Origin of the sequence: Aurantimonas sp. NFXS3 (assembly GCF_049132005.1) — a bacterium.
Classification (GTDB): domain Bacteria; phylum Pseudomonadota; class Alphaproteobacteria; order Rhizobiales; family Rhizobiaceae; genus Aurantimonas; species Aurantimonas coralicida.
The window spans coordinates 56,152-113,028 of sequence record NZ_JAGDDZ010000003.1 but is presented as its reverse complement, the minus strand read 5'-3'; the positions used below and the strand labels follow the sequence as shown (position 1 = coordinate 113,028).

Here is a 56,877-nt window from a genome sequence, read left to right as displayed (position 1 = left end):
GGCGGCGGGGGCGCTGCCACCATCGGGCTTGTTGGTCTTGGCCGCATCGAGGGCCGCCACGAAGGTCTCGCTGCCGCCATCGGGGCTCTTGCGGGCAGGTGCTGTCCTGGCGCTCGCCGTCTGGGCGGCGGGCAGGATAGCATGGAGGCTGGCGGTGCTGGTCATCGGCGGGTTCGCGGTTCAAACACGGGAAGGTTCGAACCGCTTCTACCGGCGCAGGCTTATTCGAAGCTGGGGTGACGGCGGGCCAGATGCCCTTCGACGCTGCTTTCGAGGCTGCGCGTTTCCTCGTCGGCATCGCGGTTGCGCCGGGCGTCGTCGCGCACCTTCTCGACGCCCTTTTCGGCGCGGCGCGTCGTGGTGATGCGCTGTTCCGTGGCACTCTGGTCGGCCAGATTGGCGCTGCGCTTCACCTCGTTGCGGCGCAGGTTCCGGACCTTGGCCTCGATGAACAGGCCGTGCAGCTGCGATTCCGTGCCGAGACTGTCGAGCAGGGCGACGTCGTCCTTGTCGATGGTCTCGCGCTCCTGGCGCAGGTTCGACAGGCGCCATTCCTCCAGGAGCCGCTTCTGGCCCTGGACCTTGAGGATGCGGTCGAGCCGACGCACGCGCGATCTGTCGTCGCTCATCCCACCAGCACCCAGCGTTCGAAATCCTGCATGAACAGGATGAGGAAATCGCTGATCGTGTAGCCGAGCAGCACGAGGCCGCCGGCGAGGACGAAGGGCAGCGAGATGAAGTAGATCGGGATGGTCGGCGTCAGCTTGTTGGCGAGGCCGATGGCGAAATTGACGACGACGCCGTAGAGCACGAACGGGCTGGAAATGCGCAGGCAGAGCAGGAAGGCCTCGTCGAGATTGTCGGTGATGTTGACGAGGCTGCCGCGGATCGAGAAGCCGGCGGCGGCCGGCATGGCTGAGTAGGACGCGACCAGCGCCCGGGCGATCTCGGCATGCAGGTTGAGGACGAAGATCAGCGTCGTCGCGGTCAGCGTGATCAGCGAGGCGACGGCCGGCATCGGATCGCTCTCGTCGATCGGCACGCCCATCTGCATGCCCATGCCGATGGAATTGGCGATGACATGGCCGGCGAACTGCAGGGCGATCATGAAGCTGCGGCCGAGCAGGCCGATGAACAGCCCGTTGAGGATCTCGGAGATCATCAGTGCCACCTTGCCGTTGTCGTCGGCCGCCGCGACCAGCGGCTGCAATGTCGGCAGGAGGGCCGGCGACAGGGCCACCGAGACGGCGAGGGACAGGAACAGGCGCACCTGCAGCGGCACGCGCGACGACGAGAAGCCCGGCATCAAGAGAAGGCAGGAGCCGAAGCGGCAGAAGATCAGGAACAGCGAAAAGACGAGTTCCGACAGTTCCACGCTCATGAGATGGAACCGAGCGCCCGGATATCCACGCCGCGTGCGATCTCGAGATGCGAGAGCACCGGCAGGGTGACGAAGATGCGCTCGATCATCATGCGCACATACGGGCGGGCATCGGGCGCAGCGACCAGCACGAACATCTCGCCCTGGTCCATCTTTTCGCGGATGACCTTGGTGGCTTCGGTGGCGAACTGCTCGACGAGGCGCGGGTCGATGTCGAACTCGACGACCTCGCCCTTGGCGTCGCGCTTCAGCGCCTGGTGGAAAGCGAGGTCCCACTGGTTGCCGAGGCGCAGGACGCCGAGCTGGCCGTTGTGCAGGAGATCGCCGCAGATCTGCTGGGCCATGCGCATGCGCACATGCTCGACGATCTGCTCGGACCGGCGCACATGCGGCGCGATCTCGGCGATGGCCTCCAGGATGAGGTTCAGGTTGCGGACCGAGACGCGCTCGGCGAGCAGCAGCTTGAGCACGGCCTGCAGGCCCGAATAGGACATGTTGGCCGGGATGATCTCGTCGATCAGGCGCTTGTATTCCGGCTCCAGGCGATCGAGCAGGGTGCGCATGTCCTTGTAGGACAGGAGCTGCGCCAGATTGTTGCGGATCGTCTCCGACAGATGGGTGAGGACGATCGACAGCGTGTCGATCGGCTCGAAGCCCTGGCGCCGCACTTCCGTGGCGAAGGTCTCCGAGACCCAGGCGGCGCGCATGCCGAAGGCCGGCTCCTTGGTCAGGTCATGCGGCACGTCGGGCGCGCCGGCGTCGCCCAGGACGATCATCGACTCGCCGAGCCGCAGCGGCTGGGTGGCGATGGTCGTGCCGTGGATCTTGATGGCGTAGGATTTCGGATCGAGCGCCAGATCGTCGGACAGCTTGATCTCGGGCACCACGAAGCCGTAGCGCGCGGCGAAGCGGCGGCGCATCTTCTGGACGCGGTGGGCCATCTCGTCGCGCTGCAGGAGGAGATGCGCCGAGGTCTGCTTGCCGAAGACCAGCTCGATCTCGACGATCTTCAGCGATTCCTTGACCGAGTTGCGCTCGGCGTTCTGGGCGACCTGCTTCTCCTCGGCGACCGTCGCCGCGGCCTGGCGCAGTTCCTCGTTGCGGCGCTTGGGAACGAGATAGGCGATCGACGCCATGATCCCGGCCAGCAGCATGAAGGGAATGAAGGGCAGGCCCGGCAGCAGCGCCAGCAGCGCCATCAGGCCGGCGGCGACAGCGAGGGCGCGCGGGTAGAAGCCGAGCTGGCCGAGAACGGCGGTCTGGGCCGCACCGCGGGTGCCGCCCTTCGACACCAGGAGGCCGGCGGCCAGCGAGACGATCAGCGCCGGGATCTGCGAGACGAGGCCGTCGCCGACCGACAGCTTGGTGAACACCTCGGCGGCGCCGGCGGCATCCATGTCGTGGCGGGTGATGCCGATGATGATGCCGCCGAAGACGTTGACGGCGGTGATAATCAGGCCGGCGATGGCGTCGCCGCGCACGAATTTCGAAGCACCGTCCATGGAGCCGAAGAAGGCGCTTTCCTCTTCCAGCTCCTTGCGGCGGGCCTGGGCCTGCTTCTCGTCGATCAGGCCCGACGACATGTCGGCGTCGATCGCCATCTGCTTGCCGGGGATGGCGTCGAGGGTGAAGCGGGCGCCGACTTCCGCGATACGCGTGGCGCCCTTTGTGATGACCATGAAGTTCACGACGATCAGGATCACGAAGACCACGATGCCGATGAAGAAGTCGCCGCTCATGACGAATTGCGAGAAGCCGCCGATGACGTGACCGGCGGCGTTCACGCCCTGGTGGCCCTCGGACAGGATCACGCGCGTGGTGGCGATGTTCAGCGACAGCCGCAGCATGGTCGCGAGCAGGAGAACGGTCGGGAAGGCGGAGAAATCCAGCGGCTTCTGGATCCACAGGGAGACCATGAGGATCAGCACCGACAGGGCGATGGACAGCGCCAGCCCCATGTCGATGAGAAAGGCCGGAATCGGAACGAACAGGACGGTGAGGACGAAGACCACGGCAACGGCGAAGCCGATGTCGCGCCCACCCTTGGATTCGACGGAGGCGATGGGATTCAGCGTGTCGACGGCCATAGGGGGCCCTTCTGCGGCATTGCGTTCCGCCAGACCCCAAAGCTCAGACGGGCTTCATCGCCCATTGCGCCATATCATCCGGCGCTTGTTCGTCGCAGACGAAGGTTGCACCGGGCTGACCCCTTCGGGTCGGAAGGCGCACCCGCAGGCGCGACCGTCCTAGTCTTCCGCTTCGGCGCGGACCATTTCCAGCTCCAGCCAGTCGTCCTCGGCCTTGGCGAGGGCCGCACGGTCCCTGTCGATCCCAGCGGCCAGCTTGGCGAAGCGGTCCGGGTTCTTGGTGAACAGGGCGGGATCGGCGATCTCGGCTTCGGCCTTGGCAATCGCCGCTTCCAGCTTGGCGATCTCCTTGGGCAGGTTCTCGAGCGCGAATTTCTGCTTGAATGACAGCTTGGACGATCCGCCCTTGCCGCCGCCGCCGCCGGAGGCGCCCGGCGTGCCGCCGCCGCTCTTGCCGGAGCCGGCTTTCGCGTTGCCCCTGTCGGACGGCTTGCCCGCGGTGGCGGCGGCCTTGGCGGCGTCGCGGCGCTGGGCGACCATGTCGCTGTAGCCGCCGGCATATTCCAGCCAGTGGCCGTTGCCGTCAGGCGAGATGACGCTCGTCACAGTGCGGTCGAGGAAGTCGCGGTCATGGCTGACGAGGAGCACGGTGCCGGGATAATTGGCGATCAGTTCCTCGAGGAGATCCAGCGTCTCCATGTCGAGGTCGTTGGTCGGCTCGTCGAGGACGAGGAAGTTCGCCGGCGTTGCCAGCGTCTTGGCCAGCAGCAGGCGCGCCCGTTCGCCGCCGGAGAGCTTGCCCGCCGGGGTGCGGATCTGCTCGGGCGTGAACAGGAAGTCGCGCAGATAGCCGACCACATGGCGCGGCTCGCCATTGACCATCACCTGGTCGCCGCGGCCGTCGGTGATCGCGTCCTGCACCGACAGATCGTCGGCCAAGGCCGCGCGCTTCTGGTCGAGGAAGGCGAGGTCGAGATTGGTGCCGAGCTTCACCCGGCCGGAATCCGGCTTCAACTCGCCGATCAGCATCTTCAGGAGCGTCGTCTTGCCGACGCCGTTCGGGCCGACGAAGCCGACCCGGTCGCCCCGGGCGATGCGGGTGGAAAAATCGTCGACCAGCGTGCGGCCGTCATAGGCCTTCGACACGTTGAAGGCCTCGATGACCAACTTGCCGCTCTCGCGCGTCGCGCTGGCCTCCATCGACACCTGGCCGATGGCGCGGCGGGTGTCGCGGCGCTGCTGGCGCAGATCGTGGAGGGCGCCAAGCCGGCGCATGTTGCGGGTGCGCCGCGCGCTCACGCCATAGCGCAGCCAGTGCTCTTCGCGCACGATCTTGCGGTCGAGCTTCTGCAGGTCGCGCTCTTCCTCTTCCAGCACCTTGTCGCGCCACGCCTCGAAGGATCCGAAGCCCTGGTCGAGGCGCTTGGCCGCGCCGCGGTCGATCCAGACGGTGGAGCGGGTGACGCGTTCGAGGAAGCGGCGGTCATGGCTGATCACGACGACGGCGCTCTTCATCTGCCGCACTTCGTCTTCCAGCCATTCGATGGTCGGCAGGTCGAGATGGTTGGTCGGCTCGTCGAGCAGCACGATGTCCGGCTCGGGCGCCAGGGTGCGCGCCAGAGCGGCGCGGCGGGCCTCGCCGCCCGACAGGTGATGCGGCTCCATGTCCTCGGTCAGGCCCAGGGCGTCGAGGCACATGGTGACACGGTAGGGATCGTCGGCAGGGCCGAGACCCGAGGCGACATAGGCGCCGACCGTCTTGAAGTCGCCGAAATCCGGCTCCTGCGGCAGGTAGCGCAGGGTCGTGCCGGGCTTCAGGAAGACTTCGCCGCCGTCGGGCTCGACCTGTCCGGCGGCGATCTTCATCAGGGTCGACTTGCCCGAGCCGTTGCGACCGACCAGCGCGATGCGCTCGCCGGGCAGGACGTTCAGCTCGACGCCGGTCAGGAGCGGCGTGCCGCCGAAGGTGAGGCGGACGCCATCGAGGCGCAATAGGGGAGGGGGTGCCATTGCCGCGTTCTAGCGGGGATGGGCGGGTGGGGGAAGTGGCCTTTCGCCTGTTCGGCGTCTGCTTGTGGGCAGCGTCCGCCGGCCTATTCGGCCGGCGCCACCGTTCCCGCATCCCGGTCTCGGCCCCGCTCGCGCTGCGCCGCTTCCGCCTCGGCGATGTCGCGCTGCAGCCGGGCGGACTTTTCGGCGTTCGGGGTCGAGAACCGGCCGAGAATGAGATAGGCGACCGGCGTGACATAGAGCGTCGAGAAGGTAGCAAGGCCGAGCCCGCCGACGATGACATAGCCGAGCGCCACGCGCGCTTCGGCGCCGGCGCCCGAGGCCAGCACCAGCGGCACGCCGCCGACGACGGTGGCGATCATGGTCATCATCACCGGCCGCAGCCGGATCAGCGCCGCCTGCTCCACGGCCTCGCGTACCGACAGGCCTTCCTCGCGCAGCTGATTGGCGAACTCGACGATCAGGATGCCGTTCTTGGCCATGATCCCGACCAGCAGCACGAGGCCGATCTGGCTGTAGAGATTGAGGCTCATGCCGAAGAAGTCGAGCGCGAAGATCGCGCAGGCGATGCCCAGCGGCACCGTCGCGATGATGATGAAGGCCGAGACGAAGCTCTCGAACTGCGCCGCCAGCACCAGGATGATGATGACGATGGCGAAGCCGAAGACGAGGGCGAGGCCGCTATTGGTCTCGTTCAGCGTCGCGGCCTCTGCGAGCGGCACGAGGCGCTGATCGGCCGGCAGGATCCCCTCGGCGAAGACCTGCAGATCCGTCCAGCCTTCCTGGATCGAGTAGCTGTCGGGGATCTGCGCCGACAGCGAGACGGCCCGCGAGCGGTTCTCTCGGGTCAGCGCCGGGGCGATCGGTTTCTCCTCGACGCTTGCCACCGTCGACATGGGCACGATCCGCCCGTCGCTCGCCTTCAGGAAGATGTTGCGCATGTCGTCGGGGTCGTTGACCGGATCGGAGCTGGCGATCAGCCGGATCGGGATCTGCTTGTCCTCGACATAGGTCTGGCCGATCTCGCGGCCGTCGAGCAGCGCCTGCATGGCGGTCGCCAGCCCGTCGATGTCGATGCCGAGGTCGGAGGCCCGGGCGCGGTCGATCACCACCGACAATTGCGGCTGGGTGGCGTCCTCGGACAGGCGCACGTCGCCCCAGCGACCGTCCGCCTGCATCGCCGCGAGCAGTTCGTCTGCGCTTTCCGCCAGCTCCTCGAAATTCTGGCCGGCGATGGCGAACTGCAGGCCGCGGCCACCGCCGCGAATGCCGAGCGAGTTGGGCTGGATGGCAAAGGCCCGCACGCCGGTGATGCGGCGCAGCTTGCCGTTGATCTCGGCGACGATCTCCTGCTGGCTGCGTGCCCGCACCGCCCAGTCCTTCAGCGACACGACGAGGAAGGCTGAATTGGCCGAGCCGCGGCCGGAGATCGCGAAGACGTTGTCCGCCTCGCCGTTCTCCACATAGGGAATGACCACGTCCTCGACCCGGCGAAGCTGGGCATTGGTGTATTCGAGGCTGGCGCCCTGCGGGGCGCTGATGCTCATCAGGACGACGCCGCGGTCCTCGGTCGGGGTCAACTCCTGCGGCATCTGCAGGAAGGTGAGATAGGCCGCGAAGGAAAAGATACCGGCGCCGACGACGATCAGCAGCGGGAAGGCGAGGCTGAAGCGCAGCGAGACGGCATACATGCCGGCGAGGCGCGCTCCGAACCAGCGCACCGAACGCTGGAAAGGGCCGGGCCGACGCTCGGCTTCCCGCGCCTTGAGGAAATACGCCGCCAGCATTGGGCAGAGGGTGAGGGCGATGAAGGAGGAGATCACGACCGCCATCGCCAGAACAAAGCCGAATTCGCGGAACAGGCCGCCGGCCTGGCCGGGCAAAAAGGAGATCGGCACGAACACTGCCGCCAGCGTCGCCGTGGTCGAGATGACCGCGAAGAACACTTCGCGCGTGCCAAGGACGGCAGCCGCCTGCGGACGCGCGCCCATGTCGCGCTGGCGCACGATGTTTTCCAGAACGATGATCGCGTCGTCGACGACCATGCCGGTGGCCAGCACCAGCGCCAGGAGCGTCAGGATGTTGATCGAGAAGCCGACGAGATAGATGAAGGCGACGACGCCGATCAGCGCGATGGGCATCGTGACCGCCGGAATGATCGTCGCGCGGACATTCAGCAGGAACAGGAAGATCACGAAGATCACCACGGCGACCGAGATGCCGAGGGCGATCTCGACCTCGTGGATGGCGCCGTTGATGAAGGTCGCGTCGTCGCTGGTGACGCGCACGGTGACGCCGTCGGGCAGGGTCTCGTTCAGATTGGCGACCTCGGCGCGGATACCGTCGGAAATGTCGAGCGTGCTCGACCCGGCCTGGCGCACAACGCCCATGCCGACGCCGGTCTCGCCGTTGCGGCGCAGCTGGGACGCGGCGTCATCGGGTCCGAAGCGCACGCTGGCGACATCGCCGAGGCGGGTGCGGTCATCGAGGAAGATGGTCTCGAACTCTTCCGGCGAGGTCACGTTGGCGTCGGCCCGCACGATCAGGTCCTGCGAGGGCGAGCCGAGCGATCCTGCCGGCACGTCGAGCGCGGCGTTCTGCAGCGCCGTCGAGACGGTGCCGAGCGTCAGGCCACGCGTCGCCAGCTTGTCCGGGTCGACGTCGACATAGATGACCTTCTCGCGCTCGCCGTAGATCTGAAGGTCGGCAACGCCCTCGACGGCGGCGAGCTGATCGGCGATCCGGTCCTCGACCAGCGTCGTCAGGTCCTCGATTGACAGGCCGGGCGCGGTGACCGCCAGGCGCATGATCGCCGAGGCGTCGGCGTCGGCCTTGACGATGCGCGGCTCCTCCGCGCCTTCAGGCAGGCTGTTGGCGATGCGGCTGACGGCGTTGCGCACGTCGCTGGCGGCGACGTTCAGATCGGTGGTGTCGGTGAATTCGATGGTCACCCGGCTGTCGCCGAATTCCGACTTCGACGACACCGAGGCGATGCCCGAAACGCGCGCCACGGCGCTTTCGATCTCGCTGGTGATCTGCCGGTCGACGGTTTCGGGAGACGCGCCGGGGAAGTCGATGGACACGCTGATGACGGGGCGGTCGACATTCGGCAGTTCGCGCACTTCGATCGCGCCGAAGGCGGCGAGGCCCGCCACCACGATCAGCAGGTTGACCACGATGGTCAGCACCGGCCGGCGGATGAACAGGCTGGTGAAGGCAGTGATGCCGTCAGGCATGGCCGGCGTGCTCATCAGCGGGCGGCTCCGGCGGAAGCCTGACCGCCGACCTGTGGCTGCTCGGCCGCGTTGGCCTGTGCAATGCCGACGAGGCCCTGCGCCGTTGCGCGGTCGTCGCCGCCGGACTTCGGCGCGGTGCTGGCGGAGGGGACCGGCGCGGCAGGCGCGGCGCCGTCCGGCGCAGAGGCCTCATTGATGCTTTCGACGGCACCGCCTTCGCGGACCGACTGGAGCCCCTCGACGACGACGGAATCGCCGGCGGCCAGATCGTCCGAGGCGACGAGCACGCGGTCGATCGTCCGCTCGACGATCCGCACCGATGCCTTCTGCGCCTTGCCGTCGACGATCTTCCAGACGATCGGACCGGTACGCTCCCAGACGACGGAAATCGGATCGACCGACAGGAAGGTCTCGCCTTCCAGCGACAGCGACACGCTGAACGACATGCCCGGACGCAGGTCGTCGGAGCCGTTCTCGATACGGGCCTCGGTGCGCAGGGTCCGGCTCGCCTCGTCGAGACGGCTGTCGATGGCGGTGATCTCGCCCTCATAGACCGTGTCGGGCCGGGCGGTGGACACCGCCTCGACCGGCGTGCCGATGGCCAGCTGCTGCACGAAGCTTTCCGGCGTGTAGAAGATGACCTTCAGATGCTCGCGGTCGTCCACGGTGGCGATCACCGTATCGGTGGAGACCAGATCGCCGCGATCGACGGCGATGATGCCGACCCGGCCGGAGATCGGCGCGCGGATGTCGCGCTTGCCGAGCGCGATCTCGGCGGACCGCAGGTCGAGCCTGGCATTGTCGCGTTCGCGGGTCACGTCGGTGACCTCGACGGCGCTGAGCGTGTTGGCCTTCTGCAGACGCTCGAAGCGGGCGACCTTGTCTTCGGCTGCCTCGAGGGCAAGCCGGGCACGATCGACCGCGAGTTCCTCGCTGGCCCGCTCCAGCCGGACCAGGACCGTGCCTTCCTCCACCATGTCGGCAGACTGGACGACGACTTCCTCGATGATGCCGGCGGTGTTGTCGGGATGGACGACCACCGAACGGGCGGCTTCGCCGGTGCCGATGGACCGCATGCGGGTCCGCGTGGAGCCCGTCGTCACCGGGGCGGAAACGACCATCGTCGCACCACCGCCGCGGCGACGCCCGCCGGAGCGCTGACCCTCGCCGCTGGCGATCTCCGGGGCGGGTTCGCCGGCTTCGGGAGCGATCCACAGAATGGCCGAGCGCAGCGGATCGGGCAGGGGCAGATCGGAGGCGAGCAGGGAACGCCCCGCCGACGGGTCGAACTTGATGTAGGCCGCACCCGCGACGGCCAGCACCAGGATCGTGACGAAGATCTGCTTCAGGAAACCCATGGGATCGCTTGTACTCGTAAGGATTGCGCGAGGTCCGGCCGCCTTGGCCGATGCTGCCAGTATAGGAGAGATTTCGGCGGTTTGCGGCTGGATTTGTTACGAACTGTAATTCAGCCGTAACAACACGATCACAAGCGTGGCACTTCGGCACGGGTGGCCATTCCCGCACCGAACCGCCCAACGAAAAAGGGCCCGCCTTTCGGCGAGCCCCTTCGATGCGTGCAGTCGGATGTCGCTTAGTTTGCGACGGCCGGTGCCTCCGACGTCGAAGCGTCGTTACCCATCATGCCGCCGTTCTGGATCCGCATGGTCTCGCGGTTGTCGGCGTAGGTGTCGGCGTTGTACTCCGGCGCGTTCTCGAGCTGCTCCTCGGTGAACTGCGTGTACAGATACATCGAGCCGTTGGCGTCCTGCATGAACTGCAGGTTGTCCATGGCCACGGCCACCGGCTTCTCGCCAATGCCCAGGAAGCCACCGACATCGACGATCACGGCGTCGACCGAACCTTCGGCGTTGAGGGCGATATCACCGATGTCGCCAACGGTGGAGTCATCGGGACCGTAGACGGTCGTGCCCATCAGGTTGTCGGCGGTCAGCTGAGCCGAATCGGTGACCGGGGTCATCTGCGAACGCTCGGACGAACCACCGACCGAAGCGGTCGTGTCGTTCTCGGCGGTGGAGTTCGCCGCCATGCCCGTGCCGGCTGCCGTACCGGTCGCCGTCACGACACCGTCCGTCGCGGCCATGTTGTCGGCCGGCTGCTCGGTGGTCTCGGCCGCATCGGCAACGCGCTCGGTCGGCTCATCGGTCGGAGCTTCGGCCGTCGGCGTCATTTCGCCTTCGTTCTCGGCCGCCATCTCGGACGGACGCTCGTCCTCGAAGGAGGAGGCCTGCTCGAGTTCCTCGCGGGTAGCGGAGGCTACGATGCGAACCTCGTCACCGTCGGCGCGGGTCATCTCGAGACGGTCGAACGGAACGGCGACGTCCTTCTCGCCGATGCCGAGGAAGCCACCGACGCCCACGACGCCTGCTTCGACCTGACCGGACGACGAGACGACGAGATCACCGATGTCGCCGAGGCTTTCCGCGTCCTCACCCGGGCCGGAATAGACCGACGCGCCGATGAGGTTCTCGCTGAGATACTGGTCGGCACCGACGGTGCTCGGATACTCGCCCTGACCGGCGGCAGCGGTCTCGACCGGCTGGGAAGCCGTCTCCGAGGTCGCAGAACCGGCAGCCATCGTGTTGGTCTCGGCGGCATCATCCGCTGCGACCGGCGCCGCCGGTGCGGCAGCCGTCTCGGTCTGCGGCGTGGAAGCAGTCCCCGTACCCATGGCGTCGCCGCTCATGCCGGCGTCGGTTGCAGCAGCCTGCTGCTCGTCCGGCATGGTGAACTCGGGAGCCTGTGCCAGCTGATCGGCACCGGCACTCAGGACGGCGCGGACATCGTCCTCATCCGTCATGGACCAGGAGATCTGGTCGAACGGAATGGCGACGCGGCGCGATTCGTCGTTCACGGTCGCATCGACGACCGCTGCGACGACCTTGCCGTCACTGCCGACCAGGAAGTTCTCGATCTCGCCGATCGATTCTGCATCCTCGGCGTCGCTCGCGTAGATGGTCTTGCCGTTCAGCTCCGACGCCAGATACTGGTCGGCGGAGAGATTGCGGAGATAATTGCCGGACTGGGCGGCCGTGGCGGTCGCATTGGCATCGGCGGATGCTTCGACCTTGGCCGGGGCCGTGGTCTCTGCGGTCGTGGCGGCGTCCTGCGCATAGGCACCCGTTGCGATAACGGATGCGAGAGCGGTAGTGGCAAGCAACGTGCGGATCATGATAAGACCTCCTGGTCTATTGTTTCCGATAGGCGACTGCCGCGCGGCATGGTGTCGTGGAAAACATGTGTCGCGCGGCATCTGGGAGAGGAAGAACTGAGCGGCCGTAAGGTTCCGGTTCTCTTCCTGTTTTTTGCCATCCAGCGCAGCCGCACTGCGCCGGATGCATGCTTGTGTCCTGCTTCAGGCAAACACCAGAACGCCGAACAGCAGCATGAGCAGCAGGCCCACCAGCACGATGAAGATCAGGATCTTCGCGATGCCGGCAGAGGCACCGGCGACGCCGCGAAAGCCCAGAAGGCTGGCGACGGCGGCGACGATGAGCAGAATGACGATCCATTCGATCATTGTAGTCTCCTAGTGAGGGCGCGGGGGAACCGGCGCCTGGCGTTTGTATGGGGGGCGAACGCCCCATCGTCCCGGTGGTTCCGATCGGCAACTATCGATGTATGCGATTGGTCGTGTCTGGCGGACGTGGCGATGCTACAGGGGCGGCCTAGTTAGTCGTCCGCTGCCCAGGCTCCCGCAATACGCGTTCCGGATCACCCCCCATGAAGATTCTCGCTCTCCTCAACCGCGACGGCGGCAGTCTGAAGACAACCGATCTCGGACAACTCACGACATTGATGCAGGACGAGTTCCGGATGCACGGCCACGAGCTGACCGTGGACGACTGCTCGGGGGACGAGATTGTCGCTGCCATCGGAAAGGCGGCCGAGCGCGAGGATATCGACGTTCTCCTCGTCGGTGGTGGCGACGGCACCGTCTCGGCGGCAGCAACGGCGCTGGCGAACGGGCGCATTGCACTGGGGATCCTGCCGGCCGGCACGATGAACCTCTTCGCCCGCACGCTGCAGATTCCGCTGCCGCTGGATCAGGCGGTGGCCGCGCTCGCGTCGGGTGTCATCACGCCGGTCGACATCGCCTCGGTTAACGGCACGCCCTTCGTGCACCAATATGCCGTGGGCCTGCATGCCCGCATGGTGCGCATGCGCAAGAAGATCTCCTACGCCTCGCGCCTCGGCAAGATGATGGCGACGACCCGCGCCGTGTTCATGGCGCTGCGGCGCTTCCCGGTGGTCGAGCTGGAACTCGAAATCGACGGCGTCATGCAGCGGATCGCCAGCCCGGCGATCGCCATCTCCAACAATCTCTACGGCGACGGCCATATTCCCTATGCCGACGACCCCAGGGGCGGCGAGCTCGGCATCTATATCTGCATCGACCGCGACCTGCGTTCGGTCCTGAAGGTCGCCGTGGACATCATGCTGGGAACCTGGCGCCAGAACCGGAGCCTGAAGGTGACCTCCGCGCACGAGGTCCGGATTTTCTACCGGGGACGCCACCATCGCAACCGTGCGGTCAGGGACGGCGAACTGGTCGATATCGAGCCGGAAATGACCGTGACGCTGACCCCGAAGGGGCTGAACGTCCTCGCCCCGAGCGACGCGACCTATCTGCGCTGACAACGCAAGAAGGGGCGCAGCTCGGCTGCGCCCCTTCTCAAATCTGCTGTCGTGCCGCTGCGGCTGCGGCGATCCGCGGTGTCAGACCTTGGACGGTCCGGTGTCGTCCGGCGCCTGGGCATCCGAGCGCTCGTCGGGATCGAAGCCTGCGGCATCGAGCGAGCCGTAGCTGTGGCCGCCGCTCGCCAGCATGTTCAGCGCTTCGTTGACCTGCTCGCGCATCGGATCGAACTCGTCGGCGAGATCGATGTTTTCGCGGGTGCCGAGGCGCTGGGCGATCTCGTGCAGGCGGGCTTCGCGTTCCTCGATCGGCATCTGGGTGTTGTTGAGCAGGTCGCTGATCTCGTCCTGCGAGATCGGCTGGGCAATGCCGGGCTGGTCGGCGTCGCCGCCGGGCTCCTGATCGACCGCGATCACTTCACTCTGCGGATGTTCGTTCGGATCGGGCATGGCACCTCTCCCCTGTGTTGGGCGTCCATGACGGACGCCGATATGCGACGTTACTGGGCGCTCTCGGCTTCGGGCGCGGCCGTGTCGGAATCCTGCGGCGTTGCAAGTCCGCTGCCATCCGTCGTCGGCGCCTCGGCCGGCTTTTCGATGGCCTCGCCTTGGACTGCGACATCCTCGTCGGGCATCGTCCAGGCGTAGATGCCGAGACCGGCAAAGACCACGGCGCACAGGGCAAGGCCGGCGACGAGGATCATCAGCACCGGTGTGCCTTTTTCGCCCTGACGGGCGCGATTGGGATCGATATTGGACATATGGATTCCTCCGGACGACCCCGCCGCGTCTGGGCGGCCGGTGGCGTCGATTGTTGTCAGTCGGCGAGAAGCGTCTCGATCCGGTCGATCGGATGATTGGTCAGCGTCTTGGGCACTTCACCAACGATCCGGTCCTGGACTTCCTTGTGCAGTTCCTGGCGCAGTTCGCCGAGAACCCTCGGGGGAGCGACAAGGACGAGCTTCTCGAAGCGGTTCTTGTGGGCCATGCGATAGAGGATATCGCTGAGGTCCTTGGCGAACCGGTTTTCGGCAAGCTGATGCCAGTCGGTCTCCGCCACCGACGAGCGATGCGCCGATCCCTGGTCGCCCATCCGCCCGGGGCGATCGGTACCCTGCTCGCGGTCCGGCGGATTGTCCTGTTCCTCGACGCGGCGAACCGCGAAGTTGCGAAGCTCGTCGTCGCCCTCGTTGCAGAGGAACAGAGCCTTCTGCCCGTCGGCGACGAGAATCCATGTGTCGTGGTCGATGGTCGGAGCTGTCATGGGAGCACCTCGTTTCGTTCGGGACCGCGATGAGCACGGGGCTCGGCGCGACCGGGCCGCGGGCGCGCCGAACGTCTCAGTGGTAGCGGCCGTCGCGTTTGTAGGCGGCGATCGCCCGCCACACGCCCCAGCCGCCGGCGGCGACCATGGGCAGGATGAGCAGGCTCTTCTTGCGCTTCACCGTGCCGAGGATCAGCGGCAGGTTGGAGACGGCGGCGACACCGGCGATGGATGCGATGTCACGCTGTAGCCGGTCGTCCGCCCGCTTCTTCGGCGGACGCCTGGCGATGATGACCGCGATGTAGGTCAGGATCACCAGCACCAGGAACACGCCGGCGAAACCGAGTGCGGCCGGAAGCGGGCCGAAGATCTGGGCGAGGTAGACGAACAGCGCCAGAAGCAGCGACATCGCCATCCCGAGGGCGAAGACGGCCATCACGACATAGAGCGCGACGACCCGCTTCATCCGCGCGACGAAGACGCCCGCCTCGCCGGTGATCAGCTTCGTAACTAGCTGAGAGAGCATGATCAGCGGCGGAAGATGCGCGCGTAGAGATAGCCGGCGGCCGCGGCGATCAGGACGCTCTTGATCGGCTCGGCGCGGACGCGCTCGCTCAGCTGCTCTTCGAGGTCGGACGCTGCGTCTTGAGCCTGCTGGATGTAGCGCTCGCCACGCTCACGCACGTCGTCACGCAGGGCGAACACGTTGCGACGGGCATCGTCGGCCTGGTTGGAGGCCAGCGACTTCAACGCATCGGTCACGCCGGCGAGATCCTTGCGGAGATGATCGATCTGGGTTTCCAAATCCGCCTTGTCCTCAGCGGTGGAAGCGCCCCCCGGAGTGCCGCCGGACTGGAAATTGTGGGGGGTGGTGTCGGAAACCATGCTGAACCTCATTCGAAATGAAACTGACGATCCGGTTGTCTCCTCCATTTGGAGGTGAGCGATCCGGTTCTGACTGAAACTGTTTCGAGGGCTTGGGGTTCCCGGTTTCGCGAGGGTTTTCTCGCGATGCAGCGCGGCGCCGCGCTGTTTGCTGACGTGGCCTCAGGCGGCGGGCGCGACGCCGATGATCTGGGAGGAGATCGAGTCCGGCCCGTATTCGCCGTCACCCTCGATGCCGAGAAGTTCGCCGATGCGGGTCCGGGCCCGCGACACGCGGCTCTTGATGGTGCCGACGGCGCATTTGCAGATTTCGGCCGCTTCTTCATAGGAGAAGCCGGATGCGCCGATCAGGATCAGGGCTTCGCGCTGATCGTCGGGCAGCATGTCGAGCGCCTTGCGGAAATCCTGCAGGTCCAGATGGCCGTGCTGCTCGGGGTGACCCGCCAGCTGCATGGCGTGGATCCCGTCGACATCCTGAACCTCGCGGCCCTTCTTGCGCATCTGCGTGTAGAACTCGTTGCGCAGGATAGTGAACAGCCAGGCCTTGAGGTTGGTGCCGGGCTGGAAGGTGTGCTGCTTGTCCCACGCCTTAACGAGGGTCTCCTGCACGAGGTCGTCGGCGCGGTCGAACGACCCCGCGAGCGACGCCGCGAAAGCACGCAGATTCGGGATGATGGCGATCAGATCGCTACGGAAATCCGTCTGTTCTGTCATGGGAGCCTACTTGCTGCCCGCCTTGGACGACGACTCGGCGGCATCCAGCGCATCCAGCAGCGACAGGAAGCGGTCGGGGACCGGCTCGCTCGCGACATCGTCGTAATAGGCCTTCAGACGCTTGCCGATGGCGGACTGGACGCCGTTATCCGACGAGCGCTCCGATCGCTGTGCGTGGGAAGTCTGCATGCTCTCGTCCTTGCTCTTCCGGTCGTCCATCACGCGTCTCGAAACACGGTTACGGCAGTCCCGGAGCGCGGCGCTCTGTTCGAATTCGCGTGTCTGGCGTTCGGCATGGTGTGCATTCGTAGCTCGCATTGCTTCCAGTCGAGGTCGGAATATAGACGCAGACATCGGCGCCTCAAGTCCAAGGCGATTTTTGCCCTGGAATCCAAGCGCCGAGGTTTCCATCCGACTTCAACATCCCATCTGAAAGGGCTGGGAGGCGGATCCGGTTCCCGGTCACGGAACTTTATTTCGACAAGGACGTTTCCGAGCGCATTGTGAACGTGTTTGTCTCGATCGACTCGAGGGGTTTTTATATGTCGATGTCATCCCGCATAGCGCCGCATATTCCGTATCTTCGGCGCTATTCCCGGGCTTTGAGTGGCTCGCAGGCGAGCGGCGACGCTTACGTGGCTGCGGTTCTGGAAGCGCTGATCGCCGATCCGAGTCTGTTCTCGGACGACCAGACGCCGCGCATCTCGCTCTACAAGCTGTTTTCCTCCCTTTGGCAGTCCGTCGAAGTGAACATCCGCGAGGATGCCCCGACCTCGGCCTGGGAAGAGAAGGCGTCGCATAATCTGAAGGCGATCTCGCCGCTGCCGCGGCAGGCGTTCCTGCTCGTCGCCGTCGAGGGCTTCACCTCGGAGGAAGCCGCGACGATCCTGAGCATCGACGAGACGCGCTTTTCCGAGCTGATCGATCAGGCCAGCACCGATATCGGCCGCCAGGTCTCGACCGAGATCATGATCATCGAGGACGAGCCGCTGATCGCGATGGACATCGAGCAGATGGTCGAAAGCCTCGGTCATGCGGTGACGGGCATCGCCCGGACCCACAAGGAGGCGATCGAGCTGTTCGACAAGCAGCGGCCCGGCATGGTGCTGGCCGACATCCAGCTTGCCGACGGCAGCTCGGGCATCGACGCGGTCAACGACATCCTGAACAAGGTGTCGGTGCCGGTGATCTTCATCACCGCCTTCCCGGAGCGGCTGCTGACGGGTGAACGCCCGGAGCCGACCTTCCTGGTGACCAAGCCGTTCAATCCCGACATGGTCAAGGCGCTGATCAGCCAGGCGCTGTTCTTCGAGACCGACAAGAAGGCGGCGGCCTGACGGACGTCGCCTGTTGTCCCCGGCGCGGTGCGTGTCGACCCGTGATGGGCCGGACGCGACCCGCCGGGAGCACTTTGCTTGCGGTGCCGCGGTGGCATCGCCCGACACCGGGCGCCGGTCGCCGCGGTCCGGACGGGGCAGGGCGTCGTCGAGGAAGGGCGGTCGTTTCGCAGGGCGAGGCGGCAACCCGAATGGTGGCGGACGCGCTCCGTTGTATTCGTGTCGATTGAGCATACGATGTTGGTGAACAAGGTCTTGCGGGCATTGGCGAATACGGAGGTGTCCGTCTTCGCCCAGGATTGTGATCTGCGCTATGCGTGGGTCTACAATGCCGGCGAGTCCTGGCTTGCTCTGGCGGTCGAGGGCATGGCCGATCGCGACATCCTGCCGGCCGGCGCGGCCGAACGCTCCGAAAAGCTCAAGCAGGACGTCATCGACACCCGCAAGCCGGCCCGGTTCGAGCTGTCGACCATCAAAGGCGCCTCGGTGCGCTGGTTCGACATCCGCATCGACGTCGACGAGAACGAAGCCGGCGAGGTCTGCGGCATCATCGGCACGTCGGTGGAGATCACCGAGCAGAAACGCCGCGAAGACACGCTCAAGACGCTGCTGCGCGAGCTGTCGCACCGGTCCAAGAATCTCCTGGCCATCATCCAGAGCCTGGCGAGCCAGACCGCGCGCCATTCCGTCACCGTCCCCGAGTTCCTCGTCCGCTTCCGCGGCCGTATCCAGTCGCTGGCCTCCTCGCAGGACATCGTCACCGACGCCGACTGGCGCGGCGCCGACTTGATGAGCCTCGTGCGGATGCAGGTCGAGCGCTATGCGCCGGACGGAATGGACCAGATCGCGGTGGACGCGCTCGACGTCTATCTGTCGCCGACGGCGTCGCTCCATGTCGGGCTGGCGCTGCACGAACTGGCGGTGAATGCCGCCTCCTACGGATCGCTGTCGGTTCCTGGCGGCTCGGTCTCGATCCGTGCCAGCTTCGACTGGCGCGGTGACGATCAGGTGATCGTCTTCGTCTGGCAGGAGCGCAACGGGCCTCGGGTGCGGCTGGAGCGCGATCCGCGCTTCGGTACCTCGACGCTCGAGCGCATCGTTCCGAACGCCGTCGGCGGCGAAGCGAGGCTGGAATATCTCCCCGACGGGATCCGCTACACGCTGGTTATTCCGGCGGCGCAGTACGAGATCACCTCGAACGGCCGGCGCGATTCCGCCTGACGCCGGTTTTCGTAAGGCCGCCGTAACGTAAGCTTCGGGACACGGCCCCGTGATCATGTAGTTCCGGAAAAATCGCGATCCGAACCTACCGCTGTGGAACCTCTCTGCCGAAGGCCCGTTGTAGAGCCAAAGGAGAGGTTCGATGGAACACGTTGCTGCTTTCATGCTGCTGGTCGGATGTTCAGGCGATGCTTCCGTCTGCAAGGAAATTCCGGTTCCCGTCCCCGCATACGAAACCGTTGCCGAATGCCAGCAGGATCTGGGTCTGCAGATCCGCCTGAGCGGTTCGGAACAGCGCAAGGTCTACGGCGCCTGCAAGGCTGTCGACGAAGAGGTCTTCGAGCAGTCCGCGTCCATCGACTGGGCGGTCAGCCGGGACGGTCAGCTGCTGATCACCTTCGACGCCGAGCCGCAGATGGTCGCCTCGCGCTAAGGATCGTTCGGCCGGATCGGCCGGGGGATACGATCGTGCACGGGTGATGGAACCAAAACGATAGCGTAGCGTTCCGTGGTGGGACGAATGTGTTTGTGAGAGGTGGAAATATGTTCAAGAAGCTTTCGATCGCGGCTGTCGCCGCACTGACCCTGGCGGCAGCAGGCTGCACGACCGAAGATCGCTACACTGCAGGCGGTGCGGCGCTCGGCGGCCTCGGCGGCGCGGCGATCGGAGCGGGCGTGAGCGGCAATGCCGAAGGCGCGCTGATTGGCGGCGCGATCGGCGCGGCCGGTGGCGCCATCGCGGGTAACGTGATTGGCCGCTCCGAAGAGCGCGACGGTTATTGCCGCTATTCGGACGGTAACATCTACCGCTGCCCGGACGGCTATTGATTTCATCGGGTCTCGCGACCCGCTGACGAGAATGACGGTCGTCGAGCTTGCGCTCGGCGGCCGTTTTTCGTTTGGGTGCACGAACAGCTATTCGCGGATCAGGGGAATCTGGCTCACATGACGAAGGATTGCCGTCAGGCACCGGGCAAGCGGCGCGCGCCAGCTCTCATTGCGTGTGGAGCTGGAATGGCCGGCCTGCTGCTCGTCTCGGGATGTTCCGGCACGGGATTGCCGCCGGTCTTCGGCGCAGTGTTCGGCTTGGAGGGCGCGGAAGATGCACCCTACCGCGTCGGGCGCCTTCCCGAGGTTGCGGTGGAGCCGGGCGACCGGGTCATCGGCCAGGCCGCCAATGCCGCCGGCCAGTGCATCTACGTACGTGGTGACAGCAATCTGCGGTTCCGCTCATCCTGCCCGGACGGATACAGGCTCTAGCGCGTTTCCGATCTGCGCCGATCGGGTTCAGTCCGCCTGGCCACGAACGAGCGAAACGAACGCGTCGCGATAGCCTTGCGCGGCTGCATCGGAGCCGAACTCGATCCGCGCCAGGCGATCTCCGCGAATGATTTCGAACCCGAAGCGATCCATGGTCGCGATGCGCCATCCGTCTTCCGAAAGCCCCGCCGACCCGGCCAGCGCGTCGATGGCGTCGCGGTGGTCGTCGTTCATGTGGTCGCGGGCGCGCATTGCCGTTGCCGCGAGTTCCGGCGCAGGCGGGTCGACGAGGTCGCCCCGTTCGAGGGCGAAGGCGCGTGCGAAGCCGCCATTGAGCGACGCTGTCTCCGGCTCCAGCCGGATCATCCGGAAATCTGCGAAGTCCGCGTAGAGCGCTGCCTTCGGGTGCCGCGCCAGGAAGCGGTCCCGCAGCGCCTGCCGCTCGGGATCGTCCGCCGCCACCACGCTGGCGGTTGCAAAGACCGTAAGGCGGGGATGGGCGAGGGGATCGCCCTTCCCGGGGCGCGACACCAGCAGCGAACAGCGCCGGTCGGCGTCGAGCGCCGCGGAATGCAGCGCCAGCGCGGAGACGAGCAGGAGCGGGCGTCCCTCGAAGTCCGTTGCAACGAGAACCAGACTTGCCCCCGGATGTCCGTCGCCGGGACGCAACACCGCCAGCATCCCGTCCCGTGCACCGCGCAGCAGCGACCGCGCCAGTTGCCGGGCCGAATCATCCACCGGCTGCAGGACGGAGGGCGCGGAACCGCCGACGCGCGGCGCCGGCGCGGCGTCCCGTTCTGCAGGGGGGGCGGGGGTCTCGGATGGTGCGGTGCGATCGGTCATCCCGGCAGACTAGCCCGGCGCGCGGCAATGCGCATCAACATGGGCGGCGTTGCATTAAGTCCGGGCACCCCGGTTGGATATCGCCGTCGAGGCACGATATCAGCGCAGAAGCATCAAGCACACGAGCACGAAGCCGAGCCGGGGCGAACGCGCCGGCATCGTCCGCATAGGCCGCTGAATGCCTGGCAAGGCAGAAGCGGATCGGCGGGCGCGGCCAGACCGAAGGAGCCGAGAATGAGCGAAGCGCAGAAGTCGCGCATCCGGACCATCCTGAAAGCGATGGACGCGCCGGACGGCAAGGGCGACGTCGTTTCGCGCGACATGGTCTCCGACATCTTCATCGCCGACGGCAAGGCGTTCTTCTCGCTGTCGGTTCCCACGACCGAAGCGGAGCGTTTCGAACCGTTCTGCCGCAGCATCGAAAGCGCCGTTGCGGGCGTCGACGGGATTACCAGCGCACTGGTCGCGCTGACCGCCGAACGCCCCGCCGGCTCGGCGCCCGAGCGGCCGGCGCCGTCCGCCCGTCCGGGGCAGGCGATCCGGCAGGGCGAGGCGCCATCGTCGCCGGCCCCGCAGCGCCAGCCGTCGCAGAAGCCCGGCATTCCCGGCATTGCCCGGATCGTTGCCGTCGCGTCGGGCAAGGGCGGCGTCGGCAAGTCGACGACCGCGGTCAATCTGGCCCTCGGCTTTGCTGCGGTCGGCATGAAGGTCGGCATTCTTGACGCCGACATCTACGGCCCATCGATCCCGCGTCTGCTCAATCTGAAAGGCAAGCCGCGCACCTCCGGTGGGCGCACCATGATCCCGCTCGAGGCCTACGGGCTGAAGGCGATGTCCATGGGCTTCCTCGTCGACGAGGAAGTGCCGATGATCTGGCGCGGGCCGATGGTGATGTCGGCGCTGACCCAGATGCTGCGCGAGGTGGAGTGGGGCGAACTCGACATTCTGGTCGTCGACATGCCGCCGGGCACCGGCGACGCGCAGCTCACCATGGCGCAGAACGTGCCGCTGGCGGGCGCGGTCATCGTCTCGACCCCGCAGGACCTGGCCCTGATCGACGCCCGCAAGGGTCTCGCCATGTTCCAGAAGGTCGATGTTCCCGTGCTCGGCATCGTCGAGAACATGAGCTATTTCATCGCACCCGATACCGGCCACCGCTACGATATCTTCGGCCATGGCGGCGCCCGCGACGAGGCCGAGCGGCTGGGCGTGCCGTTCCTCGGCGAAGTGCCGATCGAGATGGCGATCCGCGAGAGCTCCGACAGCGGCCACCCGGTCGTCGCTGGGGATCCGGACGGCCCGCATGCCGCCATCTACAAGGACATCGCCGCGCGCACGCTGGCCCGCCTGGAACTGGGCGCCCATGCGGCGCCGGCTCCCGAGATCGTTTTTGAGTAACTGGTCAAAAATTGCGCTTGCATGATTTTTGCAAAACTTGTGGGATGCCGGCCTCCGCGGACTCTCCGTCCGCATCGCTATTCGGGAGATGTCATCCATGAAGTTTGCAACCCGGCTGCTGGCCGCGACCGCGCTGACCATGGCGCTCGGCTCGGCCGCATCGGCCAAGACGCTCGTCTATTGCTCGGAAGGGTCGCCCGAGGGCTTCGATCCGGCGCTCTACACCGCCGGCACCACCTTCGACGCGGCGTCGCGCACGGTCTATAACCGCCTCGTCGAGTTCAAGCACGGCTCCACCGAGATCGAGCCGGGCCTCGCCGAATCCTGGGAAGTCTCCGAGGACGGCAAGGAATACACCTTCAAGCTGCGCGCCGACGCGCAGTTCCAGACCACCGACTTCTTCACGCCGACCCGGCCGCTCAACGCCGACGACGTGATCTACTCCTTCGAGCGTCAGCTGAAGTCCGACAACCCGTGGAACCAGTATGTGACCGGCGCCAGCTGGGAATATGCCAACGGCATGGGCTTCCCGGACCTGATCGAGTCGATCGAGAAGGTCGATGACCTGACCGTCAAGTTCACGCTGACCCGGCCCGAAGCGCCGTTCCTGGCCGATCTGGCGATGGACTTCGCCTCGATCATGTCGAAGGAATATGCAGACAAGCTGGAAGCTGACGGCAACATGGCCATGCTGAACCAGCAGCCGCTGGGCACCGGTCCGTTCCAGTTCGTCGCCTACCAGCCCGACGCCGTGATCCGCTATGGCGCGCATCCGGACTACTGGGCCGGCAAGCAGCCGATCGACGACCTGGTCTTCGCCATCACCACCGACGCTTCGGTCCGCGCCCAGAAGCTGCTGGCCGGCGAATGCCACATCATGCCGTATCCGAACGCCGCCGACGTGGAGTCGATGCAGGCAAACGAGAACCTGACGGTTCTCGAGCAGGAAGGCCTGAACGTCGCCTATCTCGCCTACAACACCACCCAGGCGCCCTTCGACAAGGTCGAGGTCCGCAAGGCGCTGAACAAGGCGGTCAACAAGCAGGCGATCGTCGACGCCGTGTTCCAGGGCGCCGCCACCGTCGCCAAGAACCCGATCCCGCCGACGATGTGGTCCTATGACGACACCATCGAGGACGACACCTACGATCCGGAAGCCGCCAAGAAGATGCTCGAGGAGGCCGGCGTCACCGACCTCTCGATGAAGCTCTGGGCGATGCCGGTCAGCCGTCCCTACATGCTCAACGCCCGCCGCGCGGCCGAGCTGATGCAGGCCGATCTGCAGAAGGTCGGCGTGACGTCGGAGATCGTCTCCTACGAGTGGGGCGAGTATCTGGACAAGTCGAAGGCCGCGGACCGCGACGGTGCGGTGATGCTGGGCTGGACCGGCGACAATGGCGACCCGGACAACTTCCTCGACACGCTGCTCGGCTGCGACGCCGTCGGCGGCAACAACCGCGCCCAGTGGTGCAACGAGGAGTTCGATTCGCTGGTCAGCAAGGCCAAGGAAACCTCGGACCAGGCCGAACGCGTCGAGCTCTACAAGCAGGCGCAGAAGGTCTTCAAGGAAGAGGCGCCCTGGATGACCATCGACCATTCGACGGTGTTCATGCCGATGCAGAAGTCGGTCCAGAACTTCGTTCAGGACCCGCTGGGCTATCACCGCTTCGACGGCGTCGACATCGCCGAGTAACTTCGGCGCGACATTGCGAGCATGGAACGGGGCGGCATAGAGCCGCCCCGTTTGCGTTGGGCGCCGGGCATCCGTCGCCGATGCCGTGGCGGAACGCTAAGCGGTTGAAAAGACGCAGAACTCCTGACCTTTGCGGGTTCGCTTTGGTGCCGGGATGGTGTAGGACGCTGCCGCGAGACCGCTACCGGCCTCACCCAAAACATGCGACAAGCCAATATGCAGCGCTTTCTTCTCTCCCGACTACTGGTCCTGATCCCGACCTTCATCGGTGTCTCGATCGTCGCCTTCGCCTTCATCCGGCTTCTGCCGGGCGATCCCGTGGCGCTGATGGCCGGCGAGCGGGTCATGGACCCCGAGCGCCACGCGGCGATCATGCAGCAGCTCGGCTACGACCGGCCGCTCTTCGTCCAGTATTTCGATTATCTGTTCGGCCTGTTCCAGGGCGATTTCGGCACCTCGATCGTCACCAAGCGCGGTGTGGCCAGCGAGTTCTTCACCCTGTTCCCGGCAACGCTCGAACTGTCCTTCTGCGCCATCGTGATCGCCATCTGCCTCGGCATCCCGGCCGGCGTGATCGCGGCGGTGAAGCGCGGCTCCTGGTTCGACCAGAGCGTCATGGGCGCGGCGCTCGTCGGCTATTCCATGCCGATCTTCTGGTGGGGCCTGCTGCTGATCATCCTGTTCTCGGGCACACTGCAGTGGACGCCGGTCTCGGGCCGCATCTCGCTGCTCTATTATTTCCCCGCCGAAACCGGCTTCATGCTGATCGATTCGCTGCTGTCGGGTCAGAAGGGCGCCTTCACCTCGGCGCTGTCGCATCTCGTCCTGCCGTCGATCGTCCTTGCGACGATCCCGCTCGCGGTCATTGCCCGCCAGACCCGGTCGGCCATGCTGGAGGTTCTCGGAGAGGACTATGTCCGCACCGCGCGCGCCAAGGGCCTCGCCCGCAAGCGCGTGGTCGGTGTCCATGCGCTGCGCAACGCCCTGATCCCGGTCGTCACCACCATCGGCCTGCAGGTCGGCGTGCTCATGGCCGGCGCGATCCTCACCGAGACGATCTTTTCGTGGCCAGGCATCGGCAAGTGGATGGTCGACAGCGTCTTCCGGCGCGACTACCCGGTCGTCCAGGGCGGTCTGTTGCTGATCGCCATGATGATCATGCTCGTCAATTTGATCGTCGATCTCCTGTACGGCGTCATCAATCCCCGCGTTCGGGCGAAGTAGGAGGCGAGCGATGAGCCATATCGAAGCCCAGGAAGCCGCCGAAGGCATTGGCACCGACATTCCGGACCGCAAGCCCGCCAAGAGCGTGCGCCGGCAGATGCTGGCCGAGTTCTGGTTCTATTTCTCCGAGAACAAGGGCGCGGTGGTCGGCCTCGTCGTGTTCCTGACGATCGTCTTCATCGCCCTGGCGGCGCCGCTGCTGGCGCCCCATTCGGCCGTGCTGACGAATTCCAACGCGCAGCTGCTGCCGCCGGCCTGGCAGGAAGGCGGCCAGTGGGCCTATTTCCTCGGCACCGACGCCATCGGCCGCGACATCCTCTCGCGGCTGATCTACGGCTCGCGCTATTCGCTGTTCATCGGCGTCGTGGTCGTGGTCATCGCGGTGAGTGTCGGCATCGCCGTCGGACTGATCGCCGGCTATGTCGGCGGCTGGGTCGACACGGTGATCATGCGGGTGATGGACATCATCCTCGCCTTTCCGTCGCTGCTCCTCGCGCTGGTTCTCGTGGCCGTGCTCGGACCGGGCCTGACCAATGCGATGATCGCCATCTCGCTGGTCCTGCAGCCGCATTTCGTTCGCCTGACGCGCGCCTCGGTCCTGGCCGAGAAGCAGCGCGAATACGTGACCGCCGCCCGCGTCGTCGGCGCCGGACCGCTGCGGCTGATGCTGGTGACGATCCTGCCTAACTGCCTCGGCCCCCTGATCGTCCAGGCGACCCTGTCCTTCTCCAACGCCATTCTCGACGCCGCGGCGCTGGGCTTCCTCGGCATGGGCGCGCAGCCGCCGACGCCCGAATGGGGCACCATGCTGGCCGAGGCGCGTGAGTTCATCCTGCGCGCCTGGTGGGTGGTGACCTTCCCGGGCCTCGCCATCCTGATCACGGTGCTCGCGATCAATCTCGTCGGCGACGGCCTGCGCGATGCGCTGGACCCGAAGATGAAGCGAAGCTGACAGTCATGCCCCTGCTTTCCATCCGCAATCTGTCGGTGACCTTCGACACCGCCTCCGGTCCGTTCAAGGCGGTCGACGGCATCGATCTCGTCATCGATTCCGGCGAGGTGCTCGGCATCGTCGGTGAATCCGGTTCCGGAAAATCCGTGGCCATGCTCGGCCTGATGGGCCTGCTGCCGCCGTCGGCCACCGTGACCGCCGACGAGATCTCCTTCGAGGGGCGCGACATGCAGGCGATGTCGGCCCGCGAGCGCCGCAAGATCATCGGCCGCGACATCGCGATGATCTTCCAGGAGCCGGTGGCCAGCCTCAATCCGTGCTTCAATGTCGGCTACCAGATCAAGGAAGCGCTGAAGGCGCATACCGATCTCGACCGCAAGGCGCGGCAGGCGCGGGCCGTCGAACTGCTGCAACTCGTCGGCATTCCCGAACCCGAGCGGCGGCTGACGGCCTTCCCGCACCAGCTGTCGGGCGGCATGAGCCAGCGCGTGATGATCGCCATGGCCACCGCCTGCAATCCCAAGCTGCTGATCGCCGACGAGCCGACCACCGCGCTCGACGTCACCATCCAGGCGCAGATCCTCGATCTGCTGCTCGACCTGCAGAAACAGCACGGCATGGCGATGATCCTGATCACCCATGACATGGGCGTCATCGCCGAGACCGCTGAGCGGGTGGTGGTGCAATATGCCGGCCAGCAGGTCGAGCGTCAGCCGGTGGCGACCCTCTTCGACGAACCGCATCACCCCTATACGGCGGCCCTTCTCTCGGCGATTCCCGAGCGGGCGACGGGCACGCGCCTGCCGACCATTCCGGGCGTGGTGCCGGGGCAAGGCGACCGGCCGGATGGCTGCCTGTTCAATCCGCGCTGCCCCAAGGCCGACGATGTCTGCCGCACGGTCGTGCCGCCGCGCCAGCCGCCGGCGCTGGGCGAGGCGCTCTGCCATTATCCGCTGGGCGCCGATCCGCGCGCGCCGGGCGACGTGCCGGCCGGCTTCGGCCCGGATGGTGGCTTCCAGGAGGGGGCGGGCCGCCCCGCCGATATCGCAACGGATCTGCGGGGAGACGCACGATGACCGCAATCGTCACCGCGACCGATCTCAGCCAGTCCTACGAGGTCCGGCGCGGCATGTTCCAGAAGCCGCTCGACCTTCGGGCGGTGAAGGAGGCCAATTTCGTCGTCGAGGAGGGCGAGACCCTCGCCATCGTCGGCGAATCCGGCTGCGGCAAGTCCACCCTCGCGCGCATGCTGACGATGATCGAGACCCCGTCCGAGGGCGTGCTCGACATCGATGGCGTCCGCGTGTCCGGCAAGGACAAGGGCGACGTCAAGAAGCTCCGCTCCACCGTGCAGATCGTGTTCCAGAACCCCTATGGCGCGCTCAATCCGCGCCAGAAGGTCGGGGCGATCATCGAGGAGCCGCTGAAGATCAACACCAACCTGTCGTCGGCCGAGCGGCGCAGGAAGGCCGAGGCGGCCCTGGCCGAGGTGGGGCTGCGTCCGGAGCATTACGCTCGCTATCCGCACATGTTCTCCGGTGGCCAGCGGCAGCGCATCGCGATCGCCCGGGCGATCATCCTGGAGCCGAAGATCCTCGTCCTCGACGAGCCGGTCTCGGCTCTCGACGTGTCGATCCAGGCGCAGATCCTGAACCTCCTGGCGGATCTGCAGGAACGGCTCGGCCTCACCTATATCTTCATCAGCCACGATCTGTCGGTGGTCCGGCACGTCGCCGACCGGGTGATGGTGATGTATCTCGGCCGCCCGGTCGAGATCGCGCCGGTCGACGCGCTCTACGCCAACCCGCTGCATCCCTATACGCGGGCGCTGCTGTCTGCGACGCCGGCGACGCGGCCGAGCGACCGCGGCGAGCGTATCCGCCTGTCGGGCGAATTGCCGTCGCCCTTCGATCCTCCGCCGGGCTGTTCGTTCAATCCGCGCTGTCCCTACGCCAACGAGCGCTGCCGCTCCGAGCTGCCGGTGCTGACCCAGCACGGGGAGACCAAGGTCGCCTGTTTCGCGGTGGACGAAGGCCGGCTTCCGCCGCCCTGATCGGGCGGGGCGGGGCAGGAACCTGCCGATCCGTTTCCGTGATGCTGAGCAGGCCGGTGATCAGCCGGCCTGATGCCGCTCCAGCGCGTCGACGATGTCCTGCGGGCCGATCTGGCCGAGGATTTCGCCCTTGCGCGCGACCACCACGGTGCCCTTGCCCTGGCTCACGGCAGACATGACCTTCTGCAGCGGCGTGCCGGGTTCGGCCATCTGCGCGACATTGGCGGGGCTGGCCTCGCCCGTGCGGTCGTAGGGCTTCATCACGTCGGCCGCCGTCAGGACGTTGAGCGGGTTCATGTGGGCGACGAAGTCGGCGACATAGTCGTCGGCCGGGCGCAGCACGATGTCCTGCGCGGTGCCGACCTGGACGATGCGGCCGCCCTCCATGATCGCGATGCGATTGCCGATCTTGAACGCCTCGTCGAGATCGTGGCTGACGAAGATGATGGTCTTCTTCAACCGCTGCTGGATTTCCAGGAGCTCGTCCTGCAGCCGCGAACGGATCAGCGGATCGAGGGCCGAGAACGGCTCGTCCATCAGGAGGATCGGCGCGTTGGTGGCGAAGGCGCGGGCAAGGCCGACGCGTTGCTGCATGCCGCCCGACAGTTCGCCGACGCGGCTGTCCACCCAGTCGCCGAGGCCGACAAGCTCGAGCTGTTCGACGACGCGCTCGCGGCGCTGGCTGCGCGGCACGCCGGAAAACTCCAGCCCGAGGCCGACATTGTCGGCCACCGTGCGCCAGGGCAGCAGGGCGAATTGCTGGAACACCATCGCCACTTCGTGGCGGCGCAGATCCCGCAGCCGCTTGGCGCCGCAATCCTTCGGATCGACGATGCCCTTGCCCGTATCGATCAGCACCTTGCCGCGGGTGATCGGGGCAAGGCCGTTGACTGCACGGAGGAGCGTCGACTTGCCGGAGCCCGACAGGCCCATCAGCACCGCGATCTCGCCTTCCTGGATGTCGAGGGAGGCATCGGCGACGCCGAGGGTCACGCCGGTCTCGTCGCGGATCTCGGCCCGGCTCTTGCCGGCATCGACCAGCGGCAGCGCCTGCTCGGGATTGCGACCGAAGACGATCGAGACGTTCTGGAAGGATACGATCGGGCTCATGAACGGCCTTCCTCGTCGATGCGGAAGAAGCGGTCGAGGATGATCGCCAGGAGCACGATCGCCAGCCCGGCCTCGAAGCCTTGGCCGATATTGATCGTGTTCAGGGCCCGCAGCACCGGCACGCCGAGGCCCGGTGCGCCGACGAGGGCGGCGATCACCACCATCGACAGGGACAGCATGATGGTCTGGGTCAGCCCGGCCATGATCTGCGGCAGGGCGTAGGGGATCTCTATGGTCATCAAGCGCTGCATCGGCGTGGCACCGAAGGCGTCACCCGCTTCGAGAAGCTGGCGCGGCGTCGAGGCGATGCCGAGGCGCGTCAGCCGGATCGGCGAGGGCAGGGCGAAGATCACCGTCGCTACGAGGCCCGGCACGAGGCCGAGGCCGAACAGGATCAGTGCCGGGATCAGATAGACGAAGGTCGGGATCGTCTGCATCAGGTCGAGGATCGGCCGCAGGATGGCGTAGAGCCATTCGCGCCGGGCCGCCGCCACGCCCACCGGCACGCCGATGAGCATGCAGACGGCGGTTGAGGCCAGCACCAGCGCCAGTGTCTCCGTCGTCTCCTCCCAGAAGCCGAGATTGATGATCAGCAGCAGGCCGGCCACCGTGAAGATGACGATCGGGATCGAGCGCCGTGCGGCATAGGCAATGGCGGCGAAAACCGCGACGACGACCAGCGGATGCGGCCATTGCAGGATGTACAGGATGGCATCGATGAAGGCGCCCAGCCCGTCGCGGATCGCGTCGAAGAGGAACGTGAAATTGGCGGTCAGCCAATCGACGAAGGCTTCGGCGTAATCGCCGATGGGGAGCGGATGATCTACGAGCCACTGCACGGGCAATAGGGTCCTTCAGGGTCGCGTCACGGCGGCTGAAGCGCCATGACGGCAGGATGTCGGCGCGAGACTGGCCGTTTCGGCCCGGCGCCCGGGAAGAAATGGGGCGCCCCATGCGGGAGGCAGTCCGGAACTTGAGCGGCCCGGCCTGCCAATGCCACGGAAGGCCGGCGCAGCCGGCCCGCGTCAGGCGTTCTGCGGCTTACGACAGACCGAGATAGGCCTTGACCGCCGGCAGGCCATCTTCGCCGTCCTTGGTCTTCACGCCCTCGAGCCAGGTGGCGATCTGGTCGGGATTGGCCTTCAGCCATTCCTGGGCCGCCGCTTCCGGCTTCTCGCCATCGTCGAGGATCGCGCCCATCACGGCGTTCTCCATCTCCAGCGAGAAGGTGAGGTCGGACAGCAGCGCGCCGACATTCGGGCACTCTTCGAGATAGCCCTTGCGCACGGTGGTGTGGACCGTGGCGCCGCCGAAGTCGGGGCCGAAGAAATCGTCGCCGCCGGCGAGATACTGCAGGTCGAAGTTCTTGTTCATCGGATGCGGCGCCCAGCCGAGGAAGACGATCGGGTCTTCGGAGCGGGTGGCGCGGGCGACCTGGCTGAGCATGCCCTGCTCGGAGGATTCCACGATGTCGAAATCGCCGAGATCGAAGGCGTCCTTCTCGATCATGTCGAGGATCAGGCGGTTGCCGTCATTGCCCGGCTCGATGCCGTAGATCTTGCCGTCCAGCTGGTCGGAGAACTTGGCGATGTCGGCGAAGCTCTTGAGCCCCTCGTCGAACAGGTACTGCGGCACCGCCAGCGTGTATTTCGCGCCGGTCAGGTTGGTCTTCACGTCCTCGACCGATCCGTCCTCGAGATAGGGCGCGATGTCGGCCTGCATGGAGGGCATCCAGTTGCCGAGGAAGACGTCGATGTCCTCGTTCTTCATGGACGCGAAGGTGACCGGCACCGACAGGACCTTGGTGTCGGTGTCGTAGCCGAGGCCCTTGAGGATTTCCGTCGTGACGGCGGTCGTCGCCGTGATGTCCGTCCAGCCAACATCGGAGAAGCGAACCGTCGAACAGGACTCCGCTTCCTGGGCGAGCGCCGGGGTGCCGATGAAAGCGGTGCCGAGCATGGCGGCTGCGAACATTCGAGAAAGCTTCATGGGAATCGTCTCCTGGTCGGCAGGCCGGGGACGCTGGGCACGCCCCGCTGCTGCATGAATGTGATGGCGATTGTTATTGCCGCGGTAGCCCGTGAACGCAACAGTTCGCAGGACTTATTGTCGGCCGTGACAGCGCCTTGCACGGCCTCGAACAGCCGGGAATCCCGGGCTTTTGGGGCTGGATGCGGCGCCGCCGCCTACACGCCGTTCGGGCATTTGCCGCAATGGCGGCATGTCTCCCTGCAGCATAAACTGTGCGAATTTGGCACGGTCCGTAGCAAAATAGTGACAGCGTCTTGCGGCGACTTGGGTTACAGTCTGGATATTGCGGTATTGGACGGACGGGGAGCCCGCCTTCATCCTCCCTGTTGACGGGCTCGTTCGACACCACAGCCGCGATACCGATCCGAGTGCGGTGTTCCTCCTCCCAACGCCGCCCATCGTGATCATGGAATGAAGAGCCCGGTGCGCCTGCGCCGGGCTCTTTCCGTTTCAGCCTTCCGGCATCCGCCACGGTCAGCCGGCTTCCTGTCCGGCCGCCGCACCCAAGTGCGGCTTATCGCGGGATAGGAAATCCTGACGCGGAGAGGCATTGGCATTGGCGCGTCAGGCTGCCTATGGTCGCCTGCGAGGCAGACCAGACAGGGAGAACCGGGCTTGGCCGAGATCAAAACCGACATCGCCATTGCGCGTGCCGCGGCGAAGAAGCCGATCCGCGAGATCGCAGCCAAGCTAGGCATCGCGGAAGAGGACATCGTCCCCTACGGCCACGACAAGGCGAAGATCTCCGCCCCGTTCATCAAGTCCCTGCAGGATCGGCCGGACGGCAAGCTGATCCTCGTCACCGCGATCAACCCGACGCCGGCCGGCGAGGGCAAGACCACCACCACGGTCGGGCTTGGCGACGGCCTCAACCGGATCGGCAAGCGCGCCGCGATCTGCATCCGCGAGGCCTCGCTCGGGCCCAATTTCGGCATGAAGGGCGGTGCGGCCGGCGGCGGCTATGCGCAGATCGTGCCGATGGAGGACATGAACCTCCACTTCACCGGCGATTTCCACGCCATCACCACTGCCCACAATCTCCTGTCGGCGATGATCGACAACCACATCTACTGGGGCAATGCCCTGGAGATCGACACCCGCCGCGTCACCTGGCGCCGGGTCATGGACATGAACGACCGGGCGCTGCGCGGCATCGTGGCTTCCCTCGGCGGTGTCGCCAACGGATATCCGCGCGAGACCGGCTTCGACATCACCGTCGCCTCCGAGGTCATGGCGATCCTGTGCCTCGCCAAGGACCTTGCCGATCTGGAAAAACGCCTGGGCGCTATCATCGTCGGCTACCGCCGCGACAAGAGCGCAGTCTATGCGCGCGACCTGAAGGCGGACGGCGCCATGGCGGTCCTTCTCAAGGACGCCATGCAGCCCAACCTCGTCCAGACGCTGGAGAACAACCCGGCCTTCGTCCATGGCGGCCCCTTCGCCAACATCGCCCATGGCTGCAATTCGGTGGTCGCCACGACGACGGCGCTGAAACTTGCCGACTATGTGGTGACCGAAGCCGGCTTCGGCGCCGATCTCGGTGCCGAGAAGTTCTTCGACATCAAGTGCCGCAAGGCCGGGCTGAAGCCGGCCGCGACCGTTATCGTCGCCACCGTCCGGGCGCTGAAGATGAATGGCGGCGTCGCCAAGGACGCGCTCGGGACCGAGGATGTCGAAGCGGTGACGCGCGGCTGCGCCAATCTCGGCCGGCATATCGAGAACATCCGTCAGTTCGGCGTGCCCGCCACCGTGGCGATCAATCATTTCGTGACCGACACGGACGCCGAGATCGCGGCCATAAAGGCCTATGTCGCGGAACTCGGCGAGGAGGCGATCGTCTGTCGCCACTGGGCCGACGGCTCGGCCGGTATCGAGGAGTTGGCGCACCGGGTCGTCGCGCTGGCCGACAGTGGTGCATCGCAATTCGCGCCGCTCTATCCCGATAAGATGAGCCTGTTCGACAAGATCGAGACCGTGGTCAAGCGCATCTATCGCGGGGCCGAGGCGACCGCCGACAAGAGCGTGCGCGACCAGCTCACCGCCTGGGAGGAGGCCGGCTATGGCGACCTGCCGGTCTGCATGGCCAAGACGCAATATTCCTTCTCCACCGACCCGACCCTGCGCGGTGCCCCGGACGGCCACACCGTCCACATCCGCGAAGTGCGCCTGTCCGCCGGCGCCGGCTTCGTCGTCGCCATCTGCGGGGAGATCATGACCATGCCTGGGCTGCCCTCGAAGCCGGCTGCCGAGACGATCCGGCTGAATGCCGATGGCGAGGTCGAGGGGCTGTTCTGATCGCCGACAGGGACGGGCCGGTCTCGCGATCGTCCGTCACGACAGCGTTGCCGTCCTTCGCATAGGAGGGTAGCTCCGCGAGCCGGTGCGCCGGCGGCTCGCCCTTTGCGCCCGCCCGCACTATTCTCCGGCCGTCCGCAGTCCAGCCATGAGCCTTGCATGTCCGCCATCTCGCTCGCCGCCGTCACCAAACGCTTCGGCGAGACCGCGGCCGTCGACGACGTCTCCCTCGAGATCCGGGCGGGCGAGTTCGTCGCGCTGCTCGGTGCGTCGGGCTGCGGCAAGACGACCCTGCTTCGCCTGATCGCCGGCTTCGACACGCTGTCCGGCGGTGCGATCCGCTTCGACGGGGCTCTGGTGGCCGGCGACGGCCGGCACGTGCCGCCGGAGGACCGCAATGTCGGCATCGTCTTCCAGTCCTATGCGCTCTGGCCGCATATGAGCGTGGCCGAGAATGTCGGCTATCCGCTGCGGGTGCGCGGCCTGAAGGGAACGGCGCGGGCCGGCAAGGTCGCCGAGGCGTTGGCGGCGGTCGATTTGACCGGTTTCGAGGCGCGGCGTCCCGCCGATCTGTCCGGCGGACAGCGCCAGCGTGTGGCGCTGGCGCGGTGCCTCGCCATGGATCCGGCAGTGGTGCTGCTCGACGAGCCGCTGGCCAATCTCGACGTCAATCTGCGCGCCTCGATGGAAGATACCTTCCGCGAGTTCCACCAGCGCACCGGCGCGACCATGGTCTATGTCACCCATGACCAGGCCGAGGCGATGGCCATGGCCGACCGGGTGGCGGTGATGGAAGCGGGCAGGATCCTGCAGGTCGCAGACCCGGTGACGCTGTATGCCGAGCCGCGCTCGCAGCAGGTGGCCCGGTTCGTCGGCAACGGCCAGATCGTCGACGGCCGGATCCTGCGCGGGCTCGGGCCGGACCGCATCGCCGTCCAGCTCTTCGGCAGCGAGGTGGCGGTGCGGTGCCAGCCGGAGGCCATGCCGGCGGCCGGCACCACCGCGCTTTTGTGCCTGCGGCCGGAGCATCTGGAACCGACCGAGGGGGCCGGCTTTGCCGCGACCGTCCGCAAGGCAACCTTCAAAGGCTCGCATGTGATCCTCGACGTGTCGCCGGAGGCGGCGCCCGAGACCGTGCTGCCGGTCTGGGCCCCGCATCTGGCGGCCATCGGCAGCACGATCCGGGTCAGGGCGAAGGATGGCTGGCTGCTGCCGTCCGGTCACGCCTCTGTGGTGAAGCCGGCACGCGCGGCCTGATCCGGCGATCCGGCGGTCGGCCGGTCAGTCCGTCCAGGGCAGGACGCCGCGCGGCAGGCGGCGCGCAAACAGCGCCGTCACGCCCATGATCGCGACAATGGCCACCACGGTGACCGCCGCCACCGCCGAAGCCAGCACCGTCGCGCCGGAATCGTCGAGATTGAAGACCACGACGCCGAGCGTCTCGTTGCCGGCCGACCACAGCAGCGCCGAGACGGTCAGTTCGTTGAAGCTGGTCATGAAGGTGAGGATCGCACCCGCCGCCGCGGCCGGCGCGAGCAGCGGGAAGACCACCGTGCGCAGCCGGAACAGATAGCGCGCGCCGGTCATGCGCGCGGCTTCCTCCAGAGCCCGGTCCACCTGCTGAACCGCCCCCACGACCGGTCGCAGCGACAGGGTCAGGAAGCGCGCGAGATAGGCGAAGAAGATGATCCAGATCGTGTTGTAGAGGCTGATGCCGAGCACCGGCAGCGGCATGATGAAGATCAGGATCGCGGCAATGCCGAGCACGATGCCGGGCAGGGCGTAGGGCAGTTCCGCCATCATCGCCAGGGCATCCAGAAGCAGGCTCTTGCGCCACACGACGAAGGCCGCAAAGGGCACGCAGACCGCGACAAGGAACAGCGAGGTGCCAGCCGCCAGGAGGAACGAGTTGCGGAAGGCGCGCACGGTGGAATCCTGCCGGAACAGCACCTCGGCGTAGTTGGACAAAGTCACCGTCTGGCCGGTCAGCGGCACGCCATAGGCCGTGACCAGCGAGGTGGCGAGGAGCGCGATCAGCGGCACCACCAGAATGGCGACGATGATCGCCCAGGCGAGTGCCTCGATCGGCCCGCGCCAGCGGCCGAGGGCATAGCGCAATGCCTGCGCGGGGGCGCCGACGGTGCGATAGTCGCGCTTGCCGATGACCAGCGCCTGCACCGCGAAGCCGACGAAGGCGAGGGCGCCGACGACGATCGACAGCACCGCGACCTCCGAGATGATCGACGGGCCGAAGCTCGCCAGCCGCTGGTAGATCAGGGTCGGCAGAACGGTGTAGCCGGCCGGAATGCCGAGCAGGGCCGGAATGCCGAAATTGCCGACGGCCGAGACGAAGGCGAGGGCGCCGCCGGCGACCAGCGGTGGGGTCATCATCGGCAGGACGATGGTCGCCATGACCCGCAGCCGGCCGGCGCCGCAGGCGCGTGCTGCCTCGATCATCTCGCGCGGCAGGCCGCGCAGGCCGGCGCGCACGGCGAGAAACACCAGCGGCGCATGCTGGATGCCGAGTAGCAGGACGATGCCGCCGGGGCTGTAGATCGGGTTTGGCGAGCCGAGCGGCGGCGCCAGACCGAGTGTGATCAGGAGCGGGCTCGCCGGCCCGAACAATTGTGCCCAGGACAGCGCCGTCACCTGCGGCGGGATCATCAGCGGCAGCAGGAAGCAGAACACCAGCGCCGCCTTGGCGCGGATATCGGTGAGGGCGACGATCAGCGCGAAGAGCGTGCCGAGAACGAGCGAAATCGCGGTGCCGAGCGTGGCCGTGACCAGCGAGTGCCAGGCCGCTGTCCAGGTGGAGCCGGCGGTGAGCACGGAGCGGATATTGGCAAGGTCGGGCGTGCCGCCGGGCGCGAAGGCCTCGACGACAAGCCGCGTGACCGGCAGGACGCTGATGAGGCCGACGAAAACGACGAGAACGGCGAGAGTGATGCTCTCGCCGTTCCAGCGTCTGGCAATGGAAGTGATGGCGGGCAGAGGTCAGCCGCCGAAGAGTTCGGCGAAACGCTTCTTGTTCGCCTCCTCGTCGGCCAGCGCCTTGGCCGCATCGAAGGGCATCAGCTTGATCGCGTCGCGGGCGGGGAAGCCGGCCGGCGCCTCGACGCCGTCGCGGGCCGGCAGATAACCCTGGCTCGCCGCCAGCTTCTGACCGTCCTCGCTGAGGACGAAATCGACGAAGGCCTTGGCGGCCTCCGGGTTCTGCGCGGTCTTCAGGATCGCAACCGGCTCGGTGACGGCGGAAACGCCTTCCTCGGGGAAGACGAAGTTGACCGGCGAACCGTTCGCGGCTTCCCGGATCGGCAGGAAGTCGACGATCACGCCGTAGGGCTTCTCGCCGCCGGCCACCGCCTTCAGGACGCCGCCATTGCCGCCGGACGCCGTGGCGCCGTTTTCGGCGAGCGCCGCGATATAGTCCCAGCCGAGATCGGGGTTCTGGGTGAGCGTGGCCAGATGCACCAGCGCAGCGCCCGAGGTCAGCGGGCTCGGCATGGTCGTCTGGCCCTGAAGCGCCGGGTCCGCCAGATCCTTCCACGAGGACGGCGTGGTCTCGGCACGGGTGTTGTTGACGATGCCGGTGGTGATCAGCTTGGTCGAGAAATAGGTCTTGTCGGTGTCGAACAGGCCGTCCGCGAAGCCGGTCGTGTCGGCGTCGGCATGGGGCATCAGCCGGTCGTCGCGCTTCAGGCCTTCCATGGTCACGCTGTCGGCGATGAGCAGCACGTCCGGCTGCGGGTTGCCGGCGGCGAACTCGGCCTGCAGCTTGGCCATGACCTTGGTCGTGCCGTCGCGGACCCATTCGACGTCCACGTCGGGATGCCTCGCCTTGAAGGCATCGACGGTCGCCTGGGCGTCCTCGTTCGGCTGACTCGTATAGAGCACCAGCTTGCCGGACTGGGCGAAGGCCGTGCCGGAGAGGAGAATGGCGGCGAGAGTGGCGGCGGCGAAGCCGAGGCTGCGGATCATGGCGGTCTCCTCAGATCGTGTTCGGGGTTCGCTGAAAGGTCGGCGCCCCACGGGCAGGGCGACTACAGCGCCACCCGTGACAGGAAGATGACGGGCGGTCCAGCGGACGGTGTTACGGCAATCATCTGCGGGAATCCTCGACGATCATCCGGGCGGCCTTTTCGGCGATCATGATCGTCGGCGAGTTGGTGTTGCCGGAGGTGATGGTCGGCATCACCGAGGCGTCGGCGACCCGCAGCCCTTCGATGCCGCGCACCTGCAGCCGTTCGTCGACCACGGCGCCGGTATCGCCGTCCGGGCCCATCTTCGCCGTCCCCACCGGGTGGAAGATGGTCGTGCCGAGGTCGCCTGCCGCCACTAGCATGTCGTCGTCCGACACCACATGGGCACCCGGCTTGTATTCTTCCGGCTTGTAAGGCGCGAGCGGCGACTGGGCGACAATCCGGCGGGCCCATTTCAGGCTGTCCACCGCGACCTGTCGGTCCTCGTCCGTGGAGAGATAGTTGGGCGAGATGTCCGGCGTGTCCTCGACCAGAGAGCCGGTCAGATGAACGCTGCCGCGGCTCGTCGGGCGCAGATTGCAGACGCTGGCGGTGAAAGCCGAGAACGGGTGCAGGCCCTTGCCCCAGTCGTCGAGGGAGAGCGGCTGGAAGTGGAATTCCAGATCGGCGGTGGCCCGGTCCGGGCGTGACTTGACGAAGGCCCCGACCTGGCTGGGCGCCATGGTCATCGGCCCGCGGCGGCGCAGCGCGTAGTCCGCGCCCATCATCGCCCGGCGGAAGAGGTTCTTGTATTCGCTGTTCAGCGTCTTGATGCCGTCGACCTTGTAGATCGGCCGGATCTGCAGATGGTCCTGCAGATTCTCGCCGACGCCGGGCAGATGCCGGACCGGCGCGATGCCGTGCGGCCGCAGGCGGTCGGTGTCGCCGATGCCGGACCGCTCGAGGATCAGCGGCGTGCCGACCGCGCCGGCCGACAGCACGATCTCGCCGGCCGCCTTCGCCTCGAAGGTCTGGCCGTCGCGGCGATATTGCAGCGAAACGGCGCGCCCATCCTTGACCGTGACCCGGTCGATCATCACGCCGGTCACGATCTTCAGATTGGGTCGCTTCAGGACCGGCTTGAGGAAGCCGCGTGCTGCGCTCCAGCGTCGTCCGCCCTTCTGGTTGACCTGGAAATAGGCCGAGCCCTCGTTGTCGCCGGTGTTGAAGTCGTCGATCTTGGGCACGCCTGCCGCATGCGCCGCGTCCCGGACCCGGTCGAGGATCTCCCAGCGGATGCGTGGATGCTCGACCCGCCATTCGCCGCCGGCGCCGTGAAACTCGCTCGGACCGTCGGCATGGTCCTCGATCGCCTTGAACAGCGGCAGGACGTCGTCCCAGCCCCATCCCTGGAGACCGAGCTGGCGCCAATGGTCGTAGTCCGCCGCCTGGCCGCGCATGTAGATCATGGCGTTGATCGCGGACGATCCGCCGAGGGTCTTGCCGCGCGGATAGGAGAGGGCTCGCCCGTTCAGCCCGGCCTGGGCCGACGTCTTGAACATCCAGTCCGAGCGCGGATTGCCGATGGCGAAGAGATAGCCGACCGGGATGTGGAACCAGATCCAGTTGTCCTTGCCGCCCCCCTCCAGAAGCAACACTCGATTGCGCGGATTGGCGGAGAGCCGGTTGGCGAGGACGCATCCGGCCGAACCGGCCCCGGCGACGATATAGTCGAATTCTTCCATGACCTCGCTCTAGCCGAAACTTTCGGCTTGGGGAATGTCGGCCGGTGCGGTCGATTGCGCGCAGCCGTTGCGGAAGTCGCGCGCTCGCCATCGCGCGAAACCTTCGCGATACCGGCGGCATCTGCCTGCTTCTTAAGCTCTCATAGAGGGTTTTCCCATTCACTGAGGTGACCGAAAAATAGGCCGTAACGCTATGGCGAAGCTTGTCAGTCTGTTCATCTCCCGTCGCCAGCAGACGATCATCGCGATCGTCGTGGGGAGCTTGATCTTTCTTGTCCTGACCGGGGCGGCCGGTGTGTTCGCTCTGTACGAGGCGCGTCAGTCGATGCGGGCCGAGAGCCGCGTGGCGCTGGCGCCCTACGCCCAGATCCGCCGGAATCTCGACTCGACCTTTGCCGAGCTGGAAAAGCAGGTCACGGCCGCGCCCTGCAGCGCCGAATTCCGGGAACAGCTCCGCCGCGTGGCCTTCCTTCCGGACGGCTTCCACGAGTTCCTCTACGTCGTTGACGGCGCGGCGCTTTGCTCGGCCAGCATCGGGGTGTTCGAGACGCCCCTGCGGTTCGGAGAGCCGGACATCCGGGTCGGCGCGGAGACCGTCGTCTGGATGCAGCGCGACCTGTCCTTCTCGGGTTTCGAAGGTCTCTTCGGGAGCATCGTCCAGGAAGGCGACTTCGCCATTGTCGTGCGCCAGGACGAAGTGCCGCACGCGGTCCCGCAATGGATGGAGTTCGAGACCGTTGCAACTGCTTCGAGCGGTCGTCGATGGCACCTCGATGGCGTCGACGGCGTCTTCGATGCCAACCGCCAGGCCGCCATCGACGGCACCGCGCCGCTGTCCGGCACCGTTCGCAGCATCGATTGCGGCGACGACGGAATGATCTGCGTGGCCACCCAGGCCTCGCTGATCTCCCTGCTCGCACGCGGAGCGCCCTATGCCATCGTGGCGCTCCTTTTCTCCGCGCTGCTGTCCGCTGTCCTCGCCATCCAGGCGCGCGCGCTGATCGTCCGGCGCTGGGCCTTCGATGCCCGCTTTCGCCGCTATCTCGACGCAGAGACGGTGGTGTGCGCCTACCAGCCGATCATGGAGCTCGCGACCGGCCGCATCGCCGGCTGCGAGGTGCTGGCGCGCTGGCGCGACATCGACGACACGATCGTCTATCCGGACCGCTTCATTCCGCTGGTCGAGCGCTACGGCCTGACCCGGCAGTTCACCCGGATGGTGGTCGAGAAGGCGCACCGCGAACTCTCCGCCGCGATGCCGGCGGGGTTGTTGCTGAAGGTCACGTTCAACGTCTTCCCCCGCGATCTCGACAGTGCCGTGCTCTGCGACATCTTCGGACCGTTCCTCGCCGAGCCCGAGCGCTTCCGGGTGATCATCGAACTCGTCGAAAGCGACGCCATCGACATGGAGACGGCGCCCCGCGAGATCGAGAGGCTGCGCGATACCGGCATCCGCACCTACATCGACGATTTCGGCAGCGGCTACTCGAACATCCAGAACCTGGCGGCGCTGTCGGTGGACGGGGTCAAGCTGGACCGTGCCTTTGCCATGGCGCCGGCCGACAGCATGATGGCCCGGATGCTGTATCACGCCGTGGAGATGATCCATTCCTCCGGCCGAATGATGGTGGTCGAGGGAATCGAGACGGCCGAACGGCTCGAGGAATTGCGCGCCTTCCGCCCGGCGATCGACTTCGTGCAGGGCTACCACATCTCGCGGCCCCTCGGGATCGAGCCCTTCGCGGGATTCCTTGCCGACGCAAACCGCCCGGATCAGCTTCTCGCCAACGCCGCATAGGGTTCCGGAAGATCGCCGGAACCGATCGCGCCGCCGGCTAGCAGCCTTTCCCATTGCCCTTTGAGGCCGGGTCGTCTATCCGATTCCCATGGACATGATGATCTCTGCAAAGAACTGGTGGTGGGCTCGCTGATAGCGGCCGGACCATCACGCATGTGATCAGTACCTCAAGGCCGCCTCGGATCATCCGGCGGCCTTTTTGCTATGTCGCCGGGGGTCCGGGCACGAGACCCGCAACGAGCTTGTCGCAAGACCCGGAGAAGATTCATGGTGACCGAACAGACCGAAGACGGACGGGAACGGTATGTGACCGCCGGAGGCATCGCCATCACCCGCAGCCGGCAGGCCGTGGCGTATGAGGGCGCGATCGAGCCCTATTTCGACTGGCTCGACACCCGCCGCGGGGCGGTCCTGTTCTCCAACTACGAATATCCCGGCCGCTACACGCGCCAGGACGTCGCCTTCGTCGATCCGCCGCTGGTCATCTCGTCGGACAGGCGCGACATGCGCATCGAGGCGCTGAACCCGCGCGGCCGTGTGCTGCTTGGCTTCATCGACGCGGCGCTGGCCGGCAATGGCGACATCGCGAACCGCACGCGTAGTGACGACGTCATCGACCTGACCATCATCGAGCCGACCGCGGCGGTGACCGAGGAAGAGCGTTCGCGCATGCCGAGCGTCTTCTCGGTGCTGCGGACCATCGTGTCGCTGTTCCGCTCCGAGGAGGGCCGCGAGCTCGGCCTCTACGGCGCCTTCGGCTACGATCTCGCCTATCAGTTCGAGCCGGTGCCGGAAGTGCTGGAGCGCGATGCCGAGCGCCGCGACCTGGTGCTGTACCTGCCCGACGAACTGCTCGAGGTCGACCATTATTCGGCCTCGGCGTTCCGGACCCGCTACGACTTCGCCATGGACGGCGCCTCGACAGAGGGTCTGGAGGGCGGCGGGCCGGATGCGCCCTTCGCGCCCTCGGACCGGATCCCGCCCCGCGGCGACCACAAGCCTGGCGAATATGCCGACCTCGTGCGCTCCGCCAAGGAGAAGTTCATGCGCGGCGATCTCTTCGAGGTCGTGCCCGGGCAGGTCTTCTACGAGCGCGCCGAACACCGGCCGTCGGAAATCTCGCGCCGGCTCAAGGCGGTGAACCCGTCGCCCTATTCGTTCTTCGTCAATCTCGGCTCGAACGAGTTCCTGATCGGCGCCTCGCCGGAGATGTTCGTGCGGGTCAACGGCCGCCGGGTCGAGACCTGCCCGATCTCCGGCACGATCAAGCGCGGTGACGACGCCATCGCCGATTCCGAGCAGATCCTGAAGCTCCTGAACTCCAAGAAGGACGAGTCGGAGCTGACCATGTGTTCCGACGTCGACCGCAACGACAAGAGCCGGGTCTGCGACCCGGGCTCGGTGCGGGTGATCGGCCGGCGCCAGATCGAGATGTATTCGCGCCTCATCCATACGGTCGATCACATCGAGGGCCGGCTGCGCGACGGCATGGACGCCTTCGACGCCTTCCTCTCCCATGCCTGGGCGGTGACCGTGACCGGCGCACCCAAGCTGTGGGCCATGCGCTTCATCGAGAACAACGAGAAGAGCCCGCGCGCCTGGTATGGCGGCGCCGTCGGCATGGTGCATTTCAACGGCGACATGAATACCGGCCTGACCCTGCGCACGATCCGTCTGAAGGACGGCATCGCGGAAGTGCGGGCCGGCGCGACGCTGCTCTACGATTCGAACCCCGAGGACGAGGAGGCCGAGACCGAACTGAAGGCCTCGGCGCTGATCGGCGCCATCCGCGAGGCGGGTGCGCCCGATCCGGCCGCCGCCAAGCGCGATTCCGCCAAGGTGGGGGAGGGGCTGCGCATCCTCCTCGTCGATCACGAGGATTCCTTCGTCCATACGCTGGCGAATTATTTCCGCCAGACCGGCGCCGAGGTCTCGACGGTCCGCACGCCGGTGCCGGCGGAGATCTTCGAGCGGATCGCACCGGATCTGGTGGTGCTGTCGCCGGGACCGGGCAATCCGTCCGACTTCGACTGCAAGGGCACCATTGCCCGGGCGCGCGAGCACGGCGCGGCGATCTTCGGCGTCTGCCTTGGCCTTCAGGCCCTGGCCGAAGCCTATGGCGGCACACTGCGGACGCTGCACATGCCGGTGCACGGCAAGCCGTCGCGCATCCGCATTTCCGATCCTGGCATCATCTTCGCCGGCCTGCCGGCGGAGGTCACCGTCGGGCGCTACCACTCGATCTTCGCCGATCCCGTGCGCCTGCCCAAGGATTTCAACGTGACGGCCGAGACCGAGGACGGCATCGTCATGGCCTTCGAGCACCGGACCGAACCGGTATCGGCCGTGCAGTTTCATCCGGAGAGCATCATGAGCCTCGGCGGCGATGCCGGCATGCGGATGATCGAGAACATCGTCGCGGCACTGCCGCGCCGGGCCCGCGAACAGGCGGCCTGACACGGTGAGCGGCGGGTCGGAAATGGCGGCGGGTGCTGGTGCCCCGCTGGTGAAGCGCATTGCCATGGCGTCGGTCGCCGTGGCGGTGATCGTGCTCGCGATCAAATACGCCGCTTACCGGATGACCGGGTCGGTCGCGCTGTTCTCCGACGCACTGGAATCCATCGTCAACGTCGTCGCCGGCCTGATCGCGCTCTGGGCCGTCACGCTCAGCTACAAGCCGGCCGACAGCGACCACCCCTTCGGTCACACCAAGGCGGAATATCTGTCCGCGGTGATCGAGGGCGTGTTGATCGTTCTGGCGGCGCTGCTCATCCTGCGCGAGGCATGGCAGGCCTATCTGGTGCCGCGGGCGATGGAGGAGCCGCTGATCGGCATCGCCATCAATGCCGCGGCAACGACCATCAATGCTGTCTGGGCGACCTATCTGATCCGCCAGGGCGCCGCCCGCCGCTCGCCCGCCCTTGCCGCGGACGGACGCCACATCATGGCGGACGTGGTGACCTCCGTCGGCGTCATCGGCGGCTTGCTGATCGCCACCAGCACCGGCTGGACGATCCTCGATCCGCTGATGGCGGCCCTCGTCGCCCTGAATATCCTGCGCGAAGGGTATCTCGTTGTCATGAGCTCGCTGTCCGGGCTGATGGACCGTGCGATCGACCCGGAGGAGGAGGCCACCGTCCGCGACATCATCTCCTCGCATGCGGATGGAGCGCTCGAGGTTCACGATCTGAAGACCCGGCTGGCCGGCCGGGCGATCTTCATCGAGTTCCACATGGTCGTACCGGAAACCATGACCGTCGGCATTGCCCATGAAATCTGCGATCGCATCGAGGATGCGCTGCAGGTGGCCTTCGACGGGGCCCGGGTGTCGATCCATGTCGAGCCGGAAGGCGAGGCCAAGCAGACGGGCGTGCCGGTTCTCTAACCCCGCCGGCTCGCCATGGCTCTGAGATCAGGGGCAGCCCCTTGAAATCAAACGGCGATTGCTTGCCATTTCCCGCCGCAGCGGCAATAGCTGGCGGCGGAGGGGACGCTGGAGTCGCGACGGGTTCGCGGCGCACTGCAACTGGACGGGGATCACCATGGGGGTCGACATCGGCGCGCCGCGCGGCAGGGCCAATCTCGCCGGCCTGAACGGCGTGCAGGCGTTTCTCGCCGCCATCTCCTGGCGCGAGAGGCCGGTGCTTCGCTGGGTCTTCGCCATCGTGGCGATCGGGCTCGCCTTCTGGGTCCGCTACGGGCTGGACGAGCAATTGCCGGCCGGCTTCCCGTATCTGTCGTTCTTCCCGGCCGTCATCATCACGACCTTCCTCGCCGGCACGGCGCCGGGAGCGCTGGTCGGTCTCCTTGGCGGCCTGTCGGCCTGGTACTTCTTCATTCCGCCCTTCGATTCCTTCCTGCTCACCGGCGGTTCGCTGCTGGCGCTGGTCTTCTACGTCTTCATCGTGACGGTCGACATCGTGCTGATCCACTGGATGCACGTCGCGCTCGACCGGCTGACCGTCGAGAAGGAGGCGACCGCCCGCTATGCCAACGAGCGCGACCTCCTGTTCCGCGAGCTCCAGCACCGGGTCTCCAACAATCTGGCTGTCGTGTCGGCGCTCCTCAACACCCAGGCGCGCGTGTCCTCCTCCGCCGAGGCAACCGCCGCTTTGCAGCAGGCCTCCGCCCGCATCGGCCTCGTCTCTAAGATCCAGCGCCAGCTCCATGATCCGAGCCGCCAGAGCCTCGACATGGCGCCCTATCTGGCGCAGCTCGGCCCTGACCTCCTGGCGGCATCGGGGGTGACCAACGTCACCTATCTGACCGATGTCGCGCCCACCGAGGTGGATGCCGAGACGGCCGTGCCGCTGGCGCTGATCGTGACCGAACTGATCTCCAACGCGATCGAGCATGGCTGCGCCGACGGCCGGCCGGGCACCATCCGGGTCTCGTTGCACCGCGAGGACGCGGCAGGCACTGCGGGCGAGGGCTGGACCCAGCGGTTGCAGGTCGCCGACGACGGGCCCGGCTGGCCGGACGGCTTTTCCATTGCCGCGTCCCGCAATCTCGGCATGCGCATCGTCGCCTCTCTGACCCAGCAGATCGGCGGGCGCTTCGAGACGTCGAACGACGGCGGCGCGGTGGCGACGCTCGTCTTCGAAGCCCGGCCGGCCTTCGGGGCGTCGCCGGCGGACTGACCGGGCCGGCCGCGACTGTTGCATTTTCGGCTTGCCATCGACGGATTTGCGGCTAGTCTTCGCCGCATGAACGCGACGCCATCCATCTTCGGCATGATCGCGGCCCCGAGCCGGGCCGGCGACGCCGTGCGTCCGCTCTCGCTTCTACGCCTTCTCCTTCTTAGCTGCGGCCGTCGGACCCGTTGACCTGAAGGGGGCGTCCGGCGGTCGAGCCGGCACTGTGGTCCGACCCGGCCCGCGCGCTCAGCCCCTCTCGCTTTACAAGACGGTTCCAATTGCCGATGACCGGCCAGATGCGCGCGAAGCCGCCGCAGCCGTCATCCGCCCAGCGATCAAGGTGCGAAGACCATGTCCGTTACACCCGCCACCCGTCCGGCCGCAGACGTCCGGCAGGCGCCGCCCGAAACGGCAGAGCGCCGCGGCACGATGCCGTCGGCCTCCCGCAAGTACCAGCCCTATGGCCAGGTCGATCTGCCCGACCGGACATGGCCGTCCAAGACCATCACCGAGCCGCCGATCTGGTGTTCGGTGGACCTGCGCGACGGTAACCAGGCGCTGGTCGATCCGATGGGGCAGGACCGCAAGGCCCGCTTCTTCGCACTCCTGAAGGCGATGAATTTCAAGGAGATCGAGATCGGTTTCCCGTCCGCCTCGCAGACCGATTTCGACTTCGTGCGCTGGTGCATCGAGGAGGGCGAGACACCCGACGACGTGTCGTTGCAGGTGCTGGTGCAGTGCCGGCCGGAGTTGATCTCGCGTACCTTCGAGTCGCTGGAAGGGTCGCACCGGCCGATCGTGCATTTCTACAATTCCACCAGCGAATTGCAGCGCCGCGTCGTGTTCCAGAAGGATCGCGCCGGCATTCGCGAGATCGCCACCGACGCCGCCAAGATGGTCGTCGACATGGCGGCCAAGGCCGGCGGCGGCTACCGCTTCCAGTATTCGCCGGAAAGCTTCACCGGGACCGAGCTCGATTTCGCGGTCGAGATCTGCAACGCGGTCGCCGAGATCGTCCAGCCGACGCCTGAGAACAAGTTGATCCTCAACTTGCCGGCGACGGTCGAGATGTCGACGCCGAACATCCATGCCGACCAGATGGAGTGGATGTGCCGCAATCTCGACAATCGTGACAGCCTGATCGTCTCGCTGCATCCCCACAACGACCGCGGCACCGCGGTCGCGGCCACCGAACTGGGCCTGATGGCCGGGGCGGACCGGGTCGAGGGCACGCTGTTCGGCAATGGCGAGCGCACCGGCAATGTCGATCTCGTCACTTTGGCGCTGAACATGTTCACGCAAGGTGTGGATCCGGGTCTCGACGTCTCCGACATCAACCACATCAAGGAGATCTTCGAGTACTGCAACCAGATGACGATCCACGAGCGTCATCCCTATGTGGGCGAACTGGTCTACACGGCCTTTTCCGGGTCGCATCAGGACGCGATCAACAAGGGCATGAAGGCCCGCAAGGTCGCCAACAAGGAATTGTGGGAAGTCCCGTATCTGCCGATCGATCCGAAGGATGTCGGCAGGTCCTACGAGGCGATCATCCGCATCAACTCGCAGTCGGGCAAGGGCGGCATCGCCTATGTGCTGCAGGCCGATTACGGCCTCAACCTGCCGCGCAACCTGCAGGTGGAGTTCCGGGAGGACATCCAGCACATCACCGACGAGGAAGGCCGCGAACTGCCCGTCAAGCGCATCTACGAGCGCTTCATCGAGCGCTATGTGGAACAGCCGGACGGTCGCATCCGGTTCGTCGAGCACACCACCCGGCCGAGCGCGAATGTGAAGGGCGAACGGATCGTCGAGGCGACCATCCTCGACAATGGCGTGGAGACAACGATCGAGGGGATCGGAACCGGGCCGATCGACGGGTTCGTGAACGCCCTCTGCCGCCATCTGGGCCTGGAGTTCTCGGTGTTCGACTATTCGGAACACTCGCTGGGGGCCGGCTCCGACGCGGGCGCCATCTGCTACATGGAAGTGCAGCACGAGGGCGGACGGCTGTTCGGCGTCGGCATGAAAAAGAACATCGTCACCGCTTCGCTCGAAGCGCTGGTCGCCGCGGCGAACCGCCTCCTGGCGACACGCTGATGAGCGACGCCGAAGCACCGCGCCTGTTTGCCATCGAACAGGGCGGCGAAGCCGGCGGCACGGCGCGGCCCGTCGTGCTGCTGCACGGCTTCGACGGTCGGGCGGCGGTGTGGGAGGCGCTGCAACGGCGCCTCGCCACTCCGCAGCGGCGGGTTCTCGCCTTCGACCTGCCGGGCCACGGCCAGTCGCGGGACTATCCCGGCTTCGGTCCGCCCAAGGTGGCGGCGCGGGCCGTGATCGCCGAGATGGAGGCGCGTGGCATCGCCTCCGCCCACCTCGTCGGCCATTCGATGGGCGGCGCCATCGCCTGCCTCGTCAGCCTGTTCGCACCGGACCGCGTAGCCTCGCTGACGCTGCTCGCCCCGGGCGGATTCGGCCCCAAGATCGGCAGCGACCTGATCGCAGCGGTGATGACGGCCGAGGGCGCTGAGGCAGTCCGCACGTCGCTTGGCGCGATGGGCGCCCCGGGCTGGCAGCCGGACACCGAGACGGCAGCCGCGATCGCCGCCGCCCGCACGCCGGAGGATCGCGCCGCGGTCGCGCAGATGTTCGATCTCCTGTTCACGGCCAGGGATGGCGGCGGGGGCGGGACGCAGGGCGTTCTGCCGCTCGAGACCATTGCCGCAACCGGCCTGCCGATCTCGCTCGTATGGGGCACGGAGGATCCGGTCACACCGTTTGCGCAGGGTGCCGAGGCGCCGCCGGGCTTCGCCCTGACCGCGCTGGCCGGGCACGGCCACATGCTGATGCTGGAGGCGGAAGACGCCTGCGAGAGCGCGATTCTGGCGTCGATCGAGCAGGTCGATGGCGCCTGAGCCGGAGCGGCACGCAGTTTCTTCCAATCGCGAATCCGAATATGATAAACCCCCGGTTAACGAATTGGATTCGAGGCGACGATCGATGGGCGAAGGCAAGGACAATGTCGCGACCCTGATGGGGACGAAGCGACTGGCCGATGCCGTGCGACAGGCCAAGATCGCTGCCGCGCAGCGTTCGGACGTCGTCGTCGATATCCGTGAGGCCGATCGTGCGCGGCTCGAAATCCTGCAGGAAGAGCTGCAGCCGCTGATCGACGAACTGCCGGCGGGCGAGGACATGTTCGACTTCACCCTGTCGGGCGGCGCCCATGCGCGGCTGTGGATCGACGGCACCGCCAATGTCGTCATGGCCCGCGACCGGCGCACCTATCGGCTCGTCCGCGAAACGCGCCTCGGCCGGGTCACGCTGGTGGAATCCACCGAAGCGCGAATCATCGCCGATCGGGTGACGGACTACGTCGCCGAGCGGATCGTGGAGCGCGACAAGGCTTTCGCGGTCAACGACGAACTGAACGAGCGGATCGCCAAGCCGGCGCATCCGGTTCGCCGGACCAACGAGGCGCCGCTGCGCCAGCCCGAGCCGCAGCGTTCGCGTTCGACCGACTTCGTCATCGCGGCCGTCTGGCTGATGATCGGTGTCGTCGTCGGTGCCGGCCTGCTGCTGGCGATCTCGTCCTATCTCGGCGTTTCCGTCGGCTGATCAGGCCGCCGGCCGCGAATCCTCGCGCGAGGTCGTGTTGACGGCGCGCCCCTCCGTGAGCAGTTCGCGCTGGCGCACCCAGCCGATGCCCGGACGCTCTTCTCGGGCGCCGCGTTCGCGCTGGATCAGCGACCATTTTCCCGGCTCGCCATCGATCTCGAACAGATTGTAGCGCGAGGCCGGATGCGAGCTGCCGGGCGCCTGGCTTGCCGACGGCACGCCGACCACCGGCACCATGCCCTGCGGCCCCTTCAGCCAGTGCAGCGTATCCAGATGGGTGTGGCCGTGCAGCACGAGCTCGGCGCCCATCTCGTGTATCACCTTCGAGAAGAACTGCTTGCCGATCAGCCGCTTGTGCCACGCCGTCGAGCCGGAGATCGGCGGATGGTGGATCAGCACCACGCGAAACTGGCCATGTGCGCCGGCGTGTTCGAGCTGCTTGGCCAGCGCCATTGCCTGGCGCCGGCGGAACGTGCCGGTAGCGAAGAACGGTGCCGTCGCTTCGGCGGTCGAGACGCCGAAGATCGCGACGGGGCCACGGACCCGCACATAGGGGAACGAGTTGCCGATGGCGTTCAGCGGATTGTCGCCGATCATGTACTCGTACCATTCCCGGTAGGACCGCTTCAGCGCGCCGGGGACATAGGCGTCGTGGTTGCCCGGCACCACGGAGACGTCGTGCGGCTTGCCGAGTTCCTCGAGCCAGATGCGGGCCGCCATGGTCTCGACCTTGGTGGCCAGATTGACCAGGTCGCCGGTGACCGCGATGTGGTCCGGCGCTTCCTGCTGCAGGTCCTGGATGAGGTTGGCAAGCGTGTCGCCGAACATCACCCTTCGGCGATTGCGATGCCAGTTGACGTAGCCGGTCACCCGCTTTGACGCGAGTTCGCGGATCGACAATTCAGGCAATGGACCGAGATGGATATCGGAGAGATGGGCAAGACGAAACATGCCTGTCATCCTAGGTGAGGAGAGACGGATTGCTAGGGTTGGCGAACGAAGGACGGCGATGCGTTTCGAGAAACTGATGGTGCGCATCCTGCATGGCGTGCATGTGGTGGCCCGGCCCATGACCCTCGGCGTCCGCGGTTTCGTCTTCGATGACGCGGGGCGGATCTGCCTTGTGCGACACACCTATGTCTCCGGCTGGTACCTGCCCGGCGGCGGTGTCGATCCCGGCGAGACGGCAGCCGAGGCGATGACGCGCGAGGTGCGAGAGGAGGCGGGGATCGTGCTTCTGGACGAGCCGGAGCTGGTCTCGGCCCATTTCAACCGCAATGCCTCCAACCGCGACCACGTGCTGCTCTATCGCTGCGGCGCGTTCCGGCGCGAGGCGAACCACAAGCCGGGCGCCGAGATCGCCGAGATGGGGTTCTTCGCGCCAGGCGAGCTGCCGGATGGCACCACCAACGCAACCCGGCGCCGTCTCGCCGAACTGGCCGGCGAGACGGCGCGCGATCCCTATTGGTGAACGGCCAGCCGCTCGCGCCCATGCGGCACGGTGAGATCCTGCTTCGGACCGACGGGGATGATGCCGGTCGGATTGATCGTTGCATGGCTGGAATAGTAGTGGCCCTTGATATGGTCGAAATCGACCGTCTCGGCCACACCCGGAACCTGATAGAGTTCAAGCATGTATTTGAAGAGGTTCGGGTAGTCCCTGATCTGCTGAAGATTGCATTTGAAATGCCCGAAATAGACCGGGTCGAAGCGGATCAGCGTCGTGAACAACCGCCAGTCCGCCTCGGTCGGTGCGGCGCTGGCGACGAGGTAGCGCTGCTTCGACAGCAACGCCTCGAGCCGGTCGAGCGCATCGAACAACTGTTCGAAGGGCTTCTCGTAAGCCCGCTGCGTCGTCGCGAAACCGCATTTATAGACGCCGTTGTTGACGTGGTCGTAGACATCCGCGTTGATCGCGTCGATGTCGTCGCGCAGATCGTCGGGTGACAGGTCGACCGAGGCGTCGCCATAGGCGTCGAAGCCGCGGTTCAGGATGCGCAGAATTTCCGAGGATTCATTGTTGACGATGGTCCCGGTCTGCTTGTCCCAGAGGACCGGCACGGTCACCCGCCCGGTGTAGTGCGGGTCGGCTTCGAGGTAGATTTCATAGAGCCGCTTCTTGCCGAAGATCGGATCGGGAATTGCCCCGGGACGGTCGGAAAAGACCCAGCCTTCCTCGCCCATGTGGTAATCGACCACCGACAGGGAGATGACGTCCTCCAGCTTCTTCAGCTTGCGGGCGATCAGCGTGCGGTGGGCCCAAGGGCAGGCGAGGGAGACGTAGAGATGGTAGCGGCCGGGCTCGGCCTTGTAGCCGGTCTGGCCGTCCGGGCCGGGCGATCCGTCGGCGGTGATCCAGTCGCGAAAGCTCGTGGTCGAGCGCTGGAAGCTGCCGCCGGTCGATTTCGTATCGTACCATTTGTCCTGCCACTGGCCGTCTACGAGCAGTCCCATTGGCGATCTCCTTCGGTTCGGGTTCGTCAGACTAACCGAAGTGGCCCCGGCGCGTTCCTGTGGCAGCCGCGACGCAGCGTCAACGCTCCGGCACCGATCGGCCGGAGGGGCCCGGCTGGACCTTGCCGGATCGCAGTGCTAACCGGATTGCCGGACTTGAGGAGTGCTCCGATGATCATCCGCCGACGACGACACAGGATCTGCGCGCACGCGCACTGACCGTCGTCGTTTGCCGGTATCCCGATCAGCCGATGGGAGCCCAGCGAGCGGCGCTGACGCCCGCCCGACCTGGAATGCCCCTCATGCTTGCCCTTTCCGACGTCCGGTATCTGCCGGAACATCCTGATCACCATGCCGCCATCGATGCCATTGCCGCAGAGGCGTTCGGCCCCGGTCGCTTCACCCGCGCCGCCGAGCGTGTTCGCGAGATGGCCCGCCATGCGCCGGCGCTCTCCTTCGTCGCCGAGCACGGTGGGGCGATCATCGGTTCGGTCCGGCTGACCCCGATCGCGATCGGTAACGCGCCGTCGCTGATGCTGGGGCCGCTCGCGGTCCGGCCGGCCTTCAAGAACCGTGGCGTCGGCAAGGCGCTGATGCAGCGCGCCGCTACGGCTGCCCGCGAGGCCGGCGAGAACTCGATCATCCTCGTCGGCGATCCGCCCTATTACGCGCCGCTCGGCTATCGACCCTTGCCGCGCGGCTCGGTGATCATGCCGGGCCCCGTCGATCTGGCCCGGCTCCTTGGCCTGGAGCTCGTCGACGGTGCGCTCGGCGGGGTGACGGGACATGTCGGCGCGCGGCGCCTCTGAGCGCTGTCCGGCAGGCTCGATGAACCACAGGCAAGCGCCGGATTGCGCCGAGCGGCAATCCGTCCTAAAATTCCGTAGGGGAATGCGGAAGGTTCGACGCAATGCCCGCCATGATCGACATAGTCGCGATATTGGTGACGATCCTGGCACCGCTGGTGCCGGCGATCCTGCTCTACAGGTCCGTCCCGTCCACCGGACAGGCGAGTGGCGCGCTGGCCGGCGTGAATTTCAAGCTCGGCGGCGCTGTCGCCGGCTATGTCGTGATCTTCCTCATCGCGATCCTGTTCCTGAAACCCATGACGATCAGCTCGCCCCGCTACGAGATCGTCAAGATGCAGGGCACGGTCGAGATCGGCGGCGTCGCCGAGAACGAGCTCGACATGCGATCCTTCCGGATGAGTATCAGTCCGCGGCAATGGGGACAGGAAGGCACGGTCGGCCCCCAGTTGGTGCGGTGGACGGCGTCGGTTCCCAGGAAGATCAACCCCGACGGCAAATCCCCCTGGTTTTTCGACTATTTCGTCGTCTCCTACGATGGGCACCAGAGCAAGATGATCCCGGTCAATGGCGGGACCCTGCTGAGCGGGATCGACACGATCGACTACGGCAAGCAGGTCCTCGAGCCCGTGCGCCGGGGAAGAGCATCGGAGATCATCCTCAGCGAAGCGGGAGGCCGCGCGGATGATTGAGACCAGGACTTCTCGATCAGCGATTGCGCTGTGCCTGGCGCTTTCCGCCCTGGCGATCGCGCTCGCGATGAAACCCGTTCATGCCGGCGGCCTGTTCGGCGATCTGGTGGCGAGCGAGGCCGCCAATACCGGCGACGACGCATCCCCCAGGGCGCCGAGAAGCCGCGCAGGCAGGGAGAAGGCGCTGGCCGATCAGCTCATCAGCCTCTGTTCGGAGCCGGACACCTGCATGCAGGCCGTGACGAACGATTCCGGCTACTTCCAGTTCGATGACGTTCCGCTCGGAACCTACACCCTTGAGACCCTGGGGCCGGACGGGAGCGTTGTCAGCGGAAGCGTCGACGTCGAGGCGGACTCGATGCAAGGGTTGAAGATCGTGACCCCGTCTGCCGCGTCGAAGAGGTGAGAGACCGCGAAACGGGATCGCGGTGATCGCCGAGTGCGTTCGTCTCCCAAGCCGAAGGCGCGATCGGGGATCTGCCAGCGGCGCCATGCTCTGACATGTCCGCAAACCGCTTCGAGGCAGGCCACCGTCCGACCCGACGATTGCCCGTCGACTGCCTCCCCGCCGCGTGATCCGCGTACCGCCGGCCTCGGTTCACGCAGCCGCGTGTTCGGCGCGCGGTTCCAGCTTCTGCGGTTTGCCGTAGAGGCCGATATTGGCGTCGCCCCACTGCTTCAGCGATCGCAGGATCGGCTCCATGCTGCGGCCGAGCGGCGTCAGGCTGTATTCGACCTTCGGCGGCACCTGCGCATAGACCTTGCGGTCGATGAGGCCGTCTTCCTCCATCTCCCGCAGCTGGTTCGTCAGCGTCCGCGGCGTGATGCTGACGAGATGCCGCTTCAGTTCGCCGAACCGCAACGTCCCGTCCAGCAGATGGAACAGGATCACCGACTTCCACTTGCCGTCGATCAGCCCGATGGCCGCCTCGACGGAGCAGCCGGGCGTGCAGTCGAACCGGGAATGCCGGATCTTCGCCATGGTGGTATCCTTCTTGATACTAGTGGCGTCATTTGTGCGTATTGCTCTCATGCGAGCATAGGAACATCTTCGGCCCTGTTCAATCGGATGGTGTGACGGAGCAGGATGATGGAAGCGATTGCGTACAAGAATGCCGGAACGATCGATCGGCCGGACGCGCTGGTCTACGTGGAACTCGACCGCCCCGTTCCGGCCGGCCGCGATCTTCTCGTCGAGGTGCGTGCGATCTCGGTCAATCCGGTCGACTACAAGATCCGGGCAAATGTCGATCCGGACGGCGCGTGGAAGGTGCTGGGCTGGGACGCGGTGGGCCGTGTCGTCGAGGCCGGCGAATCCGTCGAGGGCTTCAAGGTCGGCGACGACGTCTACTATGCCGGATCGCTGGTGCGTCCCGGGGCCAACAGCCAGTTCCATCTCGTCGACGAGCGCATCGTCGGACACAAGCCGACCTCGCTCTCCGACGCCGAAGCGGCGGCGCTGCCGCTGACCGCGATCACGGCGTGGGAAATGCTGTTCGACCGGTTCGACCTGACCCGGCCGGTGCCGGGTTCGGCGAACGCCATCCTGATCATCGGCGGCGCCGGCGGTGTCGCGTCGATCGCCATTCAGCTGGTTCGGGCCCTGACCGACATGACGGTCATCGCCACGGCCTCGCGTCCGGAAACCCGCGACTGGGTCATGGATCTCGGCGCGCACCACGTCATCGATCACAGCAAGTCGCTGGCCGACGAGATCAGGGCCCTCGGCATCGGTGCGCCCGGCTTCGTCTTCTCGACCAACGGAACCGCCGACAATCTGGACGCGATCGCCGAGCTGATCGCGCCGCAGGGACATTTCGGTCTGATCGACGACCCCGAGGCCCTGAATGTCTCGGCGTTCAAGCAGAAATCCGTCTCCACCCACTGGGAGTTCATGTTCACGCGATCGATGTTCGAGACCGCCGACATGAACGAACAGGGCAAGCTGCTCGACAAGGTCGCCGAACTGATCGACACCGGCAAGGTCCGCACGACGCTGGGCGAGGTGATGACGCCGATCAATGCCGAGACCCTGAAGGAAGCACACCGCAAGTCCGAAACCGGCCGGGCCAAGGGCAAGATCGTCCTCGAAGGCTTCTGACCGATTCGATTTAGATCGGCGGTCTCCCCGTCAGCGATCGCCCCGACCGGTCGGTTCACGTCTTCCGGTCGGGGCAGATTGGTCCATTACCCACGCGAATGCAGCGCTCGCACGATCGGGCCGTTCAGTGCACAGCCGGCTTTTGTCAGAAGCCGCGTTCGATGGCGGTGAGCAGGCGGAAGCGCAGCTTGCCGCCGCCGTTCAGCGAGATCACGAACCGCACGTCGCCGTGCCCTGCGGTCCTGGCGAAGCCCGCCAGCGTGCTGACGCCCGAGAAGGTGCCGGTCTTGTAGCGGGAGCCGGCGCGGGTCTTGCGCAGGAGCTCGGCGTGAGGGGCGAAATGGCCCAGCACGCGGGCAAGGCCGCGCGCCGTGAAGCTATTGTCGCGGCTGATGCCCGAGCCTTCCACCAGTTGCATCGCGTCGGGTACGTTATGCGCGGCGAAGATCTCGCGCGCGACACGGATCGATTTCTCGAGGCTGACCGGGCCGCCCTCGCGATGCGCGCCGATCTCCAGAAAGACCTGGTTGGCGATGTAGTTGTTCGAGCCGATCAGCATTTGCCGCAGGATTTCAGCAAGATCGCGCGACTGCTCGTGCACATAGACCGGTGTCATCCCGGCGGGGGCCGGCCCGAGCGATATGTCGCCCTCGATACTGCCGCCGGACCGCTCGATGAAGGCGGCAAGCAGCTCGCCGGCATAGCGGATGCCGATGCTCGGATCTTCCTGGGTCAGGCTGATCCGGCTGCGGCCGTTGGGGCCGCGCGCACGGAACTGGCTGATGGCGAGGGGCGTGATCGGCGTCTGCTCCTCGGCGGACCGGACCGTCTGGCCGTTGCGACGGGCGTTGATCGTGTTGAAGTTGACGGCGAGGGCCGAATTCAGCGCATCATAGGCTTCGTCGGTGGCCTCGATCCCCGGAATGCTAAGCTCGGCGGGATAGTAGCTCGCATCGACCACGATGCCGGTGAAGGGCTCCGTGCCGGTTTCCTCGAGGAGCTTCGGCGCGAGCACGGCGAGTTCCTCGGAGACCAGGAACGGGTCGCCGCCGCCGCGCACATACAGGACCCTGTCGTCGCCGAGATAGAACTGCGTCTTGAAGCGGTAGTCGCCGCCAAGAACCTCCATCGCCAGCCACGCCGTGACGAGTTTGGCGACCGACGCAGGGACGAAGGGCTTGTCGGCGTTCTGGGCGAGCAGCTCGTTGCCGTCTTCGTCCAGCACGAACACCAGCCCGGACGGCGCGAGGGACGCGACCCTGTCCTTGACGTCAGCGGCGGTCTGGACTTGCAGCAGAAGCACCGCGAAGACCGTGGCAAGCAGGCGAGACCACATGGCGGCTCCAGCATGTTCGGCGTGTCGACGTGTTCCTCACACTAGAGGTGCCGATGCGTTAGGCAAGGCTCTCGACAG

Annotated in this window: 53 protein-coding genes (1 of these 53 only partly in view); 26 read left to right on the top strand and 27 right to left on the bottom strand. The window is 66.4% G+C overall.

Annotation, left to right across the window (positions count from 1 at the left end):
* From J3367_RS10780 to J3367_RS10740, 9 genes are all read right to left on the bottom strand, one after another.
* A protein-coding gene (locus J3367_RS10780; RefSeq protein ID WP_024350353.1) for a rod-binding protein crosses the window boundary here: on the bottom strand, positions 1-165 show its 5' end (the start). The gene continues 348 nt to the left of window position 1, outside the view; 165 of the gene's 513 nt are visible here — the first part of the coding sequence; its start codon is at positions 163-165; its stop codon lies beyond the left edge, outside the window.
* Positions 166-221: 56 nt separating this feature from the next.
* Positions 222-629 (bottom strand): hypothetical protein, encoded by a 408-nt coding sequence (locus tag J3367_RS10775; protein ID WP_024350354.1) that lies wholly within the window; start codon positions 627-629, stop codon positions 222-224.
* Entirely contained in the window at positions 626-1,381 is a 756-nt protein-coding gene (locus tag J3367_RS10770) for a flagellar biosynthetic protein FliR (RefSeq protein ID WP_024350355.1), read from the bottom strand. The genes J3367_RS10775 and J3367_RS10770 overlap by 4 nt, the downstream gene beginning before the upstream one ends.
* Complete coding sequence (gene flhA, locus J3367_RS10765; protein ID WP_024350356.1) at positions 1,378-3,468, bottom strand: flagellar biosynthesis protein FlhA; 2,091 nt, start codon at positions 3,466-3,468, stop codon at positions 1,378-1,380. Before flhA ends, J3367_RS10770 begins: the two co-directional genes overlap by 4 nt.
* A gap of 159 nt (positions 3,469-3,627) precedes the next feature.
* The gene (locus J3367_RS10760) at positions 3,628-5,478 is read right to left on the bottom strand and encodes an ABC-F family ATP-binding cassette domain-containing protein (protein ID WP_421460954.1); all 1,851 of its coding nucleotides are present in this window, start codon (positions 5,476-5,478) and stop codon (positions 3,628-3,630) included.
* Positions 5,479-5,561: 83 nt separating this feature from the next.
* Positions 5,562-8,729, bottom strand: coding sequence for an efflux RND transporter permease subunit (locus tag J3367_RS10755; protein ID WP_421460952.1), 3,168 nt, complete (start codon positions 8,727-8,729; stop codon positions 5,562-5,564).
* Positions 8,729-10,072 (bottom strand): efflux RND transporter periplasmic adaptor subunit, encoded by a 1,344-nt coding sequence (locus tag J3367_RS10750; protein WP_421460950.1) that lies wholly within the window; start codon positions 10,070-10,072, stop codon positions 8,729-8,731. Before J3367_RS10750 ends, J3367_RS10755 begins: the two co-directional genes overlap by 1 nt.
* A gap of 236 nt (positions 10,073-10,308) precedes the next feature.
* Positions 10,309-11,907 carry a PRC-barrel domain-containing protein gene (locus tag J3367_RS10745; protein ID WP_370194230.1) on the bottom strand — a complete coding sequence of 533 codons (1,599 nt, stop codon included), beginning with the start codon at positions 11,905-11,907 and terminating at the stop codon, positions 10,309-10,311.
* 183 nt (positions 11,908-12,090) lie between these two features.
* Positions 12,091-12,255, bottom strand: a complete 165-nt coding sequence (locus J3367_RS10740; protein ID WP_024350361.1) for a DUF1328 domain-containing protein — start codon at positions 12,253-12,255, stop codon at positions 12,091-12,093.
* A 203-nt stretch (positions 12,256-12,458) separates the two neighbouring features.
* On the opposite strand from J3367_RS10740, the gene J3367_RS10735 reads away from it, so the two are divergent.
* Entirely contained in the window at positions 12,459-13,373 is a 915-nt protein-coding gene (locus J3367_RS10735) for a diacylglycerol/lipid kinase family protein (protein WP_024350362.1), read from the top strand.
* An 81-nt stretch (positions 13,374-13,454) separates the two neighbouring features.
* Here J3367_RS10735 and J3367_RS10730 read toward each other — a convergent pair whose 3' ends face one another.
* The 7 genes from J3367_RS10730 to J3367_RS10700 all read right to left on the bottom strand — a co-directional run bounded on the left by J3367_RS10730 (position 13,455) and on the right by J3367_RS10700 (position 16,425).
* On the bottom strand, positions 13,455-13,823 hold the full coding sequence (locus tag J3367_RS10730) for a hypothetical protein (RefSeq protein WP_370193667.1): 369 nt from the start codon (positions 13,821-13,823) through the stop codon (positions 13,455-13,457).
* A gap of 50 nt (positions 13,824-13,873) precedes the next feature.
* Entirely contained in the window at positions 13,874-14,134 is a 261-nt protein-coding gene (locus J3367_RS10725) for a hypothetical protein (protein ID WP_188075575.1), read from the bottom strand.
* A 56-nt stretch (positions 14,135-14,190) separates the two neighbouring features.
* Positions 14,191-14,637, bottom strand: a complete 447-nt coding sequence (locus J3367_RS10720; protein WP_421460947.1) for a host attachment family protein — start codon at positions 14,635-14,637, stop codon at positions 14,191-14,193.
* A 76-nt stretch (positions 14,638-14,713) separates the two neighbouring features.
* Positions 14,714-15,163: a hypothetical protein gene (locus tag J3367_RS10715; RefSeq protein WP_421460945.1), complete on the bottom strand. Its 450-nt coding sequence runs from the start codon at positions 15,161-15,163 to the stop codon at positions 14,714-14,716.
* A 2-nt stretch (positions 15,164-15,165) separates the two neighbouring features.
* On the bottom strand, positions 15,166-15,522 hold the full coding sequence (locus J3367_RS10710) for a DUF883 family protein (RefSeq protein WP_230784647.1): 357 nt from the start codon (positions 15,520-15,522) through the stop codon (positions 15,166-15,168).
* Between the two features lie 162 nt (positions 15,523-15,684).
* The gene (locus tag J3367_RS10705; protein WP_009210302.1) at positions 15,685-16,236 is read right to left on the bottom strand and encodes a sigma-70 family RNA polymerase sigma factor; all 552 of its coding nucleotides are present in this window, start codon (positions 16,234-16,236) and stop codon (positions 15,685-15,687) included.
* 6 nt (positions 16,237-16,242) lie between these two features.
* Positions 16,243-16,425 (bottom strand): NepR family anti-sigma factor, encoded by a 183-nt coding sequence (locus J3367_RS10700; protein ID WP_155898450.1) that lies wholly within the window; start codon positions 16,423-16,425, stop codon positions 16,243-16,245.
* A 353-nt stretch (positions 16,426-16,778) separates the two neighbouring features.
* On the opposite strand from J3367_RS10700, the gene J3367_RS10695 reads away from it, so the two are divergent.
* From J3367_RS10695 to J3367_RS10675, 5 genes are all read left to right on the top strand, one after another.
* Entirely contained in the window at positions 16,779-17,573 is a 795-nt protein-coding gene (locus J3367_RS10695) for a response regulator (protein ID WP_009210301.1), read from the top strand.
* A 264-nt stretch (positions 17,574-17,837) separates the two neighbouring features.
* On the top strand, positions 17,838-18,794 hold the full coding sequence (locus tag J3367_RS10690; RefSeq protein ID WP_230784646.1) for a sensor histidine kinase: 957 nt from the start codon (positions 17,838-17,840) through the stop codon (positions 18,792-18,794).
* Positions 18,795-18,957: 163 nt separating this feature from the next.
* Positions 18,958-19,227: a hypothetical protein gene (locus tag J3367_RS10685; RefSeq protein ID WP_421460940.1), complete on the top strand. Its 270-nt coding sequence runs from the start codon at positions 18,958-18,960 to the stop codon at positions 19,225-19,227.
* Between the two features lie 110 nt (positions 19,228-19,337).
* A complete protein-coding gene (locus tag J3367_RS10680; RefSeq protein WP_421460938.1) occupies positions 19,338-19,622 on the top strand; it encodes a hypothetical protein in 285 nt (94 codons plus the stop codon).
* Positions 19,623-19,808: 186 nt separating this feature from the next.
* Positions 19,809-20,054 (top strand): hypothetical protein, encoded by a 246-nt coding sequence (locus J3367_RS10675; protein ID WP_187390471.1) that lies wholly within the window; start codon positions 19,809-19,811, stop codon positions 20,052-20,054.
* Positions 20,055-20,081: 27 nt separating this feature from the next.
* Here the strand turns inward: J3367_RS10675 and J3367_RS10670 are convergent, their stop codons facing one another.
* Complete coding sequence (locus J3367_RS10670) at positions 20,082-20,897, bottom strand: HugZ family protein (RefSeq protein WP_421460936.1); 816 nt, start codon at positions 20,895-20,897, stop codon at positions 20,082-20,084.
* A gap of 234 nt (positions 20,898-21,131) precedes the next feature.
* On the opposite strand from J3367_RS10670, the gene J3367_RS10665 reads away from it, so the two are divergent.
* From J3367_RS10665 to J3367_RS10640, 6 genes are all read left to right on the top strand, one after another.
* Positions 21,132-22,295: a P-loop NTPase gene (locus J3367_RS10665; protein ID WP_421460934.1), complete on the top strand. Its 1,164-nt coding sequence runs from the start codon at positions 21,132-21,134 to the stop codon at positions 22,293-22,295.
* 97 nt (positions 22,296-22,392) lie between these two features.
* Positions 22,393-23,988, top strand: coding sequence for an ABC transporter substrate-binding protein (locus J3367_RS10660; protein ID WP_187390473.1), 1,596 nt, complete (start codon positions 22,393-22,395; stop codon positions 23,986-23,988).
* A 216-nt stretch (positions 23,989-24,204) separates the two neighbouring features.
* Positions 24,205-25,212, top strand: a complete 1,008-nt coding sequence (locus J3367_RS10655) for an ABC transporter permease subunit (protein WP_228239768.1) — start codon at positions 24,205-24,207, stop codon at positions 25,210-25,212.
* Positions 25,213-25,222: 10 nt separating this feature from the next.
* Complete coding sequence (locus J3367_RS10650; protein ID WP_421460931.1) at positions 25,223-26,164, top strand: ABC transporter permease subunit; 942 nt, start codon at positions 25,223-25,225, stop codon at positions 26,162-26,164.
* Between the two features lie 5 nt (positions 26,165-26,169).
* Positions 26,170-27,240 carry an ABC transporter ATP-binding protein gene (locus tag J3367_RS10645; RefSeq protein WP_187390474.1) on the top strand — a complete coding sequence of 357 codons (1,071 nt, stop codon included), beginning with the start codon at positions 26,170-26,172 and terminating at the stop codon, positions 27,238-27,240.
* On the top strand, positions 27,237-28,217 hold the full coding sequence (locus J3367_RS10640) for a dipeptide ABC transporter ATP-binding protein (RefSeq protein WP_421460929.1): 981 nt from the start codon (positions 27,237-27,239) through the stop codon (positions 28,215-28,217). Before J3367_RS10645 ends, J3367_RS10640 begins: the two co-directional genes overlap by 4 nt.
* A 60-nt stretch (positions 28,218-28,277) precedes the next feature.
* Here the strand turns inward: J3367_RS10640 and choV are convergent, their stop codons facing one another.
* The 3 genes from choV to J3367_RS10625 form a co-directional block, all read right to left on the bottom strand.
* On the bottom strand, positions 28,278-29,327 hold the full coding sequence (gene choV, locus J3367_RS10635) for a choline ABC transporter ATP-binding protein (RefSeq protein ID WP_230784639.1): 1,050 nt from the start codon (positions 29,325-29,327) through the stop codon (positions 28,278-28,280).
* A complete protein-coding gene (gene choW, locus J3367_RS10630) occupies positions 29,324-30,166 on the bottom strand; it encodes a choline ABC transporter permease subunit (RefSeq protein WP_228239769.1) in 843 nt (280 codons plus the stop codon). Before choW ends, choV begins: the two co-directional genes overlap by 4 nt.
* 202 nt (positions 30,167-30,368) lie before the next feature.
* Positions 30,369-31,316, bottom strand: coding sequence for a choline ABC transporter substrate-binding protein (locus J3367_RS10625; protein WP_081651887.1), 948 nt, complete (start codon positions 31,314-31,316; stop codon positions 30,369-30,371).
* Positions 31,317-31,973: 657 nt separating this feature from the next.
* On the opposite strand from J3367_RS10625, the gene J3367_RS10620 reads away from it, so the two are divergent.
* Together J3367_RS10620 and J3367_RS10615 are read left to right on the top strand one after the other, a co-directional pair.
* Positions 31,974-33,653 carry a formate--tetrahydrofolate ligase gene (locus J3367_RS10620; protein WP_421460926.1) on the top strand — a complete coding sequence of 560 codons (1,680 nt, stop codon included), beginning with the start codon at positions 31,974-31,976 and terminating at the stop codon, positions 33,651-33,653.
* Between the two features lie 159 nt (positions 33,654-33,812).
* The gene (locus J3367_RS10615) at positions 33,813-34,910 is read left to right on the top strand and encodes an ABC transporter ATP-binding protein (RefSeq protein ID WP_421460923.1); all 1,098 of its coding nucleotides are present in this window, start codon (positions 33,813-33,815) and stop codon (positions 34,908-34,910) included.
* Positions 34,911-34,934: 24 nt separating this feature from the next.
* Here J3367_RS10615 and J3367_RS10610 read toward each other — a convergent pair whose 3' ends face one another.
* From J3367_RS10610 to J3367_RS10600, 3 genes are all read right to left on the bottom strand, one after another.
* A complete protein-coding gene (locus J3367_RS10610) occupies positions 34,935-36,635 on the bottom strand; it encodes an ABC transporter permease (protein WP_421461220.1) in 1,701 nt (566 codons plus the stop codon).
* 12 nt (positions 36,636-36,647) lie between these two features.
* The gene (locus J3367_RS10605; protein WP_421460920.1) at positions 36,648-37,631 is read right to left on the bottom strand and encodes an ABC transporter substrate-binding protein; all 984 of its coding nucleotides are present in this window, start codon (positions 37,629-37,631) and stop codon (positions 36,648-36,650) included.
* Between the two features lie 121 nt (positions 37,632-37,752).
* Positions 37,753-39,357: a GMC family oxidoreductase gene (locus tag J3367_RS10600; RefSeq protein ID WP_421460917.1), complete on the bottom strand. Its 1,605-nt coding sequence runs from the start codon at positions 39,355-39,357 to the stop codon at positions 37,753-37,755.
* A gap of 193 nt (positions 39,358-39,550) precedes the next feature.
* Between J3367_RS10600 and J3367_RS10595 the strand changes: the two genes are divergently transcribed.
* The 7 genes from J3367_RS10595 to J3367_RS10565 all read left to right on the top strand — a co-directional run bounded on the left by J3367_RS10595 (position 39,551) and on the right by J3367_RS10565 (position 49,410).
* The gene (locus tag J3367_RS10595; protein ID WP_421460914.1) at positions 39,551-41,155 is read left to right on the top strand and encodes an EAL domain-containing protein; all 1,605 of its coding nucleotides are present in this window, start codon (positions 39,551-39,553) and stop codon (positions 41,153-41,155) included.
* A gap of 267 nt (positions 41,156-41,422) precedes the next feature.
* The gene (locus J3367_RS10590) at positions 41,423-43,612 is read left to right on the top strand and encodes an anthranilate synthase (protein WP_421460911.1); all 2,190 of its coding nucleotides are present in this window, start codon (positions 41,423-41,425) and stop codon (positions 43,610-43,612) included.
* Positions 43,613-43,634: 22 nt separating this feature from the next.
* The gene (locus J3367_RS10585; protein ID WP_024350389.1) at positions 43,635-44,540 is read left to right on the top strand and encodes a cation diffusion facilitator family transporter; all 906 of its coding nucleotides are present in this window, start codon (positions 43,635-43,637) and stop codon (positions 44,538-44,540) included.
* Between the two features lie 157 nt (positions 44,541-44,697).
* Positions 44,698-45,795: a sensor histidine kinase gene (locus J3367_RS10580; RefSeq protein WP_421460908.1), complete on the top strand. Its 1,098-nt coding sequence runs from the start codon at positions 44,698-44,700 to the stop codon at positions 45,793-45,795.
* 426 nt (positions 45,796-46,221) lie between these two features.
* Positions 46,222-47,892 (top strand): 2-isopropylmalate synthase, encoded by a 1,671-nt coding sequence (gene leuA / locus J3367_RS10575; RefSeq protein ID WP_421461216.1) that lies wholly within the window; start codon positions 46,222-46,224, stop codon positions 47,890-47,892.
* Positions 47,892-48,707, top strand: a complete 816-nt coding sequence (locus J3367_RS10570; protein ID WP_421460905.1) for an alpha/beta fold hydrolase — start codon at positions 47,892-47,894, stop codon at positions 48,705-48,707. The genes leuA and J3367_RS10570 overlap by 1 nt, the downstream gene beginning before the upstream one ends.
* Positions 48,708-48,792: 85 nt before the next feature.
* Entirely contained in the window at positions 48,793-49,410 is a 618-nt protein-coding gene (locus J3367_RS10565; RefSeq protein WP_024350393.1) for a hypothetical protein, read from the top strand.
* Here J3367_RS10565 and J3367_RS10560 read toward each other — a convergent pair whose 3' ends face one another.
* Positions 49,411-50,361, bottom strand: coding sequence for a metallophosphoesterase family protein (locus J3367_RS10560; protein ID WP_421460902.1), 951 nt, complete (start codon positions 50,359-50,361; stop codon positions 49,411-49,413).
* A gap of 58 nt (positions 50,362-50,419) precedes the next feature.
* Here J3367_RS10560 and J3367_RS10555 point away from each other — a divergent pair, with 58 nt between their 5' ends.
* Complete coding sequence (locus J3367_RS10555; RefSeq protein WP_024350395.1) at positions 50,420-50,881, top strand: NUDIX domain-containing protein; 462 nt, start codon at positions 50,420-50,422, stop codon at positions 50,879-50,881.
* Here J3367_RS10555 and J3367_RS10550 read toward each other — a convergent pair.
* Positions 50,872-51,864 carry a glutathione S-transferase family protein gene (locus J3367_RS10550; RefSeq protein WP_024350396.1) on the bottom strand — a complete coding sequence of 331 codons (993 nt, stop codon included), beginning with the start codon at positions 51,862-51,864 and terminating at the stop codon, positions 50,872-50,874. The genes J3367_RS10555 and J3367_RS10550 overlap by 10 nt on opposite strands.
* Positions 51,865-51,923: 59 nt before the next feature.
* Here J3367_RS10550 and J3367_RS10545 point away from each other — a divergent pair, with 59 nt between their 5' ends.
* The 3 genes from J3367_RS10545 (at position 51,924) to J3367_RS10535 (ending at position 53,768) form a co-directional block, all read left to right on the top strand.
* On the top strand, positions 51,924-52,673 hold the full coding sequence (locus J3367_RS10545; RefSeq protein ID WP_421460898.1) for a GNAT family N-acetyltransferase: 750 nt from the start codon (positions 51,924-51,926) through the stop codon (positions 52,671-52,673).
* Positions 52,674-52,783: 110 nt separating this feature from the next.
* The gene (locus tag J3367_RS10540) at positions 52,784-53,362 is read left to right on the top strand and encodes a hypothetical protein (RefSeq protein ID WP_421460897.1); all 579 of its coding nucleotides are present in this window, start codon (positions 52,784-52,786) and stop codon (positions 53,360-53,362) included.
* Positions 53,355-53,768 (top strand): hypothetical protein, encoded by a 414-nt coding sequence (locus J3367_RS10535; protein WP_421460894.1) that lies wholly within the window; start codon positions 53,355-53,357, stop codon positions 53,766-53,768. Before J3367_RS10540 ends, J3367_RS10535 begins: the two co-directional genes overlap by 8 nt.
* 192 nt (positions 53,769-53,960) lie before the next feature.
* On the opposite strand, the gene J3367_RS10530 is transcribed toward J3367_RS10535, so the two are convergent.
* Positions 53,961-54,344, bottom strand: coding sequence for a winged helix-turn-helix transcriptional regulator (locus tag J3367_RS10530; protein WP_024350400.1), 384 nt, complete (start codon positions 54,342-54,344; stop codon positions 53,961-53,963).
* Positions 54,345-54,452: 108 nt separating this feature from the next.
* On the opposite strand from J3367_RS10530, the gene J3367_RS10525 reads away from it, so the two are divergent.
* Positions 54,453-55,463: a zinc-binding alcohol dehydrogenase family protein gene (locus J3367_RS10525; protein ID WP_421460891.1), complete on the top strand. Its 1,011-nt coding sequence runs from the start codon at positions 54,453-54,455 to the stop codon at positions 55,461-55,463.
* A gap of 145 nt (positions 55,464-55,608) precedes the next feature.
* On the opposite strand, the gene J3367_RS10520 is transcribed toward J3367_RS10525, so the two are convergent.
* Positions 55,609-56,799: a D-alanyl-D-alanine carboxypeptidase/D-alanyl-D-alanine-endopeptidase gene (locus tag J3367_RS10520; protein WP_024350402.1), complete on the bottom strand. Its 1,191-nt coding sequence runs from the start codon at positions 56,797-56,799 to the stop codon at positions 55,609-55,611.
* Positions 56,800-56,877 lie beyond the last annotated feature (78 nt).

Bases quoted from the DNA above. Each gene is read 5' to 3' on its own strand.
- J3367_RS10640 (WP_421460929.1), top strand. From the start codon at position 27,237: ATGACCGCAATCGTCACCGCGACCGATCTCAGCCAGTCCTACGAGGTC.
- J3367_RS10750 (WP_421460950.1), bottom strand. From the start codon at position 10,072: ATGGGTTTCCTGAAGCAGATCTTCGTCACGATCCTGGTGCTGGCCGTC.
- J3367_RS10660 (WP_187390473.1), top strand. From the start codon at position 22,393: ATGAAGTTTGCAACCCGGCTGCTGGCCGCGACCGCGCTGACCATGGCG.
- J3367_RS10550 (WP_024350396.1), bottom strand. From the start codon at position 51,864: ATGGGACTGCTCGTAGACGGCCAGTGGCAGGACAAATGGTACGATACG.
- choV (WP_230784639.1), bottom strand. From the start codon at position 29,327: ATGAGCCCGATCGTATCCTTCCAGAACGTCTCGATCGTCTTCGGTCGC.
- J3367_RS10735 (WP_024350362.1), top strand. From the start codon at position 12,459: ATGAAGATTCTCGCTCTCCTCAACCGCGACGGCGGCAGTCTGAAGACA.
- J3367_RS10525 (WP_421460891.1), top strand. From the start codon at position 54,453: ATGGAAGCGATTGCGTACAAGAATGCCGGAACGATCGATCGGCCGGAC.
- J3367_RS10745 (WP_370194230.1), bottom strand. From the start codon at position 11,907: ATGATCCGCACGTTGCTTGCCACTACCGCTCTCGCATCCGTTATCGCA.
- J3367_RS10675 (WP_187390471.1), top strand. From the start codon at position 19,809: ATGGCCGGCCTGCTGCTCGTCTCGGGATGTTCCGGCACGGGATTGCCG.
- J3367_RS10535 (WP_421460894.1), top strand. From the start codon at position 53,355: ATGATTGAGACCAGGACTTCTCGATCAGCGATTGCGCTGTGCCTGGCG.
- J3367_RS10595 (WP_421460914.1), top strand. From the start codon at position 39,551: ATGGCGAAGCTTGTCAGTCTGTTCATCTCCCGTCGCCAGCAGACGATC.
- J3367_RS10770 (WP_024350355.1), bottom strand. From the start codon at position 1,381: ATGAGCGTGGAACTGTCGGAACTCGTCTTTTCGCTGTTCCTGATCTTC.
- J3367_RS10625 (WP_081651887.1), bottom strand. From the start codon at position 31,316: ATGAAGCTTTCTCGAATGTTCGCAGCCGCCATGCTCGGCACCGCTTTC.
- J3367_RS10730 (WP_370193667.1), bottom strand. From the start codon at position 13,823: ATGCCCGATCCGAACGAACATCCGCAGAGTGAAGTGATCGCGGTCGAT.
- J3367_RS10650 (WP_421460931.1), top strand. From the start codon at position 25,223: ATGAGCCATATCGAAGCCCAGGAAGCCGCCGAAGGCATTGGCACCGAC.
- J3367_RS10760 (WP_421460954.1), bottom strand. From the start codon at position 5,478: ATGGCACCCCCTCCCCTATTGCGCCTCGATGGCGTCCGCCTCACCTTC.
- J3367_RS10720 (WP_421460947.1), bottom strand. From the start codon at position 14,637: ATGACAGCTCCGACCATCGACCACGACACATGGATTCTCGTCGCCGAC.
- J3367_RS10560 (WP_421460902.1), bottom strand. From the start codon at position 50,361: ATGTTTCGTCTTGCCCATCTCTCCGATATCCATCTCGGTCCATTGCCT.
- J3367_RS10520 (WP_024350402.1), bottom strand. From the start codon at position 56,799: ATGTGGTCTCGCCTGCTTGCCACGGTCTTCGCGGTGCTTCTGCTGCAA.
- J3367_RS10670 (WP_421460936.1), bottom strand. From the start codon at position 20,897: ATGACCGATCGCACCGCACCATCCGAGACCCCCGCCCCCCCTGCAGAA.
- J3367_RS10715 (WP_421460945.1), bottom strand. From the start codon at position 15,163: ATGCTCTCTCAGCTAGTTACGAAGCTGATCACCGGCGAGGCGGGCGTC.
- J3367_RS10685 (WP_421460940.1), top strand. From the start codon at position 18,958: ATGCTGCTGGTCGGATGTTCAGGCGATGCTTCCGTCTGCAAGGAAATT.
- J3367_RS10605 (WP_421460920.1), bottom strand. From the start codon at position 37,631: ATGATCCGCAGCCTCGGCTTCGCCGCCGCCACTCTCGCCGCCATTCTC.
- J3367_RS10645 (WP_187390474.1), top strand. From the start codon at position 26,170: ATGCCCCTGCTTTCCATCCGCAATCTGTCGGTGACCTTCGACACCGCC.
- J3367_RS10700 (WP_155898450.1), bottom strand. From the start codon at position 16,425: ATGCAGACTTCCCACGCACAGCGATCGGAGCGCTCGTCGGATAACGGC.
- J3367_RS10740 (WP_024350361.1), bottom strand. From the start codon at position 12,255: ATGATCGAATGGATCGTCATTCTGCTCATCGTCGCCGCCGTCGCCAGC.
- J3367_RS10615 (WP_421460923.1), top strand. From the start codon at position 33,813: ATGTCCGCCATCTCGCTCGCCGCCGTCACCAAACGCTTCGGCGAGACC.
- J3367_RS10540 (WP_421460897.1), top strand. From the start codon at position 52,784: ATGATCGACATAGTCGCGATATTGGTGACGATCCTGGCACCGCTGGTG.
- J3367_RS10590 (WP_421460911.1), top strand. From the start codon at position 41,423: ATGGTGACCGAACAGACCGAAGACGGACGGGAACGGTATGTGACCGCC.
- J3367_RS10775 (WP_024350354.1), bottom strand. From the start codon at position 629: ATGAGCGACGACAGATCGCGCGTGCGTCGGCTCGACCGCATCCTCAAG.
- flhA (WP_024350356.1), bottom strand. From the start codon at position 3,468: ATGGCCGTCGACACGCTGAATCCCATCGCCTCCGTCGAATCCAAGGGT.
- leuA (WP_421461216.1), top strand. From the start codon at position 46,222: ATGCCGTCGGCCTCCCGCAAGTACCAGCCCTATGGCCAGGTCGATCTG.
- J3367_RS10655 (WP_228239768.1), top strand. From the start codon at position 24,205: ATGCAGCGCTTTCTTCTCTCCCGACTACTGGTCCTGATCCCGACCTTC.
- J3367_RS10710 (WP_230784647.1), bottom strand. From the start codon at position 15,522: ATGGTTTCCGACACCACCCCCCACAATTTCCAGTCCGGCGGCACTCCG.
- J3367_RS10665 (WP_421460934.1), top strand. From the start codon at position 21,132: ATGAGCGAAGCGCAGAAGTCGCGCATCCGGACCATCCTGAAAGCGATG.
- J3367_RS10585 (WP_024350389.1), top strand. From the start codon at position 43,635: ATGGCGGCGGGTGCTGGTGCCCCGCTGGTGAAGCGCATTGCCATGGCG.
- J3367_RS10555 (WP_024350395.1), top strand. From the start codon at position 50,420: ATGCGTTTCGAGAAACTGATGGTGCGCATCCTGCATGGCGTGCATGTG.
- J3367_RS10725 (WP_188075575.1), bottom strand. From the start codon at position 14,134: ATGTCCAATATCGATCCCAATCGCGCCCGTCAGGGCGAAAAAGGCACA.
- J3367_RS10580 (WP_421460908.1), top strand. From the start codon at position 44,698: ATGGGGGTCGACATCGGCGCGCCGCGCGGCAGGGCCAATCTCGCCGGC.
- J3367_RS10530 (WP_024350400.1), bottom strand. From the start codon at position 54,344: ATGGCGAAGATCCGGCATTCCCGGTTCGACTGCACGCCCGGCTGCTCC.
- J3367_RS10695 (WP_009210301.1), top strand. From the start codon at position 16,779: ATGTCGATGTCATCCCGCATAGCGCCGCATATTCCGTATCTTCGGCGC.
- J3367_RS10600 (WP_421460917.1), bottom strand. From the start codon at position 39,357: ATGGAAGAATTCGACTATATCGTCGCCGGGGCCGGTTCGGCCGGATGC.
- J3367_RS10680 (WP_421460938.1), top strand. From the start codon at position 19,338: ATGTTCAAGAAGCTTTCGATCGCGGCTGTCGCCGCACTGACCCTGGCG.
- J3367_RS10755 (WP_421460952.1), bottom strand. From the start codon at position 8,729: ATGAGCACGCCGGCCATGCCTGACGGCATCACTGCCTTCACCAGCCTG.
- J3367_RS10570 (WP_421460905.1), top strand. From the start codon at position 47,892: ATGAGCGACGCCGAAGCACCGCGCCTGTTTGCCATCGAACAGGGCGGC.
- J3367_RS10705 (WP_009210302.1), bottom strand. From the start codon at position 16,236: ATGACAGAACAGACGGATTTCCGTAGCGATCTGATCGCCATCATCCCG.
- J3367_RS10565 (WP_024350393.1), top strand. From the start codon at position 48,793: ATGGGCGAAGGCAAGGACAATGTCGCGACCCTGATGGGGACGAAGCGA.